The following is a 57,671-nucleotide window of genomic DNA, read 5'->3' as shown; positions in this document are numbered from 1 at the left end:
GATAATGAGTACGATTATGGCCACTTTGTTGTAGCCGCCTGTGTACTCTCCGTCCTCTCCGGGCTTGACGTACAGGTGCTTCAAATTCAGCTTTCCTTTGTGCTGAATGTAGAAGCTCGCCAGCATAATGCCCGCGATCGGGCCGTACATGGAGCCGATAAAGCTGTAGAACAGATATAACATCGACGTGCTGGATACGAGCTTCCATGGCAAGATGAGCGTGCCAATGATGGCAGTCAGAATGCCGGCCGACTTAACTGTAAACCGTTTCGGCAAAAGCGCGGTCATCTGCAGACCTGCAGGCAGCAGGTTGCCGAACACGGTGAACGCGGTCGCTCCCAGGTTAAGCGCCAGCAGCAGGACGATGACGGCCAGCGTGCTGCTCATTTTGCCAATGGCATCAACGATGTTGAAGATAGGCTGACCGAAGGCGATTTCCGTACCCGCGATCAAGGCGATGCTCGTAATCGCAAAAAGGATGTAGGATACAAGGAAGCCGACCGGAAGCCCCCATACTGGCGCTTTTACCGATTTCGCCCGACGGGTGAAGTCGGAGATGTTGACGATCGGACCGGCCCAGTTCGATACGAGCGCGCTTACGCAAGCGATAAAGACGAGCGGGTTGTCCATCGGCTTCGCGGGCGTATAGTCCATGATCGGGCCGATGCCGCCGGCGATATCGATGCCCCAGATCGCTGCGCCGATAATAAAGACGTATACGATAGGGGAGGAATATTTGCTAAACGTGCCTAGCACTTTCATGCCGGCCAGGAACAGCAATACGGTGACGACCCAGAGCAGCACGTAAGAAAGCATTGTCGGGAAGTTCAGGCCGAACAAGTCGAAGTTGCCGCCCCAGCTCATGTAGTCCGGGAAAATACGAGTGAAAATGACGTTTAACGCCTGCGCGCCGACGACGGTCGTCGTGCCGAAAAATACGAGACCCGCGATCAGACCGCGGCAGAGCGCCGGGATGATGGAGCCTTTGACCCCGAACGAGTCGCGCAGCAGCATGGCGAAAGGAACGCCGTATTTGGCCGCCGCGACGCCATTCAGTGCATACCCGGCGGCGACGATCGCCGCTGAAAGCATAACCGCCAAGAACACTTGCGTTACATTCAACCCGAGGATAAAAAATCCGGCGACGGTCATATACGACATGATGTTATGAACCGGACCCATCCAGACGGTAATATAATTAAATATGCCCCAGTCGCGCTTCTCTTGCGGCATCGGCAAAATATCTTCTGCGTAGCCATATTCTCCATACTTTTCCGCTGCTTCCTTAACGGCCGCGTTGATCGATTCCTGCGTAGCTTCATGGGCCATTTCGCGATTCATGGACTGTTCCCCAATCTCCCTCGAAGGGTATGGTAATGGGACCGCTATCTATGACGCTTATTGCTGCTCGAGCAATTGGAGCGACTGGCGCTTGTGCTCGCGATACAGCGGGTTGCCGGGATCGTGAACGATGGCGTTCTCGATCGCGTCCGCAGCTTCCCGGTGTTTGCCGAGCGACCGCAGGCTGTTGGCTTTATGAAACGAGAAATCGTAACGATGGGGCTGCTGCGCCAGCAGTCTGTCCATCTCTATGACAGCTTCCTCGTGCCGGCCCAGCTCCCTCAAATAATTCGATTTGTGGTAACGGTAGAATGTGTCGTCCGAGTCCAATGAGATCGCCCTGTCGTATGATGCCAAGGCCCGCCCGGGATTTTTCAATAGCCGCCAGGCATTCGCGATGTAGAAGTAAAATTCCAGCTCCGTAGGCTGAAGCGCCAACGCTCTGCCGTACTCGACAATGGCTTCTTCATAGTTGCCCGACTCTGCCAGAAACGAGCCTTTGTAATAGATCAAGTCCGTGTTGCCGCCGTCCGCCTGCAGAGCCCGGTCCACTTCCGCTATCGCTTCCTCATAGCGGTCTTGCCGCGCCAGCGCGTTCGCGTTAACGATAGCGGGATGGCTGTCGACGTTCTCCCCGTCAAGAAGCTTGATGACTTGCTGCTGATTCATCTCTTCCGCATGACGACGAGAGGATTTGCCGTCCCGGTCAGGCAGTTCGGCGTCGGCGCCGGCGAGAACAAGCAGCTCGATCACATCGGCGTACAGCCTGCCGCCGTTGCCGAGAACGACGGCTTCCAGCAGGGCGGACCAACCGAGGTTGTTAACGTGGTTGACGGCCACGCCCGCATCCAGGCATACTTGCACGGTTTTCAGGTAGCCTTTCTCGCTCGAAGGAAGCAGCGCCGTCCCCCCGAACCGGTTCACGCTCCGGATATCGGCTCCCGCAGCTAGCGTCAATCGCAATATATGATGAAAACCGTTCGCACCTGCGCACAGGTACGGCGACAGCATCGTATTGTCCCTGGCGTTGACGTCGCTGCCGGCGGCGATAAGCAGGCTCGCGATTTCCTCGTTGTTTTTCTGCACCGCCGCCATCAAGGCGGTCCGTCCGTTCGCGTCACGGCCGTGCACATCCGCTCCGGCCTCGAGCAGCCGCCGGACGGCGGCTGCGTCTTCGCGGTCGGAAGCCAAGATCAGCGCTATTGCATCTGCTTGGAGGTTACTCATGAGCAGAGTCACCGCCGCTCATCGCCAGCAACGCCTTCTCGAAGCAGTCGACCGGCGGATGGGTAATGCCGGCGCCGATCATGCCGATTCCCGCATCCTTGTGGGCGATCGCGGTGTTGATGACGGGCATGATGCCGGTTTGCGCCACTTTCCGGATGTCGATGCCGGTCGGAATGCCGCGGAAGTTCAGCAGCGGAATCGTGACGTTCGGATTTTCCGCCGTCGTAATTTCTTTCATTTTCGTCGAGTAGCCGAGCGCTTCGTCGACAGTGCCGCCTACGAGGGCGACGATCGCCGGAGCGGTCGCCATCGCAAAGCCGCCGATGCCGTACGTCTCGGTAATCGCGCTATCGCCGATATCAAGTCCCGAATCCTCAGGCTTATACCCGGCGAACATCGGTCCGATGACTTTCTGTGCAGGGCCGGTAAACCACGTGTTGCCCGGCATGCCGCTCACGCGAATGCCGAATTCGACGCCGTTGCGGGCCATCGTCGTGACGATCGTGCTGTGCTCGATCCCATGCGCCGCGTCCAGCGCGCATTTGCACATCGCCATCCAGGTCGGGCCGGAGAAATAATCGCTGCTGGCCACGAAGTTGAACACTTCGATTTTCTGCTCGGTCGTAAAGCCCGTTTGCAGAATCAGCGGGGTAAGCGCCTGGATTAACAGCGCCGTTCCGGCATTGTTGCGGTTGTGGCACTCGTCGCCCATGTGGAGCGCTTGCGCCAGCATCAGGCGCAGGTCGATGCCGTTCTCGGAAAACTTCATCGCATCCCGCAGCATTGGGCCGAGCACGTCCCGCATCCAGACGAGCCGCTCGATTACCGTTTCGTCATTAGCGCCCATACGCAAAATTTTGGAAAGCTGCTCGCTCAAGTTCGTATAAGCAATATTGCCGTACGTTTTATTTTCAACGATATGCATGAACATCGAAGCCGAAGTGACGCCCGCCATAGACCCGACGCAGTTGTGCTCGTGGCACGGCGAGAACGTAATCTCACCAGAAGCGGCGACTCGCTCCGCATCCGCCAAATCTTTCGCGAGACCCTCGAACACGAGCGCGCCTGTTACAGCACCTTTCATCGGGCCGCTCATCTTCTCCCACGTAATCGGCGGACCTGCGTGGAGAATCGTCCTCTTTGTCATGCCCGGCACGACGTTGATCGCCTGATCGAAGCCGATCAGCACCGGCTGCGAGTTGACGATCCGTTCGATCGCCAGCTTATTGGCCGCTTCGATCTGCTCCAGCCGTTCGGGCTGCTCGAGCTTGTCGAGGGCGGCGATGATTTCAGGCTTGCCGCCGCCTGGAGGTTTCCACTCCAGTTGGCTGACGCGCGCTTTTTGCTTCATCATATCGTCCTTGAACATTTCCAGACCGACGTTGATGACGTGCAAATCTTGTTTGAATAGCTCGTTGATTTTGCTCATGTTATTCTCCCTTCTCCACGAAACCTCTGGCGAGCAGTCCGGCGTTGGTGCTGCTGCTGGCATAGGTGACGCCTGCCGATACGAGCTTGTTCAGCTGATCTTCCACGGAAGGCGTGTCGAGATCGGTGCCGAGCACGTATCCGACGATCTCCAGATGCCTGCCCTCTTCAGCGGCAAGCCGCTTGGCTTCCACAATTGACGGGATCATAACGCCGACCGGGTCTTCGTGCGAGCCGTAGCCGAGCACGAAATCCATTAGGATGACGCCGACCGATGGATCTCTAGCTTCCTGCTTGAAGCGTTCGATGCGCGAGGAAGGATCGATCATCGGGTGAGGTCTGCCGTTCGTAAAATCATCGTCTCCGAAGTCGACGAACGTGTGCGCTTGGCTGACATGAACGTCCTTCAGCCGGTATTCCGGTTTTTTCGGAATGTTGCTGTACACGTCCTCGTATTTCTCCATTGCCAAATACATCGCCTCGTCGCAGAGCGTTCCTCCGCAGAACAAGCCGCGAATGTACTTCTGCTCCGGTTTCAGCTTCGCTTTGATCTCTTCGATGAGCGGCAGATTGAGCGGGTGCTTGTCGATCGTGCTCTCGTCGACGCCGGACAGAATGACCGCCTTCAGCGCCGCTTCCTTCGTCGTCTTGGCGAAATGACCGCCCGCAGCCGTAACCGCGTCTTCCGATCCGCCGATGAAGCAGACGACGACCGGTTTGTTCATTTGCTTGATTTCAGCCAATACTTTCTGCTCTACGCTAGGAGCCGGCGGCTTCGAGATGAGGACGATTACTTTCGTCGCTTCGTCTTCATTAAGCGCCCTCATGGCGTCCAGCATCATCATGCCACCGACGCGCTCGCTCAAGTCACGACCGCCCGTGCCGATCAATTGGGACACACCGCCGCCGAAATCGTGAATGCGCACGCTGATTTCCTGGCTGCCCGTACCGGATGCGCCTACAATGCCGATGCTGCCTTGGCGCACCTTATTGGCGAAGCATAATCCGACATTGCCGATGATCGCCGTGCCGCAGTCCGGGCCCATCATCAACAATCCGCGCTCATGGGCGAGTCGCTTTAACGCGATCTCGTCGTCTACGCTCACGTTGTCGCTGAACAGCATGACGTGAAGGTTTTTTTCCAACGCCTTCCGGGCTTCCCTCGCGGCGAACGCGCCATTTACGGAAATGACGGCCATATTGGCCGACGAAAGGCTTCTTGCCGCGGAATCGATCGTCGGATACTGGATTTCGCTTGTTCCGGACATCTCGTCTTTGGCAGCGAATAGGTTCTCGACCGCTTCATAAGAACGTTCGGCCAACTCGTCGTTCGCGGCTTTAATGACGATCATCAGGTCGCTGTTTTTCGCTTCTTCCAGCTCAGGCGCCATCAGCCCGACGTTCTGCAGCACTTCCTTGTTCATCTGCGTGCCCATGGCGATAAAAGCTTGCTCGATTGTATCGATCTTATTCGCTTTCGTCGTCAACGACATGAGCGATACGGAGTCGAAGTACGTGTTTTTCTTAATGACAACTTTGGTCGACATAGTTTACCTCCAGCGTTGTTCTAGATTAAGCTCCAGTCCATGAATCAGCCCGAGAGCGATTTCCGTTCCCGAAGACGAGCCGATCCGGAGCACCTCCGCAAGCCTTTCCGTCGTTTCCTCGGGAATGCCTTCGACTGCGGCTTGGACAAAACGAATAATAGATTCTCGGACCTGCCCGTCTGCGGCCTTCTTCATCGTGATGAAGCTGATCGGATTCGTGAGCTCGGACGCGCCAGCGACGACTTCCGAGCAGAACGGCCGACCGGACCAGAGCGGGCTGTTCGGCAGATTAAAGGCCGTAAACAATCCCGTCAAATAATCGTCGCCCGACGGAGTCAACCCGGGGCCAAGCCCGACGAGCCCGAGTGCAGAGGGGATCGCATCTCGCCATCGGCCTGCGGCCAATTCCGCCAGCAGATGCGAAGAACGCTCCGCCAGCAATCGCCTAGTCTCGGCTTCAAAACTGCTGACCGGCGCTACGCTTTTCAGCATGCCGCCGTTCTGTCCAAAAGCATCGATATGCCGCTTCGCAACCTGCACATTCGCCAGAAGTCGCTCTTGCTCGCGCGGATAGGCGGGCAACACCGCGTGCCACGGCTCGGCGCCTACAACGGATATTTCCAGCTTGCCTTCTACGATTAAACATTGATTCTCGGAGATCACCCGATCGTGAGCGGCTAGCCCCAGCGTGGAGCAACGATCGAGCTCCGTGACGAGCGTATTAGGACCGTTATCAACGGCGTGATTGGCTATCGTATACAATTCGCCGGTTGTCGCATCCGCGATGTTGAGCGTACGCTCGAATACGCTGTGAACGCTTCCAAAGAACAAGCCTTGCTCTACGAGGTGGATAAAGTCGGGATCTCCGGATTTGACCGTCGCGGCACGTTCGGCCACTACGTTCGGCTTGCTTCTGTTTCTGTCATGTTCAGTCAGATGTTCTCCTCCTTTACATGAGTCTGCAAGCGGAGCCATTAGAGTCAGGCGGGAGCGCAGGGCGTCCGCATGTCGTAGCTGCCTTGGTTTTCTGCTGCGCGGATGTTACACTGAACTGTGAATAAACGGCGGGTCTTGGTGTCTTGGCGTCCATAGTTGAACTTTTTGTGAATTTGTTCACATTCACATACCCGCCCCCTCGCCTGACAACCAAATTATAGTCCTCGGGTAGGGCAGGGTCATTATTCAACGGCACTGAAAATAAGTCTTGTCTATTATGCATATTGCACAACGAGCGATAGAAGGAGATGAGCCTGTTGATTACGGTCGAGCAGTTGTTGTCGATTAAATCACTTGAAGGCATCAAGCTGATAGCCGGCCATGCGGGCATTCACAACCGGATTTCGCTCGCCAACATCATCGAGAATCCTGACGCATTCGATTGGCTCTCTCCGAATGAGCTGATTTTGTCTACGGGGTATGTGTTCAAAGACAGCGAAGAGATGCAAATTCGGATTATCCAGGAGCTGTCGGAAATCAACTGCGCGGGCCTGATGATCAAGATGAGGCGGTATTTCGACAAGCTGCCGCAGAACATGATCGAGCTTGCCGACCGCCTCGGATTCCCGTTGCTGGAGCTGCCGTTCGAGTACACGCTGGCACAGGTCATCGCAATCGTGAACGAGAAGACGAGTGCCGACTACGATACATTAAACCGTCGATCGCTGGATTTGCATCATGACTTATTCAAGATCGCCCTCGAAGGCGGGGGCGTCGAGCAAATCGCGGACAAGCTGTCAGCGACAATCGACAATCCGCTAATTATTGTGGACCGCGATTGGAACCTTCTCTGCCATAAGGAAAGCATGTCCGCAGTCGTACCGCTGGAGCGGATCGTTCCTCTGGAGATGGGTAAGCCGGTTCTCCCGATCGATTTTACGGACAAAATCCCGAAATATATGAGCGAAATCAAGCGATCGATCAAACGGATTTACCATCATGGCGGACAAGCTTATATATGCCGTATTATGCCCGTTGCCGTCTCTAACTTTGTATACGGCTATATCGTCGTGTTTCAGACGGGGCGCAGCTTGACCGAATTCGATTACTTGGCGATGGAGAACGTATCGACGATTCTAACGTTGGACCGGATCAAGGCGAAGGAAATCGAGGAGGCCAAGCTAAAGATCAGGCAGGATCTATTCGATATTCTGCTTTCGGGCAACGCGATGTCGCCGGATATGCTGAAGACGTTATCTGAAGCACACGGGCTGCAGGAGAAACACGCGTATTATTGCGTGCTGATCCAGATCGAATCGCGCGATCCCGACAGCTACCCCAGCATGGTCCACCGCAAATACGAGTTGGAACACGTCGCTAAGAAATGCGCGCAGCTCATTCATGGTTTGTCCAACCGCTCGAATGGAGAAGTCGTCAGCTACTTCCGCAATCAGGAAATCGTCGTCCTGGTCGGTAAGCAGGAACATAAATCGCCTGTCATCAAGCAGGAAGCGAAAGCTTTAGCCGAAGAGATGCTCGAGGAACTGAACGGCCAAGCGAAGGAAATGACTTTCCATCTTGCCATCGGCGGCCAGTACCCGACGCTTCATTCGCTGCACCGGAGCTTTCACGAAGCCCAGGAAGCGTTGAGGTTGCTGCAGAGGCTGGGTGACGATCGGGCGATTGTTCATTTCGAAGATTTGGCGGGAGATCATTTTCTGGATTCGAATATTAAACCCTCAGAGATGGAAAGCTTCGTTCACAAATCGTTAGGCGCAGTGTCCGATCACGATCGGGCGTTCGGAACAAGCTTTGTTGCGACACTCGATTATTATTTCAAATATAACCGCAATGTGACGGAAGCCGCCAAAGCGATGTTTATCCACCGCAACACGTTCATTTATCGCATCGACAAAATCAAGGAGCTGCTGCATACTGACCTTAAGGACACCGACGAGCTGTTCCAATTGCAACTTGCTTTGAAATTATTTCGCTTGATGCGGGCTCTTTAAAAAAGCGACACCTACTCCGAATGTGGAGAGGTGTCGCTTTTTTTAGCGGTCTACTCCAAAATCACTCTAAGCTCTTTCAGCCGTTCTGCCGCCTCCGCCGCTTCTTCAAGTTCTTGATCCGACAGCGGCAATTTCTCCGCATCATTCATATATGTCCCCGCAACATTAAGCTCATCCATGGCAATGGCGATATCTGCCCGGAGCACGTATGCCCAATATCGCAGCGATGCCGGTACTTCTTTTTCTTTTTTCGAGAAAACAAGGTCGAGAACTCTTGCCGCTTCCGATGGTTCGTCTTTGGCATACATGAGTCGGTATGCGGTTTCGAACGCATTCCTGAATCGTGACGAATGAATGACAACGTAGTGATCGTTCTGGAGCGGCCTCGGTGAGTCGTGCTTCTGGCCGATCAATAATCGATTGCCGGCAGGATCGATCAAGTTAAATCTCCGGTCCTCCGCCAAGTTGTTGAGCTTGGTGATCCTGGGTAATCCTTTGGACGGAACTTTCCGATAAACCTTCTTCAGATTGTCGCAAAAGGTCCGGTATACGGTATCCACATTGGAGACGTTGACATAACACATGCTGTACGAATTGGCCGGTTCCAGTTGCTTCAGTACAAAGAAGTGCAACTCCACGATGCTATGCCGGACGCAAGCGTACAAGTTTGGCTTGACTTGCCGATAAGTCAGCTCGAAGCCCAATGCCTCGTAGAAGTCCAATTGCTCGTCAATAGACCTGCAAGGGAGAATAGGGATTGCTACGCCTATCCGATTCGTTGACAAGAGATCAACCTCCTTATTTTAAATCAGTTCATGCCGTAATCGCCTTACGCTTTTTATTAAACATCATTCGTGCAAATGATAAGGTTTTTCTGATTCCTTCCCTGTATTACAATAGAAATTAACTAGAACCCGTCATGAAGTTTAATGATGGTTTGGAGGTTCAGGGGTTCGAATGAACGGAATCGAAATTGCGAAGAAATTAAATATCAGTACGAGTGCGTTAAGGCATTACGAATCATGGGGGATTGTCCCTAAAGTGGAGAGATCGGCGAACGGGTACCGCATCTATACGGAGGAGCATGAGGCTTATTTTCAATGTATACGTGCGCTCATTCCCGGATTCGGGGCGGGATTTGTTCGAGAGGTGATGCCGCGGATTATGAAGGGGGAGAAACTTGAGGTTCTGTGGCTCATGAACAAGACGTTCGTCGATCTTCATTTGGAGAAGGAAACCGTACAAAAAACGGCGGAAATGCTGGATTTGAAAGAGCTGGCCAACCTCCCGAAACGCTTCGATAAAGAGCTGTTTACGATCGGAGAGGTTGCCCGTATTGCGAACATATCGGCCTCCTCCATCCGCCACTGGGAGAAGGAAGGGTTAATCAGGCCTGAGCGTCACCATGAGAGCGGATTTCGTGTATACAGTCCCGCGAATATTCGCAAAGTGCTTATTATCCGTACTGTTCAGAAGGTTGCTTACTCCTTGGATAGCGTTCGTAACGTATTGGCGGAACTGGACAAAAACAACGTATCGCAGGCGAAAGAGATTGTTCTCGAGTCGTTGCAATACATCGATCAAACGTTAGTTGAGCGAGTGCGTGGCGCCTCATATTTGCACAGCCTTTTGGAAAAAAACAGCCATTCAGGACTTTTTCCCGAACGCGCCTATGGTGGCATGGAACAGACCGATCAGAAGAACGCCGAAAGATGCGGCAATCCATGAGGCAACGGGATACCCCTGAACGTCTGCAAAGTATACAAGCAGCGCAGTTACGTTAAATCCCGCCCAGCCTGCCACAAGATTCGGTGTAGCCGAGGTGCCAAAAGTAACAGCTAAATGGCCGAAGGAGAGAGAAGCGGATGACCGCAGACGAACCTCGCTTGAAAGCGTTAGGGGAATTTATTAAATCTTGCCGTGCCAGGCTCACTCCGGATAGAGTCGGGTTGCCCTTCGGCCATACGCGGAGGCGTCTGTCGGGATTACGACGGGACGAAGTCGCGGAGTTGGCTGGAGTTAGCACGACATGGTACACATGGCTTGAACAAGGGCGGGATATTCAAGTTTCCAGGCACATTCTCGACTGCATTGGCCGGGCGCTTCGCTTAAACGCGGATGAATATATGCATTTGATGAAATTGGCCCAATTTCCGATCGATACGCCCGCAGACACCGGAAGTTTGGTCATTACTCCAGGTTTACGCAAAATCATAGACGGCATCGTATACCCGTCAATGGTCGTCAACGATAGGGCGGATGTGCTGGCGTGGAACGCTGCGTCTGGCAGTTATTTTGTCGATTTCTCCGCAGTGCCGAACCACGAAAGGAATATGATCTGGCAATGGTTTACGAACGTTTCCCTTCAGGCCCGAATTGCCAATTGGGAGGAGCGCTCGCCCTATGCCGTAGCCTTGTTCAGAGGCATCTGCGACAAATATGCAGGAGATCACGAGATCACGCATTTGGTAGAGAAATTAAAACAAACAAGCCAATATTTCGCGGAACAATGGGCACGTCGCGAAGTCAGACAGAAATCAGGCGGGTTTCTTGAGTTTTTATTCTCCTATGGCGAGAAGCAATCGTTTGAGGTGACATCTTTCTTGAACATTAATAGCCGCGATGACGTTCATTGCTACGTGTTCACGCCTTGCGAGTGACGGAGCGCGATCTTAAAAAAGGATCGGGGGGCGGCAGGTAGTTACTATAACCTTCCATCTCGTTGATTCGTTATTTAAGGATGAACGCAGTTATCGAAGAGTGGAGTGACTACCGCGATGGAGCATTATTGGAATCACAATACAGCTTTCCATGAAGAGTTAGTGGCAGATGCGAAGCAACGCGGCGGACGAGCACTCGACATCGGATGCGGCGAAGGCCTGCTTCTTCAGCGCCTGGCGCCTTTCGTCGAACACGCTGTCGGAATCGATCCCGACGCGCAAATCATTCCACGGGCTCGAACACGATTAGCATCCGTATCGAATGTATCGCTCATCAATGGTGACTTTCTTGAGATGCCAGAGCCTGCGCAAAGAGAGCTTTATAGTACGATCGTTTGCGTAGCGACTTTGCACCATATGGAATTGAGAGCTGCATTGCAGCAGATGGGTCGATTTCTTGCACCTGGAGGGCGGCTTCTCGTCGTTGGTTTGGCAGCGAACAAATCGATTGCCGATTTCGTCATCTCCGGGCTTCATGTTGTTCCGATTCGGATTATGGATCGACTTCATGGCGTGGTGCAAGATATTGGCGTTCGGATTGCCGATCCCAAAGAATCTTTAAGCGAGATTCGGCACGTGGCGCGAGAAGTTCTGCCGGGTGCAAAGATCCGGCGCCGCTTCTACTATCGGTACCTGCTGTCCTGGGATAAACCGAAGTGAGCATAAAAGGGCTGTAACAACCTGCCGGTAGGCAAGCTGTTGCAGTCCTTTTTAGGTTGTTCTGCAAACAGATTACGAACGTCAGTTTGCGGTTGAACGATCGATCAATAATCGATATACTAATTAAGTAATTTACTAAATTACTAAATGAGAAAAGAGGATTTATCGTGTTTGCCAATCGTTATGTTCGAACCATCGTTTTTTCGCGAGTATTGCTGCAGTTGGGAATCTGGATTCGAAATTTTGCAGTTCTGCTGTATGTGACGCAACTGACCCATAATAACCCTGTGTATATTTCATATATTTCGGTCGTTGAGTTCGCGCCAATCTTTCTGTTCGCGATCATTGGCGGGACTTTCGCTGACAGGTGGCGTCCCAAGCGAACGATGGTGTGGAGCGATTTCTTGTCCGCTTTGTCTGTCGCCGCGGTGTTGATTGCCGTCATAAATGGCGGATGGGTTGCGCTTCTTGAAGGCACTTTTATCTCGGCAAGTTTGTCGCAGTTCTCTCAACCGTCAGCTATGAAAATATACAAGAGACACGTGCCGGAGGATCAGCTTCAGGGCGTAATGGCGATCTCCCAATCTCTTGTTGCGGTCTTTACCGTGTTGGGGCCAGTAATTGGGACATTTATTTTCATACAGTTTGGAATCAAAGTCTCCCTTGTCTTGACGGCAATTCTATTCTTGGGGTCCTCTGTTATATTGTCGACACTTCCTCGCGATGAAGCGGGACAACAATCCGTTCGCAGCGGTAAATTTTTGGAAGAGTTGTCGGCGGGATTGAGGTATATCGCTTCTAATCGATCCTTAAGAACGCTGAGCGCGACCTTTGCAACTTGCGGATTGGCGGCAGGTTTGATTCAGCCGCTTCTGATTTTTATCGCGATGGAGAAATTAGGACAGGACAAACAATTTCTGCAGTGGCTGGTCATGGCCAATGGGGCCGCGATGTTGGCGGGTGGAGCTCTGATCATGGGAATTGCCAAAAAGGTGAAGCCGCAAATCCTGCTCGCAGTAGGCTTACTGATTAGTGCTGCCTGTACAGTCGGGGTTGGTGCATCTTCGGTGATTGGGCTGACTCTCGCACTCCAGGCGATTAGCGGGTTATTCTACCCTTGCATCCAGGTCGGAATCCAGACCCTCATAATGAGAAACACTGAGGGAGCATTTATCGGACGAGTTTCCGGGACGATTTCTCCTGTCTTTATGGGGATGATGGTCATCGGCATGCTAAGCTCCGGTTTCCTGAAGGACTCGTTGTCCATCTTGACGGTATATGCCATAAGCGGCGGCTTGCTTATTGTGGGCGCGCTTTTACTAACCCCTATCATTGTGAGTAGAACCAAGGCCCACTAACCCCAAGTAGCGCGATAACCGCCGTTCGGCGCGTTATCGCGCTTTTTTTTTAGAAGGCAAATTACGAAAGATGCGGTTTGATAGGAACGCAGATTTCACAAAGGTTCTGGCTAAGCATTGCGCCAGTGTATCTTTCTACAATTGGTTTGTTGTCCATCTGGTATTCGCTCCGTTGCAAAGCCGGAAAGATTTCAGCCCACGCTTTTTGTATTTCCTCAGCCGTATGCTGAATGACACAAACGGCATACTCTCCACCGGGAAGCTCTCCTTCGTTGACGGATTCATCGATCGGATAATTATTGGCAATCACGATACACGCGTCGTATCTGCAATGTTCAGGAGGTGTTGTGGCAGGATTATCTTGCGGAATGCCGAACAGGATTGCCGATTCCGTAAGCAGATTTTTCTCAGCGGCCCATGCTTTTACCCGTTCCATCGCTTTTGCGTTAATGGGGCCATACGGACCTACTTGTCGGACAAAGGCAATGCGGCTTCCCGGTAAGGTTTCGATTTTCATATTCATAGTTTGATTTCCTTTCATTAACATTATTTTGATGCATTTCGAATGCTAACATGGTAAAAAATGATTTTCCAATCCTTTTTTTTTGATCTAGGGCTATTGACAATTAAAAGAAATCCTTTTATTTTAATATTGACTGATTCAGTCAATCAAAAAAATCATGCGATCATACATATTTCATCTACCAAAGGGGAGTCAAGTTATGGCCCAATCCTTAAAAGAGAATTCTAATCATTCTTTTACCCGTTCAACTGCTATTTCCCACGACGGAACAACGATTAGTTATCAGAGCATTGGCCGCGGGCCAGGGCTTATTGTTATTCACGGGGCGCTTACGACTTCGGAACAATTCACCGCATTTGCCTGCCACTTATCGGATTGTTTCACCGTTCATATTCTGGATCGCCGGGGACGCGGGGGAAGTGGACCGCAAGGTCCGGACTACTCGATCGTTAAGGAATGCGAAGATATTAAGGCAGTGCAGGAGATTACCGGAGCTTCATCTATTTTCGGCCATAGCTTTGGGGGACTTGCGGTATTAGAGTCTGCATTGGCGGATCGGGCATTTTCCAAAATAGCGTTGTACGAACCTGGTGTTGTTATTCATTCCGAGCCTGCCGATTGGAAGTGGCTACCCGAGTATGAGGAAGATATGAATCGGCAGGACTTCAGAGGAGCGTTTACGACATTCGTGCAAGGAGCAAGCCAAACCTTTTTATCGCGTGTACCCAAATGGTTTGCTAAATTTAACTTGTGGATAGGGATACGCGGAGAGCATTGGGATCGAATTGAGCGGCTTCTGCCTCAGAATTTGAACGAGCATCGGGAAGTACAACGTTTGGCAGCTACGTACCGCAAATATGCGGCAATCCATGCGGACGTACTCTTCATGTCTGGTCACAAAAGCCCGGCATCCGTGAGTCAAATGGTTCAGGAACTGAATCGAACGATCGAAGGGTCACAGTTGTTGACGCTGCCGGGACTGCACCACCTGTCTCCCGAGAACGGCTATTCGCCTAAGCAAGTGGCGCAAGCTGTTAAAGATTTTTTCTTAGCCAAAACGAGAAAAGGGGATGAATAAAATTGCCACCTATAAGCGGAGAACAGTTAAACCAAATACGCGACGAGCGGCGAGAGCAAATTATTCAAGCCGCCGCTAAAGTATTCGCCAAACGGGGAATAGCCGGCACGAAGATGAGTATGGTTGCCGCTGAAGCCGGGATCAGCCATGGTTTGGTTTATCATTATTTTAAGACAAAAAATGAACTGTTTACGACGCTGATCCAAGGTGCTATAGAAGCTTCTATCTCGTCGATCGAAGGGCTTAATCGAATTCAGGGCTCGGCTTTGGAGAAAATTCGTCTATTAACGAAGCATATTTTGGACCAGGAAAAAGCGCCGTACTTCATGCTAATCTATCAAGCTAACCATTCGGACGGCGTACCGGAGGAGGCCAAACAACTTCTTCGGGAATATCCTCAACAAGCTTATATCGAACGGCTGCTACCTACATTCAGGGATGGACAACTCGAAGGCGACATCGTGGAAGGTGATCTTGTGAATCTTGTGGGGAGTTATTTTACGATTCTTTCGGGCATTATGGTGTTGGGGGAGGGTTACCATATTCCTGAGCTTGAGTTTGTCATGCGGACGATTACCAAATGAATCGGTAACGTAAAAGGCACGCAAATGGATGAAACCATTTGCGTGCCTTTCTTGATCTGCCGATCAGTCTTCGAATTCGACGTTGTGATACACTTGCTGCACGTCTTCGAGGTCTTCGAGGACGTCGATCATCTTCTCGAATTGAGGGAGCCCGTCCGACGGCAACGTGACGTACGTCTGCGGCAGCATGACGATCTCCGCTGTCGTAAATTCGGTAATGCCTACGCTTTGGAGCGCCTCCTGCACGAGATGGAACTGATCCGGCTCGGCATAGACGATCACTTCTTCGTCTTCTTCGACGATGTCGCGAATGCCGGCGTCTGCCGCTAGCAGCAATTCCATCACTTCGTCGACCGACTTGCCTTCGATTCCGAATACGGCTGTCGAGTCGAACATGTAGGCGACCGACCCGTTGACGCCCATATTACCGCCGTTCTTGCTGAATGCAGCGCGAACATCGGAGGCGGTTCGGTTGACGTTGTTGGTCAGCGCGTCGACGATCACCATCGAGCCGTTCGGGCCGAAGCCTTCGTAACGGAGCTCGACATAGCTCTCTTCGCCGCTGCCTTTCGCCTTCTCGAGGGCGCGATCGATGATCGCCCGTGGGACGTTGTACGTTTTGGCTCTTTCGAGCACCACTTTTAACGCCCGGTTCGATTCCGGATCGGGTTCCCCCTTCTTCGCGGCCACGTAGATCTCGACACCAAACTTGGCGTAGATCCGACTTGTGTTCGCGTCTTTCGAAGCTTTTTTCTCCTTAATGTTGTTCCATTTGCGTCCCATAACCTAATCACTTTCCTTACGCGCAATTTCCTGTCGAACAGGCCATATTTATACTTTAACCGAGAATCGGAACGAAAGAAAGGGATGAGTCCTTCCGAGGAGCATTTTGCCAGAATCATAATCTCCGCCTACGGCAACAACGACAAAAATGATTTGGATGCGGCAGACAAAGGGACGCCGCGAAGCGTGGCAATTTCAATGTGACGCCCCTGCAATGGAGGGTCCAGAGGAATTTCGATCAAATCGCCTGAAGCCAGCTCATCATGGATAAAATCCCGAATGACGAATGCAAGGCCAAAGCCGCGCAGTGCAAATTGTACGAGAAGATCGATGCTTCCCAATTCGAATTCGGGCGTAATCGTCTGGTTATGAGAGCTTAAATACTCCTCAATATATAGTCGTGTGCTTCCGCCTGGTTCTAGGATGAGCAGAGGGTATTGGCTAATCCGGTCTAGCGGAAAAGGTTCGCCAGCCAGGTGCGAGTAGTCCTTGCCCCCAACGAGGCAGTCTTGAACCGTAGAGCTTTTGCGGAAATCAATCTGTTTATCGGGAACAGGCAGGCTGACGATGCCGAAATCGATTTTTCCCTCTTTCAGCAGCTTGAGAGTTTCGGGTGTTGTACGATTCGTAATATGAATGCGAATTCCGGGGTGCTGCTCGTGAAATCGTTCGAGATAGTGCAGCAAATAATATTTGCACAAAGTATCGCTTGCACCAATATGGATTTCTCCGCTGTTGAGTTGATGCATCTCGGAGATGGACTTTTCGCCCAGTTGAATGTGAATGAAAGCTTGTTCGATATGACGGAGCAGTACCTCTCCTTCCGTTGTCAATTGTACCCCCTTAGGCGTACGGAAAAATAAAGCGCCTCCTAGTCGATCTTCCATCTGTTTAACCGTATGGCTTACCGCCGGTTGGGTGATATGAAGCCGTGCCGCAGCCCCCGTTAAGCTTCCTGTCTTGGCGATCCAATAAAAGACCCGATACCATTCCAGATTTACGTCCAAGACATTACCTCCTTTTATATCCGGCATTATTTATATCAATTATTCTTATGTTATGACTCGCATTATAATGGTGACCGTAACCAACTTCAAGATCGGGAGGCGGATTCCTTGACGGTAACCGCGGTTGTAGGGGCCAATTGGGGCGATGAAGGAAAAGGTAAAATGACAGACGCGCTAGCAGCCGAATCTTCATATGTTGTCCGATTTCAAGGCGGGAGCAATGCAGGGCATACGATTATTAATCACTACGGCAAGTTTGCGTTGCACATGCTTCCATCAGGGGTATTTTACCCTTCGGTAACGAATGTGATCGGTCCGGGGGCGGCATTAGACGCCGGAGCTGTCATGCGGGAAATGCAAGTGTTGGCCGAGAGAGGTGTACCGAAGCCGAAGCTGCGAATTTCCAAGCGTGCGCAATTGGTGTTAGACGTACATCGGCTGATAGACGAGCTTGAAGAAAAGCGGTTAGGGGCAAAGGAATTCGGTTCTACGAGGCGCGGCATTGCGCCATTCTATGCGGACAAACATGCCAAGCTTGGTATTCAAGTGGCCGAATTATACGATCTATCTGGGCTTAGGGATAAAATTGAGGCTGAGTTGACTCCGAAAAATATTTTACTGCAGCATCTTTACGGTAGAGAGCCGATTCGAACCGATGATTTGCTGAAGCAGCTGCTGGAAGTTGCAGAATACTTGAAGCCTTTCGTATGCAATACGACGGAATTGTTGCAGTCGGCTCACGCCAAAGGCGAATCCATTTTGTTGGAAGGGCAACTAGGGGCGCTTCGCGATCCCGATCATGGCATATACCCGTTCTCGACTTCGATATCGACTTTAGCGGGATTCGCCCCAGTCGGGGCAGGATTGCCCGTGACTGCAATAACGTCCGTTATTGCAGTCGTGAAAGCATACTCCAGTTGCGTAGGAGCGGGCCCTTTTGTCTCGGAATTGGAAGGCGGCATGGCTGACGAGCTTAGGGTCAGAGGCGGCGATGCCGGAGAATTCGGTGCAACTACCGGTCGTCCAAGGCGTGTAGGATGGTTCGATGTCGTTGCGACTCGGTACGGTTGCTCGATTCAAGGCGCTACGAAAGTGGCACTGACCAATCTCGACGTCCTCGGCTATCTGGATGAAATCCCCGTTTGCGTTGCCTATAAACTCGAAGACGGTTCAGTTACCGAAGGGTTTCCTGTAACACGCAAGTTATTTACGGCACAACCTGTGTGGTCGCCCTTGCCAGGTTGGCTTTGCGATATTTCTCACGTAAGGAAATTCGAGGACCTCCCTTCGGAGGCCCAACGATATGTGGAATTTGTTGAATCCGGCATTGGTGTGAAAATAAAGACGATATCCGTAGGGCCAAGGAGGGAGCAAATTATTCAGCGTTAGATGGGCAGTTGGCAATCGGAAAAACAGAGCGGGCAGGATAAGCGCAGCCCAACTGTTCATTCAAAATGTGCGTCAATCTGTTATGGAATAACCGGCGTCGTTACTGTCCCTTTGGCGACATCCCATGCCGACTTGATCATTGCACTCATCGAACCGTCCGGTTTCTGGGAGGAGTAACCGACCGAGATGACTTTGTAGTCAAGCGAGACGGATTCGACGGTATCGTCGAACGAGTACGACGTCACAAGGACGTCATTCAGATTAAGGGTCAGAAACTTGACCGGAGCGGCCAATTGTTTAACGAAAACGAAAGTCGCGCTTTTGATGTGCTTGCCCTGCAATGACGCGAGGAAAATAGGCATGGAGGCCGCATCGAATACTTTAGCAAAACGTACGCCATTGAGCGAGGGTCTGCCCGGAGCCGTAGGCGAGAGGGGAGTATTTTCAACGCCGAACTGTACGTCGGATACCGGTATCCATTGTTCGTACCCTCTGGCAGTGGATTCTCCCGGAATGGAATCGAGTTTCAAATAAACCTGGAAGTTGGCCGGCTGCGAAATCGCCGTTGCGGTAGACCCTCCGAGCGTAGCGGTAGCCAACAAAAGGGCGAGGACGAGCAAAATCGTCATGTTTTTCTTCAAGGAAACTGCCAGTGAATGAGACATTATCATCCCTCCAACCAATTTGATCATTCAAATGACAATACAAATTGTATCACAAACCATGCAATCAAGATACGATTTGTATTTTGTTATTTGGCTTTGTTCACAGAAGTATATAGAATTCATTTGATGATCTTTGTTTGAAGCGATAATGGAAGGCAAAGTGCAGTAGCGCTCCGGGAGGATTGCTTCTATGATGGGGATATCCGAAAGGGGTCGATGGTTATGAAGGTGCATTTTCTGGGAACAGCCGCGTTTGAAGGTATACCATCTATGTTTTGCCTATGCGAGACGTGCAAGCAAGCCCGACAATTAGGCGGCCCCGATATCCGTACCCGCACGTCCGTGATGATCGATGACGAGCTGAAAATCGATTTTCCGCCGGACACGTTCTATCATTCGCTGCGCGAAGGTTTGGATATGGACAGCGTTCGGGACATTCTGCTGACGCATTCCCACTCCGACCATTTGTACCCCGAGGATATGGTCATTCGCGCGGAAGGGTATGCAAGCTATGGCGAGCATACGATTCACGTTTACGGACATGACCTGCCGATCCGCCACATTAGCACGCTGCTAAGTCCTGAGAAGCACAAGTTCAAGCTCCATGCCGTCCGGCCGTTCGAACCGGTTCTCACGCAGACCGCGTCGGTAGTCCCGTTGCTCGCCGAGCATAACAAGCAGGAAAGCTGCTTATTGTACTACATCGAGAAGGGCGGCAAAACGGTGTTTTACGGCCATGACAGTGGGTGGTTCCCGGAAGCAACGTGGGATTGGCTCGTAGGCAAGAAACTGGATATGGCCATTCTTGAGTGCACGACAGGACATGCAGAGCGCTGCGACGATCATATGAACGTCGAAGATACGCTTCGCACTGCACAATGGCTACTCGCCAACAAAATCATGAAACCGGGCGGCCGAATCATCGTCACCCATTTCTCGCACAATGCCAATTTGCTGCACGACGAGTTGAAGGAGATTTTCGAGCCGCATGGCATGACGGTCGCCTACGACGGCATGATCGTCGAGCTGTAGCGGCATTACTTCGTTCTTCGAAAATCGTTAGGCGTAATCCCGTTGCTTTTCTTGAATAGGCGATAGAAATAAGAGCTGTTCGTAAATCCGATGCGTTCCGCGATTTCCGCGATCGTATATTCCGGGCGAAGCAACAGCTCTTTCGCTTTATTCATGCGCAGTTCGCCGATCACGTCGCTTAACGCATTGGCGGACAGTTGCTTATACAATCGGCTTAAATAGACCGGCGATAGCGACAATTCGTCGGCGATCGTATTTAAGGATAAGTTCGGATTCGCATAGTCCCTCTCGATAATCTCGTGAATTTTCTTGACGAGATCCTCATGCTTGTTGCTTCGTTTCTCCTCCAACATTTTGCCGATATCATCGAATAGCTTGTGGAAAGCTTCGTTGATCTGCCCGATCGTCTCCACGTGGTTCAGCGAAATACGCGTCGTATCGAAATCGGGCGTAGCCAAGAGCGCGTTGTTCTTCTTTAATGTATTGAATACGTTGTTGATCGTAAGCGTCACATGCGACAGGACAAGCTGAATCACGGTAAAGGGATATTCCGACGTCTCGCTGACGATATCGCAGTAGACGGCTTTCGCCTCTTGGGCATTCCCCGTCATTAAGCTGTCCACGAGTTGCTTCTCCTTGTGCGCAGGGAAGACGTACATCTTGGACTTCAAGCTCATTACGTCATCCGAGAACAAAATGCTTGAATGCCCTTCAAACAGCCGGTGGGAAGAAGCTTCGAGCAGTTGCCGGTACAATTCAACGCATTGATCCATCGAAGATTTAACGGGACTGGCGGTAAAAGAGACGGTTTGCTTCAAATGGTTCTCCACAGCGACTTGCATCTGTTTCAGCAGGTCGGTGAGCGATTCCCGGTCGAACGTAAGGTCGGAAGGACGTTCATTCAGCAGAATTGCAATGTTGTCCTCCCCCATATCGGTAGCTTCGGCTTCGCAGACGGCAGACGCGATCTCGGCGCAAATGTTCATAATGGCGTACTTGTTCAGCGCGATGCCGTCCTTATATCGCTCCAAGCATTCCGAATACCGATCCATTTTCAACAAGAGAAGAACCGATCTCTCCTCTACCCGCAGCTTCGAGCCGAAATAATTCAGCTTCTGCTGCATCGCGTCGGCCACATTCGTTTCCCTTCCCAGAATGGTATTCCGCAGAAACTCCTGCTTCAGAATTTGCAGATGGCTGCGCCGCTCCGCCTCCAACACCTTGAACCTGCGAAAAAATTTATCCATTGGCCGGTAAATCGTATTGGAAGAAATAAACGAAACGAGCAGCCCCAGAAGCAAGATGCCTAATGTGATGTACAACGTTCGATATCGCATGACGCTAATATCGTGATTGATTTCATCGTAAGGGATGATGTGCACGTATCTCCAGCCTGACGCGTCGGGCGACGTGTACGATACCAACGACTTGACGCCGTCCACCGAGTCGATGAAGTAGGAGGAGGAATCGACGTCATTCATAATTTTGCGAATATAGCCTGTGCCGGACAGATCGGTCAGCATCGGCTGAGGGCCGCCTCTGGAGTACAGAATGCCGTCTTTATTCATTATGAACGTGCTTTCTCCGTTGCCGTCGTTGCCGGATTGTTTCACATGCTGGCTCAGCCATGACGCCGAGATGTTAACGACGACCGCCGTATTCAGTTGATCGTTGTCGTTGATAATGCTGTAGCACAAATACGTATAGCTTGTAACTTGAGTTTTCTCCAATGCACCGACATTGTACGCTCTCGGGATCGGTTCGAAAGGCATGTAGTCTTTGAACCGATTAAAAATATCGAAAATGCCTTCGTCGTCCAGCTCCGAAGTCGGCTGTATGCCGTTTCGGATCGAATTGGAACTGATATAGAACTGGTTCGACTTCGCGTTGTACACGTAGATGGACTCGATAAACGGCAAAGAAGCCCTGTAATTATCGAGCTGCTGCTGCGCGAAAATGACGTCGTAAATGTTCGGGTTTACGTAATAAAGCAGCTTGGATACGGCATAGTCGGAGTAAATTTGGGAGGACAATGCTTTCACGGTGTCCGTCATTTTCGACACTTCGTTTTTCGTCTGAAGAAGGTTTTTGTTGTCCGCGCGGTATACCTGCTCGGTCGCGATGTTCTCGAAATTCACATAAAGAATGGTCGAGGTGACCATGAGCGTGATAATGATGCAGGCAATAAAGCTGATGAAGATCCGTCTGTACACTTTTTTTTGTTCGCCGGACACGTAGTGAAACCCCTTTCAACAACGACGTGTTGAAGCTACGATAGCATCTTACGAGGGTCTATTCAAGACAGCGAGCGCGAAATATCCAAAGGGTTCACGAATGTAGATAAAGTCCACTGTTCATAAGTGCGGTTTTTATAACAATGTGCTCAAGCGTCAGTTTCATCATCCTCCCGGCTCTGTTAGAAATAAGGTGTGCCGCGGCGAACGGCTCACTAACTTTTCCTGGGGGCAATTATGGCATGACGAATATGGCGAAGAAGAAAGGTTTTCTATACGAGCTGAACAAAAACAAAATCATGTTTATGATGCTGTTTCCGACGTTGATTTTTTTCTTGGTCAATTCCTATTTTCCGATGATCGGGGTTTACTACGCATTCACGCAATACGACTTTGCCGGCGGGTTATTCGGAAGCCCTTTCATCGGGCTGCAAAACTTCAAATTTCTAACCCAATCCGGCATACTGCTCAGGCTGACGCTAAATACGATCGGCTATAACGTAGCATTTATCGTGCTTGGCAATGTTCTGGCGATTGTTGCGGCTATATTAATCAGTGAAGTGCGAGGCAAGCTGTTCAAGAAAATCACGCAGTCGGTCATGTTCCTGCCTTATTTCATGTCGTTCGTGTTGCTAAGCGTTATCGCATATAACCTTTTTAATTATGAAACCGGTTTCGCTAACCAGTTCCTGAAGTCGATCGGAATGGCTCCGGTCGATGTGTACAACACGCCTTGGCTGTGGCCGATTCTCATTACGGTGTTTTACGTGTGGAAAAACATCGGGTACGGCATGGTCATCTACCTGACTTCGATTATGGGCATTAGCGACGAGTATTACGAAGCGGCGAAGATCGACGGGGCCAACATCCTTCAGCGCATATGGAGAATAACGGTTCCGATGCTGAAGCCTACGTTTGTCGTCCTTCTCCTGTTCGCGCTGGGCAGCATCATGAAAGGGCAGTTCGATCTGTTCTATCAGCTCGTCGGCAATAACGGCTTGCTGTACAACGCGACGGATATTATCGATACGTACGTGTATCGTTCCTTAAAGGTGAATTTCGATATCGGGATGGCGACCGCCGCAGGCTTGTACCAATCCGTCTTTGGATTCGTGCTCATCATGACCGTGAACTACATCATCAAGAAAATCAACGAGGATTACGCCTTGTTCTAACTTGCGGAAGGAGAGATCGCATTGAAAGACAATAGCGCCGGGGTGTCTGCCTTGTTTAAGGTGGCGGCATATTCCTTTATCGCTGTATGCACGCTCATTTGCCTGTTTCCGTTCCTGCTGATGATTTCGGGATCGCTGACCGCCAATGAATCCATTATTCGAGACGGCTATCATCTGATTCCCAAAGTGTTTTCGACGGAAGGGTACGAGATGGTGTTTGTATTCCCGGATCAGCTGCTGAGAGCGTACGGGGTAACGATTTTCGTCACGGTGACGGGGACGCTGCTCGGGTTGTTCCTCATTACGATGGCGGGTTACGTGCTTCAACGGAAGGATTTTAAGTATCGCAACGCGTTCTCGTTCTATATCTACTTTACGACGTTGTTCGGGGGCGGACTGGTGCCCTGGTACATTATGCTGACCAAATATTTCAACCTGATCGACACGTACAAGGTTTTGATTTTACCCGGCTTAATGACGCCATTCTTGATTATTCTCATGAAAAATTTCATCAAATCCGCGATCCCGGAAGAGCTGATCGAATCGGCCAAAATCGACGGGGCGAACGACTTTCGTATCTATTACGGCATCGTGCTGAAGCTGGCCATGCCGGGCGTCGCGACCGTAGGCTTGTTCCTGGCACTGACGTATTGGAACGATTGGTTTCTGTCTTCTCTGTTCATTAACAATGCAAGCAAGTTCCAACTTCAATACTACTTGTACAATGCGATCAACACGATGCTGTTCGTATCGCAGATGGCTTCCGGATCCGGGGTCACTCTGGCGAAAGAAATTCCGACGGAGTCGACCAAGATGGCGATGGCAATTGTTGTGACGGGGCCGATCGTTTTCTTGTATCCGTTCTTGCAACGCTATTTCGTCAAGGGGCTAACGATCGGCGCAGTGAAAGGTTAGAACCGATGCCGGGACGAAATCTCCCGGTTCCTATTCGGCTAACATATATTATTCTATAGTAGGGGGATTCGTATGGGAAAAGGGAAAACGAAGTTAATGGCGGCCGGCATGTCCCTGACGGTGTTCGCAGGCTTGTTAGCAGGATGCAGCGGCTCCAATAAGGAAGAGAGCAGCAGCTCGCCTAAAACTTCGGCTGCAAGCCCGTCGGCGTCCGGTTCTTCGGCCGCGTCGGAGCAACCGTCCAAGATCGACACGTCCAAGAAAGTCGACCTGCAGTTTTACATGCTCGGGGACGCTCCGAAAGATCTGCCTCTTATTCAAGAGGAAATCAACAAGATGGCGTTGGAAGATTTGAATGCGACCGTGACGTTTAACTTTACGACGTGGACGGATTGGTCCCAGAAATACAAGCTGCTGCTATCCTCCGGCCAGCCGATTGACCTGATCTTCACGGCCGACTGGACGGATTATCAATCCTACGCGAAGAAAGGCGCATTCCTTCCGCTAGACGAGCTTCTGCCGCAGGCCGCTCCCAAGCTATACGAGTTTGTTCCGAAGGACATGTGGGATGCGGTCAAAATCGATCAGAAAATATACACGGTGCCGGCTACTTGGAAAGAATACGTAACGGAAGGCATCGCTTACCGGGAAGATCTCCGCAAGAAATATAACCTGCCTAAGCCCGAGTCGATCGAGACGCTGGAGCAGTACTTGGACGGCATTCGCAAGAACGAGCCGGATTTGCTGCCTCTTGCGGACAATCAAGGCTATCATACCGAATCGATCCGCCAGCTGACGACGAAGACGGTCAACAGCAGCAACAAAGTTCCATACGGCCTGAATATTATGTATGACGCGCCGCGAGACGTGACTTCCTATTGGGGTTCCCCACAGCACTTGGCGGACCTGAAAATGTACAAAAGATGGGCGGACAAAGGGTACTGGCCGAAAAACGTCCTGAACATCAAGGACAGCGGCCACGACGTGTTCGCCAGCGGCAAAGCCGCAGCGTTGCTCGGAAGCGAGAACCCGAACCGATTTAACGATTCCGTTATTAAAATCAAATCGTTGCACCCGGATTGGGAGCTCGGTTACTTCCCGTATCCGAACGCCAAAGGCTTCGCTCAACCGGTCCATCCGATCCACAACGGCTTCGCGATTCCGCGCAGCAGCAAAAACCCGGAAAGAGCGCTCGCGTTCTACGAGAAGCTGGTCACGGACAAACGTTACAATTGGCTCACGCAATACGGCATCGAAGGCAAAAACTTCGAAGTCGAAGACGGCAAATACTATAAGATGATCGGCGACGCGCAATCGAACGGCTTCCCGCGGGAAGGCATGCAAGGCTGGGCGTGGAGAAATCCGGAGTTCATGCTGTTCGAGAAGAGCTTCGATGCGGTGCTGCAAATGTTCAGTGACTTTGATAAGATAGCCAAGCCGGACATTTTCCAAGGCTTCCCGGAAGATTGGACGCCATATCAAGCCGAGAAAGCGGCGGTCGAGCAAGTAGAGAAGCAATATCTCTACCCGCTGAACGTCGGCCTGATCGACGATGTCGAGGGCGGCCTCAAGTTGTTCATGGAGAAGGCGAAGCAGGCAGGCTTGGACAAAATCCAGGAAGAGTATAAGAAGCAATGGATTAAGTATTTGGATGATTCGGGTATTCAGTAAAGGGAGAAGATTGTTTGTTACAAGGATAGACCGGCTGGCCCTGTCAGGGCTTCCGGTCTTTTTTTGTGATAATCTGGGGGAGTCGCTATATATTTTTCATATGGAATTTCGCGTGATAAGCTGATTTCAGTAAGCGAGATGACACTTTGGAAAGCTAACCTTGGGATGATCAGGTTAAGCGGTCTAGGTATAAGGAATGGCAAGCTTCCTGTTGAGTACTTCAGGTGGGCGCGCATATGGAACGTATTCGGGACGGTCACGATTTTTTTGCCTTTGATATCCTTGTATCTTATGGTCGTCAAACCGGAGTGAATAGGTTAACTCATGCATATTCGGAGGGAATTTATGATGAGACTGTATCGAATGAAAGTAGATCTAGACGGAGCAAGCCGTCTGCCGGAATTTCTGGAGGGCAATTACGTATGTTTCGGCGAACCGGGGATTGGAGAGTTGGACCGAATCGGCAAAGCGGAGCTCGTCGGTAAATTAGCAGCGGAGTATGGTTTGGCCGGACAAGAGCTCGAGAGAATAGCCGCGGAGCATTCCGTATTCGCGCATGGCATGCAGGATGGCGATTATTTGATTGTGGACGACGGAGAAAACATCCATTTGGGAGATATGGGCGACTACTATTATGTCGATAGCTTTGATAATGCTGAAGATCGCAGCGGCCATAGGCGAGGCGTGACTTGGCTTCGCAGTCTGAGAAGAGAGGAAGTGCATCCCGAGTTGCTTGCCTTTCTCGATGATGAAGGAGTTATCGGGGATTTCGGGCGAGCCGTGACTCCAGACGAGATGGAGAACTTGCTGAAGAGGCCGGCAGCATTTGACTCGGAATGGATCGACGAGGAGACGATCAAGGAAGCACTCGGGATATTGAAGGCGGCTATGAAGTCGGAAGACGCCGAACGCAGGGAGCGGGCCGCGATCGCCATTCTGCAGGCGGCGCGAGTTATCGGTTAAAGTCTGCATTCTAAGTCTGCATTTTGACGTTAAGAATACCTGACACAAACATAGTTCTATGCCCCGGTAGATGGTAGAATAGTAGCGGACAAAGCAAGCTTATTCGGGGGAATTTGCAATGATCGTGGCGACCAAGCTTCACATTCCTCAAGCTCGGCATACGTTAGTTGATCGGCCCAGATTGATAGAGAAGCTGGACGAAGGTTTGAAGGCAAAGCTTACGCTCGTGTCCGCGCAGGCGGGATATGGCAAAACGACGACGTTAAGCCAGTGGGCGAGTCAGTGCGGATGTCAGACGGCATGGGTGTCGTTGGATCGACAAGATAACGACTGGACGCAATTTTGGAATTACGTTGTCGCTGCGATCGGGGAAAAGGCGCCTGGTTTCGGCTCGGAAGCCGGGCCGCTTCTGGCGAAGGGACACTCGGCGAATGCCACGTCATCGGAGCCTGCGATCGAGGTACTGTTGAACGAGCTTAATCGGCTGCAGCATAAGCTTGTCCTTATCCTGGACGATTACCATGTGATAGAAGTCCCTTCGATACACGAATCGATGCGTTTTTTGATCGAGCATCTGCCAAGTCATGTTCATCTGTACATCGCAAGTCGCAACGAGCTTGTTCTGCCGACCGCGAGGCTGTTAGCCACAGGGGAAATGCAGCGAATTCAGGCACAGGACTTGCGCTTTGGGCTGGACGAAGGGCTTGTTTTTTTCGAAAATAAACCGGATCTGTCGCTGACAAAGGGACAGGCGGAGGAACTGCTGCACCAGACGGAAGGATGGGTCAGCGGCTTGCAACTGGCGGCGATTTCGCTGCAAAGAAGTGAGAATCGGGCGGTGTCCATACGGCGTTTCGGCGGAAAGACACATCAGATCGCCGATTATTTGTTCGAGGAAGTTTTCCGGTACTTGCCGGAGTCGCTTCGCGATTTTCTGCTGGACACGTCTGTTCTCGCACGGATGAATCGTTCGTTGTGCGAAGCCGTAACGGGACAAGCGGATTCCCATAAGCAGCTTGCCAAGCTGGAGCAAATAAACCTGTTTATCGTTCCGCTGGACGACGAGCGGAACTGGTACAGGTATCACCATCTGCTGTCAGACTTTCTGCAGATGACCTTGGCGGACGTTGAGCCGGACAGAAGGATTCAAGCTCATGCTAAGGCTGCCCGGTGGCTTGAGAATGAGGGCTTCATCGAGGAAGCGGCCGAACATTACTTGGAAGGCCGGCAGTACGAGGATGTCGTTCGGGTGATTGAAGAGCACTTGGGCGAGTTTATTCGGAAGAGAATGTTTGTGTTAGGTCGTTGGATGCTGCAGGTCCCTGAGAATTATTTCCGGGACAAGCCGATGGTCGAGATGTTTTACCTGCTCGTTCTGGTGGGCAGCGGGCATTGGGATACGGCTACCGCAAAGATTGAAGAGGCTAAAACCAGATACGAAGCGATGCAAGGGTCGATGGACGAGAACCGTTGGAAAGAAACAATGGGTAACATCTACTTCCTGTGCGGAACGGCGTGCTATTTTCGCAAGGACCTGCAAGGCATCTCATCTTACTTCGAGCTTGCGGAGAATCTGTTCCCCGAAGGGCGCGCGTTTCGATCGATCAGCTATAACAACAACCACGGTTTCGACGAATTCGACGATCATATGAGCTTCATTAACGACTATCGTGAAGGCGCTGCCTTCATGGAGAAATGGATCGGGAACTGGGGGGAGAACAGCGCCCATCCGTTCGTTATCTCGCTTTTTTCTTCTTACAGTAAGCTGCTCTACGAGTGGAATCGACTGGGCGAGGCCGAACAGTGCATCGCTCAAATCCTCGAACGGGACACCGTAGCGCCAGTAGCGCGCACTTTAATCCACCTATACGTGAGCGCCTCCCGCATCCGGCAGACAATGGGCCATCCGGAATGGGCCAAGGAGCTATTGGAGCAAGCCAAACTGCGAATCGAGTCTCCGGATTATGCTTTGTACTTGCGAAGAATCGAAGCAGAGCAGGCGTGCTTGTCCGTAAAACAAGGCGATATAGCCGGTGCGACTGCATGGCTTGAGCGTTGCGGGATGGTGCATACGGACGATGTGTCATTGGGTAGCATTGCCGAGTATTTGGCGTTGGCACAGGTGCTTTCGGCGTGCGGACGAAGCGAAGAAGCGTTAACCGTATCGGGGCGCCTGTATGCGTTGTTAAGCAAGGAGGATCGACTCCGGGACCGGATCAAAGTCGCGATTCTGCAAGGCGTAACGCTGCAAAGACTTGGTCGCACCGTAGAAGCGCTCGTCTGGTTGGAAAAGGCGCTTGTGCTGGCGCGTTCGGAAGGTTTCATCCGCAGCTTCGTGGATGAAGGGAGTGTTATGGAGGAGTTGCTGGCTGCTTATTTGAACAAAGCGAGCCACGCCCGATCTGGTTCGGCGGAAACTGCGGTTTATGCGGAACAATTACTTCAGGCGCTGCTTGCCGAAGTGGAGGCGGCTGCGGCATTGGGTCCGATTGCTGGGGCTAAGGCAGCGTCGATAGGAGCCTCACGAACGGAGAAGACCGGGGCAGTGACGATTGCGAACGTGCGAACAGAGTCGGACAGGCGGAAGGCAATCGCGCCTAACGAAAGACTGAAGGTCAATTGTTTCGGCGGCTTCAAAGTCTCTGCCAGCCAGGAAGGCGCGAAAGAGATCAGATGGCGCACTGCCAAGGCGGAGGAACTGCTTGCCTACCTGATCCATCATCGGGGAGAAGCGGTGGACAGATACCGTATTATGGACGCCCTGTGGGGAGATGATTCGGAGAAGACAAGTGCGTATTTCAATACGACAATGCACTATCTTCGCAAAAATCTAGGAAGCATCGGCATCGACGGCATCCTTCGGCATAACCGAGGATTTTATCGTATCGACGCGAATGAACTGGATTGCGATTATTTGAAGTTTTATGAAGCGACAGCTTCCGGTGGGCTTGTAGACGAAGACAATGTTGTTTTGTACGAGGGCCTCGCGAAGCTATACACGGGTCCCTATTTGGAGGGCTATGATTACAGATGGGCCGTGCAAGCGAGGGGAAACTTGGAGTATGAGTATGCCGCTCTTCTACTTAAGATTTGCGATTATTATATGGGGGAACATCAGCATGGCCCGACCATTAAGCTTCTAAAAACAGCGCTTAAGCACGTGCCATGGAACGAAGAAGTTCATGCCAAGCTGATCGCGGCCCATCTGTCGAACAACGACCGGATAGCGGCTCTAAAGCAATACGACGCGCTGAAAAGGACGTTGCACGACGAGTTCCGCATGGAGCCGGGCGACGAAGTGAAGCGGTTGTTGGGCATGAGGTAGGTTGGTGAGTTGGCATTCGCGGCTAGCGCGGATCCAAGCATTGCTGTTGAAAATAAGAAACCCGGAAACTCGCCTGCAGCAGGCGTCCCCGGGTTTCTTTACTAAAGGGAGTTACGTTATAGCGGGAGTTACCGTTGTTTCGCAACCGGCGAAGCTGGCTCCATTTACATCTTTTAATACGCCAGGTTTAAAGATGATTTTGATAACTGATCCCGAAGTGAGGGTTGTTGGAGTAATCGTAATGGTTGCGGATGGCTTTCCAGTATCTCCGCTGGACGGAGCACCAGGGCCACCCGAACCTCCCATACCGCCGGGGTCGGAACCACCTAGACCACCAGAGCCGCCCATACCGCCAGGATCAGGGATACACAATTCAGGAATTGGGCAAGAACCGCCGCCAGAAGACGGAATGGACCAAGTTACGGCTGTAGCGTTTATGGCAGTTGCAGTTCCTCCGGAGGGAGTCAACTCAATAGACTGAATGAGATCCCGAACATCGCTGTCTGCAACTCCTGGATATAAGTTGTCTTCAAATTGTAGCTTAATTTGGGTTGTAGTGCCTGCTGAAACGGCCTGAATGGAAGCGAACGGCGTATATGTCACAGCGCTGTACGCGACTACGGCATTGCTCGAGTCGAGAGCATACAGTGCAATGCAGTTTTTTCCTTCGCTTACATCGATGTTGTCGCCGGGTGTGTAGTTGCCGGAAGAACTTATGATTTGTCCGGCAGATGGTGGCGCTGGGCATGTTGCACTGGAGACAACGCCCCAGTGCGTAGCGCCGGTAGGCAAATTATTCAGCACTGTAAATTTAGCTGTATGAATCGAGGAACCGCTAACGGGAGAGCCGTAGTTGTGCGGGTAATATAATTGAGCCGGCTCAATCGCGACATCCGAAGCTTGTAACGTGATATCGACGAATTTGACTACCAAGTTATTTGCGCTTACTTCGTAGAGACCGATATGGTTTCCAGCCGCTACGTCAGTAATGTTTGAACCTGAAGTATAAGGGAGCCCTGTATTGACGGCATCAAAGCCAACAATTGGAGTTGTAACAGCTGTATCCGATTGCTTCACGACCCGCAGGCTGTTACCACCCGCGTTATAAGTAATTTTAGTCGAATTTGCTACACTGCCTTTCGCTACCATATACCCTGTAATGGCTGGCGCCAAAGTTGGCGTCGGCGTTACCGGCGGGACATAAACCGGCGGTGTCGAGGTCGGCGAAGGCGAAGGAGACGGCGAAGGAGACGGCGAAGGAGTCGGATTTGTCTTCTCAGTGTAAACCTGCTTGGCCTCGTATGCGCCGGTTACCAGCAAATCCCGGGTAGCGTTGGTTGATCCGCCGAATTTTCCATCCGCACCGTTGCTTAGAAGCTTCAGCTCCAACGCGAGAGCGACGTACCCTTTGGCCCAGTCGGATACAGTGCTGTCCGTAACGCCCGGGGTGCTTTCTGCTTTGTCCTTTTCTCCCAGCCCTCTAAGCAGAAAAGCGGCGAGTTGTTCCTTGGTTACTTTACCAGCCGGATTATAAGTGCCATTTCCGTAACCCTCCGTAATCCCGGCCGCTTTAAGCGCCTCTATATACGGCAAGGCATACCCGTTAGCGCGATCGTCGGCTTTGACGTCCGAGAAACTCGAAGTCTTCGAGGAAGAATCCACATCGAGATTGAAAATCAAAGTGGCGACTTTGGCAAATTGAGCGCGATTCATTTCTTCTTTTAATCCAAAAATACCCTCGTTAACACCGTTGAAAACCCCTGCAGAGATCAAGGCATCGAACTTCGCTTTCGTTGCCGCGTCCAGGTCCTTCAGATCGGTGAAGTCTGCCGATGTTTTCGCGCTTGCTGTGTATATCACGCTACCCGATAGAGAAATCGTGACCGCAAGCGCGATCGAAATCCACTTTTTCTTCATAACAGAACTTTGCCCCCTCACATTAAAATAAATGTAACAATAACACGTACTGCCTTAACAAAAAATAAACAAATTACGTGGTTTCAAATCCGACATCCCTTTGGTAGCAACAGATGTGAAGCTATTCCCTTAATTATCCAACACATAAAAAATTGTCGAAGTGTGCAGATCTGATCACCTTCACACCCCCGCCCGAATCGCCTCAGCCAATCGGGCCACACCTTCCTGAATGACTTCAGGCGTCAGCCCGCCGTATCCCATGACGATTTGGCGTTCATGGTTGCCTTTGACGAGGGCGTAGTGCTCGACCGCGTATACATGGACGCCTGCAGCCTGGATTCGCGTCATCAACGCTTCCGTAAATTGTACATCCGGCAGTTCCACGACGAGGTGCATGCCCGCAGATTGGCCGAGAATCCGCGCTTCGGGAAGATGCAGACGCAAGGCGGAAACAAGCGCTTCGCGGCGTTTTCGATAGATTTTGCGCATGCGGCGAATATGGCGATCGAAGTAACCTTCTTCCATGAAGCGGGAAAGAATGAGCTGCTCCAACGTAGGGGTATGGCGATCGGCGAACCATTTCAGTGTCCGATACCGTTCGATGAAGCGGTCAGGAAGCACAGCATAGCCGATACGAAGGGCAGGGGATAATATTTTGCTGAACGTTCCGACGTAAATGACGCGCTCGGGATCCAAGCCTTGAAGGGAGTGGACGGGAACGCCCTCATACGTGAACTCGCTATCGTAGTCGTCCTCGATGATGAAACAGTCCGCGTGCCGGGCGAATTCGATCAACTGGATGCGGCGCTGAATCGGCAAAGTGCCGCCAAGAGGGAATTGGTGAGAAGGTAATACAAAGACGAGGTCCGGCCTATCCTCAAGGGAGAGCGCATCCGTCCGGATTCCTTTGTCGTCGACCGGGATTGGCAACAAGGAAGCACCCGCATAGGCAAAAATCGTCCGCATCTCGTCAGTCACCGGGTCTTCAACGGCGATCCGCGCAGGCTTGTCCTTAGAAGAGAAAAGCTCGGTAATGAGATGCAAAGCCTGCGTCGCGCCGGAAGTAACGACGATCTGGTCCGGTCGGCACCTGACGCCTCGCGCCTGTGACAGGTAGCGTGCGAGCACATGGCGAAGCTCGGCAGTTCCTTCTGCCCCCGAATAGCCGAATGCCTGCTCGGGTGTATGCATGCATACTTCTTTGGCCAGCCGTCCCCAGACGACTCTCGGGAAGTAGTCCGCAGCCGGATGGGCAGCGCGGAAGTCGATGCCGCCGCGAGGGTTGCTTGAAGGGAGACCGGCTGGCGCGCCACCCCGGTGAAATTCCCCCGCCGCCGAGGGGAAGAAGGAACCGGCCGCGACGTATGTGCCGGACTGGGGGCGCACTTCCAAATAACCTTCGGCAAGCAGACGATCGTAAGCTTCGAGCACGACGTTGCGGGAGACGCCGACCTGCGATGCCAATTCGCGGCTTGAAGGCAACTTTGCACCCTCGATCAGTTCGTTGCTGAGAATTCTTTGCCTTAGTTGGTCGTACACCTGGCTCGTCAACGCTTTCGAAGATGTACGGTCAACCGGAAACCATAACATTGGCAGCCCCTCCTTTGTGACGCAACTGGTACTATGAAAATGTGCAAAACGTGGACCTTATAGATACCAGTATAGCATGTTATGCTGTTTCCAATGAGAGGGGCGCGAGCATGTATGAAGACGATCGGACTTATTGGAGGCCTTAGCTGGGAGTCGACGGCCGACTATTATCGTTACATCAATCAAGGGGTTAATGAAAGTCTCGGAGGGCTCTGCTCGGCGAAATGTTTACTGTATTCGTGTAATTTCGAAGAAGTAGTCCGGTTGCAGAAAGCTGGAGACTGGCCGCAAGCCGCTGCCTTGCTCGCCGACGCGGCTCGCAAGCTGGAAGCCGGAGGTTGTGATGCAATCCTCATCTGCACGAACACGATGCACGTTGTCGCGAATGAAGTTGGGCAAGCCGTTCGGATTCCACTGCTGAATATCGTGGATACGACCGTCGAACAAATCAAGCATCAAGGCATTCGCAAAGTCGGGTTGCTCGGCACGCGTTATACGATGGAAGAGTCGTTCTACACGGACCGCCTTCGCGAGCATGGGCTTGATCCGATCGTGCCGGATGAAACGGATCGCAATCGCGTGCACGACATTATTTTCAGCGAATTATGTAAGGGAGAAATGAAAGCTTCTTCTCGAGAAGAATACGTCCGAATCATCGAACGGCTGCGTGACAGAGGGGCAGAAGGGATTATCCTCGGTTGTACGGAGATCCCTCTGCTGCTGAAACAGGAGCACGTGGACATGCCGTTGTTCGATACGACCCGCATTCACGCCGACGCAGCGGTACAGTTCGCGCTTGCATCTGCCTAATAATGATATTGTGACGAATGAAGAAAAAGGGACTTCCGCCGGCAGCGAGCCGAGAGAAGTCCCTTTCGCGTATGCTTATTTTAGTTAGTTACCGAAAATGTTATTTCTTGCATGCCTGAAGTGCCTGAGATCTGGAACGCCTGATCGATTTTGTAGTTAATATTGTCGGGAAAGGTTCGGAACCCTATGGCACGATATTGTCCCGGTTCGAGTGCGAGCTCGAAAGTATCGCCGGTAAATGGAAAAGGAAGATAATTTCCGTTTCTAGCCAGACCAATCATTCCCCCCTTAGTGAAAGGGACATCGCCCAGAGAAACTTTCCCTTTTACATTCGGCTCAGGCAACGTAAGCGTGGGCGAGACGACGCTTCCGTCTTTTACAGTGATTCTCATGGCGAAGGGTTGAACGACCATCATTTTGCTTGTAGCAATGTGAATGAGTTGATAATTCCCGTCGGGCACATCCAAGTAGACGACTCCATCACTCCAAGAATATCCCGGGTAAATCAATTGAAGGTTGCTTTCATTTCTAATCTGAAACACTCCGTTAGGCACTGTTGCACCACTGCTGTCTACGATGGAGAAGTGAGGAATCTCTGGTTGAATGGTCTGCAAATTCAACCAGCTCTGAATGCCTCTATCTACACTGGCTTGATAAGGCGTTAATCCGCTGTCGTCGGGTTTCATCTTGTCTGCACCCGCATGCAGAAGCTGTTGGATGATGTTAAAGCTGGAAGATTGCACGGCTCGAATTAACGAGTGATCCAGGCCTGGATCCGCGCCATATTTCAGTAACAGCTGGACGAGCTCAGGCTTTGGAGGTACTGTGTTCTCGGAGCCGGGCGGTGAGGTTGACTTGGTCGAAGCCCACTCCAATAAAGAATCGTGCGTTGCCGAGTTCGGATCCACCCCGGCGTCTAACAATATGCGCAGCAGCTCTTCACTACCTAACGTGATGGCGATCCGCGCATACATTTCCCCGTTGGTGCCCAAGCTTGCCCCTGCATCGAGCAACGCCTTGGCTGCCTCGACGCGATTGTACTGAACCGCGAGATAAAGAGGAATAGCCGTGGAATAGTATTCGGGGAGCGTGGCGTTCGGATCGACGCCTCTGCCAAGCAAGTTCTTGATGGTAGCGATGTCCCCGACGCGCGCGGCTTCAAACAAGCTTCGGATTAGCGCCTTCTTGGATTGCTCGGTCAATCCGATGGCGATTTTGCGAGACTTCGCGTCGTATGTAACGTCCGTATCGAGCACAAGTTCAACGAACCGCTCAGGCACATAAATTTTCCCGCTTTGATTGACAGAAGCCTGTTGAAGGCTGATTAGCTTTGTGTCTATCCACATTTTCGGTTGATTGAGCACGGTCTTATACACTTTTCCGTTTCTCTTCACGTTAATGATGTTTTTAGACACGACCGTATTGAGCTTCAGAGCTTTCGTTAACGCAGCGAGCGGGAACAGAACTTGGTTTTTGGATATAATCGGCTGGTCCGATAGCGCGAGCGGCTTGCCGTCCAAAGTAATCGACAGGGACGTCGTTTTCGGTGCCGCGGCCCCTGCCGGCATGGCTCCTACTAATAATGTGATAAGTAGAGCGCAAACTAACCACTTTACATAAAATTTTGTCGTATGAAAAATCATATGCGGGGTGTCTTCCTCCTCTAGTATGTCATAATTTCCGTATTCTTCCTCAGGTACGGGGATAATTATATTATTTATTGCCAAAAAATGCGACATCCGATATAAAAGCAAGCAACGCAGACTGGTATAGTGAAGGTTAGACGTAACTTACTCAGGAGGATGAATTCGGATGAGAAAGATACTTTGTTTAAGCGGTTTTGCCGAGGAACAGCAGGAGATGGTGCGGAAGGCGGCACGGGAATTCTCGGTTGTTTTCGCCGGGAACGGGGAGGTAGATGAGGCGATTTATCGGGAAGCTGAGATTATTTGCGGCTGGGATGCCAAAGTGAAGGGAGCTGCGTTGGCGCAAGAAACCAGGCTGCGTTGGGTACAAAGCTGGTCGTCGGGGATCGACAGCCTGCCGCTCGAACTACTCGAAGAGCGCAGTATTGTGCTAACGGATGCTAGCGGGGTGCATGCCAAGTCTGTGTCCGAGACGGCGATTGCGATGATGTTGGGGTTGTCGCGGGGTATTGCTTCGGCTGTGCGGAATCAGCGGAGCGGCTTATGGGAAAGCCCCAAGACGCTTGCGGAGATGAATGGGGGAACAGTCGCGATTGTCGGCGCCGGGGAGATCGGCCGCGAGGTAGCAAGGTTGTCGCGCGCGTTCGACATGCGTGTTATCGCTGTCCGACGTTCAGGAGGGACGATGCCGGAGGCGGACATCGTCTACGAAAGTTCCCGGCTTGACGAAGCGTTGAGGGAGGCAGACTACGTCGTCAATATTTTGCCGTTAACGGAAGAAACTCGTCACAAGTTTGATGCGGGTCGCTTCGCAATGATGAAAAGCGGCGCATATTTCATTAATGTGGGTCGAGGGGCGACCGTACGGACGGAGGATTTGGTCGAAGCGCTGCAGAAGGGTGTCATTGCCGGTGCGGGGCTTGACGTGTTCAAGCAGGAGCCGTTGCCCGTAGATCATCCGTTATGGTTGTTGCCGAATGTGATCATTACACCGCATAATTCCGGGGGCAACACCGTTCGCAATCTCGAGCGGCTCGCCAACCTGTTCATTGCGAATTTGAACATCTATTTGTCGGGCGAGATCGGCAACCTTCGCAATCTGGTTGACTATAAGAAAAAATATTGAGCGTTTGGGCATACTTCAGCTCTCCAGAGGGACCGCGAGCGAACGAATAGTTGTCGTACAAGCAACTGCAGCCCTCCGGAGGGTCCGCGAGCGAACGAATAGTTGTCGTGCAAGCAACTACAGCCCTACGAGGGGGGCGCGAGCGAACGAATAGTTGTCGTACAAGCAACTGCAGCCCTCCGGAGGGTCCGCGAGCGAACGAATAGTTGTCGTGCAAGCAACTACAGCCCTACGAGGGGGGGCGCGAGCGAACGAATAGTTGTCATGCAAGCAACTACAGCCGTCAGGAGAGGCCGCAAGCCGCTATATCGCGACGCGAACGAAAGAAAGCGCTTCCCTCGATTAATCCATCGACCACAGACGGTTACTTGCTATTAACTGTCAATTTATTATTGAATTTTCACAATATATGTACTGGCTTTATTGGCATGTATTGATTAGAATATTTAACAAGTGCAAACGAACAAGTATTAAGTGCAAGTAATTCAAAAAGCTAGCAAATGGCCAAAGAGGAGAATGAAGAAATTGACCACGATTGCCACGAATGAACTGGAGTTGGCGGAAGCCAAAGAGTATGTACGTTCCGTCTACGAATCCGTAGTACGGAAAGATCACCACGAACCGGAATTCCACCAAGCGGTAAAAGAAATTTTGGATTCACTCGTTCCTGTTTTCGCTAAGCATCCGAAGTACAAAAAAGCTGGCATTCTCGAAACGATCGTCGAGCCTGAGCGAATTGTCTCCTTCCGCGTGCCATGGGTAGACGACAAAGGGAATGTCCAAGTGAACCGCGGTTACCGCGTTCAATTCAACAGCGCGATCGGACCTTACAAAGGCGGCCTTCGTTTCCACCCGTCCGTTAACGCGAGCATCATCAAGTTCTTGGGCTTCGAACAGATTTTCAAGAACAGCTTAACCGGTCAGCCAATCGGCGGCGGTAAAGGCGGATCCGACTTCGATCCTAAAGGCAAATCGGATCTAGAAATTATGCGATTCACTCAAAGCTTCATGACGGAGCTTTATAAATATATCGGTCCTGACGTGGACGTTCCCGCTGGCGACATCGGCGTAGGCGCGCGAGAGATCGGGTACATGTTCGGACAATACAAGCGCATTCGCAGCGGACATGAAGCTGGCGTCTTGACGGGCAAAGGCATCGTATACGGCGGAAGCTTGACGCGTAAAGAAGCAACGGGGTATGGTTGCGTCTACTTCGTGCAAGAGATGCTTCATGGCAAAGGCATGAGCTTCAAAGGCAGAACAGTCGTTGTTTCCGGTTCGGGCAACGTGTCCATTTACGCAATCGAGAAAGCAGCAGTGCTCGGCGCTAAAGTCGTCGCGTGCAGCGATTCCAACGGCTATATTTACGATCCTGAAGGCATCAATTTGGATACGGTCAAGCGGTTAAAAGAAGTTGAGCGCGCCCGGATCAGCGATTACGTGAAAGCACATCCGCACGCTGTCTACACGCCAGGCTGCGAAGGCATCTGGACGATTCCTTGCGATATCGCGCTTCCTTGTGCGACGCAGAACGAGATCGACGAAGAAGCTGCGAAACTGCTCGTTAGGAACGGCGTAAAAGCGGTTGGCGAAGGAGCAAACATGCCGTCGACGCTGGAAGCGATCGAAGTGTTCCTGCAAGGCGGCGTTCTGTTCGGACCGGCCAAAGCCGCGAACGCTGGCGGCGTAGCCGTATCGGCGCTCGAAATGTCGCAGAACAGCATGCGGTTGTCCTGGACGTTCGAGGAAGTCGACGCCAAGCTGCATAACATTATGAAAAACATTTATGCCAACTCCGTAGAGGCTGCAGACGAATATGGATATTCCGGCAACCTCGTTGTCGGAGCGAACATCGCCGGTTTCTTGCGGGTAGCCGAAGCGATGCTGGCTCAAGGCGTTGTCTAAGATTCACGTACTCATATGAATTCATTAAGGCGGGCTTCCCACATCGGGAGGCCCGTTTTTTGTTGTTCCTTGACAGCCGTCCAGTTGAGCCGTTACAATGTTCAAAGTATTGAAGATGATAATCATTATCAACAATTTTCAATCTAACAATCAGCTCGAGATGCGAAAAGGGGATTTATTCAAATGAAAAAACTTCTTCTGCCGTTAAGTTTGACGTTAGTCCTGCTGCTCAGCGCTTGCGGAGGCAACTCCTCGAATAAAGCCGGCAACGAATCGGCTGCGCCGTCCGGATCGGCCGCTCCGTCCGAATCGTCGTCCTCTTCGGAAACGACCATCACTTATCAATCGGAGTCCGGTCCCGTCGAAGTGCCGGCACACCCGAAGCGCGTCGTTGCGATCACCCGTTTTCTGACCGGCAATGTCATGCAGCTTGGCGTGCCTCTGGTTGGCGTAGATGAAATGTCCAAGGAGAACCCGAAGTTCGAAGAGCAATTGAAAGACGTCGAAGCGATCACGGACGAGAGCATTGAGAAAATTATCGAACTGGAGCCGGATCTCATCATTGGGCTGTCGGATATTAAAAACATCGATAAATTCAAGGAAATTGCGCCTACTGTTACTTTCACATACGGAAAATTAGATTACTTAAACCTACAGCTCGAAATGGGCAAATTGCTGAACAAAGAAAAAGAAGCGCAAGCTTGGGTTGACGATTTCAGCAAACGCGTGAAAGAAACCGGGGAGAAAATCAAGGCGAAGATTGGCGCGGACGCTACGGTATCGGTTGTCGAGACGTTCAACAAACAACTGTACGTCTATGGCGACAACTTCGGGCGCGGAACCGAGATTTTGTACAAGGGAGGCTTCGATCTCAAGAAGCCGGAGAAGGTTGCGGAAGCGACGAAGACGGACGGCTATTTCGCGGTTTCGAACGAGGTTCTGAAAGATTACTTCGGTGACTACGTTATTTTCAGCAAAAACGCGGAAGAGGACAACTCTTTCCAGGAAACAACGACGTACAAAGAAATTCCGGCTGTCAAAAACGGCCGCGTATACGAAGCGAATGCGAAAGCTTTCTACTTTAACGATCCGTTGAGTCTGGAATATCAACTGGAGTTCTTCAAGAAAAGTTTTCTAGGCGAATAAGGGACAATAGCGAAGACGGGCCTCCTCACGAAGGGAAGCCCGTCTTCGCTATTTATGGTTCGCGTCGGCGTTCCGGAACGCTGAAAGATACCGTCGTTCCTTCTCCGGGCACGCTGATGATAGATAAGCCGCGGCCATATAGCTGCAACAGCCGCCGATCCGTATTGCTGACCCCTATGCCTCTTCTTGCTTGCAAAGTCGGAGCAAGCAAGCGCCCAACTTGATCTGCGGCCATGCCGACGCCGTCATCGGACACTTCGACCCGAACGAAGCCGTCTTGACGGATGATACGGACCCGGATGGTGCCGCCTTCGCTCCTCTTCAGCAAGCCGTGCTTGATCGCGTTCTCGATGAACGGCTGGATCGAAAGAGGAGGGACTAACAACTCAAGGTCGGCATCGATCTCCCAGTCAACACGGAGCCGGTCCTCGAACCGGACTTGTTCGATATAGACGTAAGCTCGGGCCAGCTCCAACTCGTGTGAAAGCTCGACGAGTTCTCCCGTGTTGAGGAAGTCGAAACTAATACGAAGGAAAGACGCGAATACGTCGCCTAGTTCTCGCATTTTGTCCGTATCGGTATGACTAAGCGACATAATCGAATTCAACGTATTGAACAGGAAATGCGGATGAATCTGCGCTTGCAAGTAAGCCGCCTCCATGCGCAACCTTTCGTTCACGGAGCGTTTGACTTGAACCAAAGCTCTAATTCGGTAATTCAGCTCCAACGCATCTACCGGCTTGGTGACGTAATCGTTCGCCCCGGCTGAGAACCCTGCGTACATGTCGTCGGGCTGGCTGCGCGCCGTGAGCAGCAGAATAGGAAGCTCGGACGCGGAGTATCGTTCCCTGACGAGCTTCGTTAGCTCATAGCCTGACATCTGAGGCATCATTACGTCAGCGATTATCAAGTCCCACTGTGTTCTGTCCAACAGCGCGAGCGCTTCCCGGGCGGAACGGGCCGTCGTCACTCGGTATGGCTGCGTAGACAGGATGCCGACGAGCACGTTCAGGTTAACGGGATCGTCGTCTACCGCAAGAATGTTCGCTGCGCCTTCCTGGTTAAGCAGACTGGCGTGTTCTTCGATGGCCGCCACCTGGAACCGTGCAGACATGGCTTCCCATCGCCCGCGTTTGCCGTTCCCGACCGAATCCTCGTTCGCCATCTCGGCGAGCACAAGCGGCGGTCGAGTGGCGAGGAGGTCGAGTTCGCGGGCGGGCGGGAGATCGAATGAAAAGACGGAACCTTTGCCAGGCTCGGATTGCACAATGAGCTTACCGCCATGAAGCTCTACCAACTGCTTGCAGATGCTGAGCCCAAGTCCAATGCCCCGCCCATCGCTAATGCCGTAAGTTCCTTGCTCATAAGGAAGGAAGACTCTAGACACGGTTTCTTCATCCATGCCGACACCTGTATCCGCCAGTTGGACGACAAGCCTGCCATCCCTGGACGCGAAGGCGGATACAGTGATCGTTCCCTCCTCCGTGTATTTGATGGCGTTGTGCAGCAAGTTATACAAAATCTGTACAAGCCGCTGCTCGTCTGCCATGACGGGAGGGAGCGACTGATCGATATCCGCGATCAATCTTACCGGCTTGTCCACCAGCATGTATTCAAGCATCCCGGCGACGCCGGGAACGATCGATTGAATGCGAAGGGGTTCTTGATTTAGCGCGATTCGATGCTCCTGAAGCCTCGTGACGTCGAGAAGATCGCCAAGCAAATACGACATTCGTCGGCTGACAGTAATGAGCATTTCCATATCCTTCAGGCTTTTTTCGCCCATATTGCTTCTTTCTTTGGCGACGACGGTTTGGGCGATGTTCATCATTCCGTGCAACGGCGTTCTTAATTCGTGAGACGTATTGGCTAGAAATTGATCTTTCATCTTGTCGGCTTTGCGTAGTTGATCGTTGAGCTTGGCGATCTCTTGTGCATTGCGGAAGTACTTCTTGAACCAATAAGCCGACAAGCCGATGATGGCCAGAATAATATCGATCGGATAATACACCGTAGTGACGTCAAAGGACGATTCGAAAATACTCCAGACCACGTTGGAAATAGTACCTGCCGCCGTCAGCAATATAAAGGCAACGTCCTTGTCGTCGTGTTTCTTGAAAATAAGCGTGCCGATGATGAAGATAAACCAGGAGAAGGGCACGAGATAAAAGCCGAGAAAGATGTACAGGTCGATAATGCCGTTCGCCCAGGAGGCCGGAGCGGCAAGCAAAACTCCGGTCAAAGTCACAAGCGCCGCTGTGTAGACGGCAAGTCCGCGACTATGCGTGGTCATCGCGGCGATTCTTCGGAACATCAGCAGAATGAGCAAGTTCTGCCATAGAAGCGAGATGAGCCGAATTTTGACGGCCCATGTGTAATTGATCGGCAACCATGTCAGAAGTACGTTATCGTGGCCGATCAGAACAGCGGTCGAGATCGTAATCGTCAACAATCCGGTATAAACGAGTGATTTTTCGCGACGATTAAAGAAATAGAGTATAAAGGCATACGCACCATGAAGCAGCAAAATCATAAACACGATAAGCTGAAAACCGATGGAGTACCAGCGAACGTAGTCGATTGAAGCTTGCGTGCCGAAGCGAACGGTGCGCAGTATGCCGCCCGAATATGGATCGTCGAAATTGGCGACATGAATGAGCAATTCGATCTCTGTCGTGCCTTCTATCGTGTAAGTGGCAGTATAGGACATGCTGCGTGGCGTATATTGTTGGGCCGTTGCGGCGGGGTGGCCAAAGGCGCCTTCCGTTCGTCCATTGAGCTCAACCCGGGAAGCCGCCTGAATGCCTTGAAACCAGAAGGAGACGGGTGTCGTCAGCGGATCGATGAGGATACGCAGTCGATAAGTGCCATAGCCATAAGAACTGCCTGAGTTGTCCGGGAACAGACTGCTCCAGTCCCCTGGGACGGTAATCGGGCGAGGCTCGTCCAACTTCGGGAGCTCCAGATAGGTGACTAAACGTTCAGGGTAGAACCGCCATTGCCCGTCCAATGCGAACGCGGGGGAACGGTCCAAATCGACGCCGCGCAGGTCAAGCACGCCGTCAACGGGACGAGGCGGCTCATCAGTATGGAATATTCCGGACCAAGCCCATCTCAAACAGAAGAGGGCACCGAAAAAGAGAACGATAATGACAAAATATTTGATAGCGTGCGTCCGGTGAATGTTCATCATGTTTCCAACATTCGACATCGCCTGCGGGTTATCCTGCCTACGAATTGGACGAGAGAGGACGCGGTTTCCGTCACCGCGTCCTCTCGGAAAAACTTAGAAGCAGGAGAATGATTCGATCGATTGCAGGTCGAAGCCGGAGAAAATCCAGAAGAAGCCGGTCCAGCGAAACCCAGAAATCGACGTCCTGCCTAGGAAGACAGGGTAGAACCAGAAGCCTTGCCCCCTGCGCGGCCAAATGTACGTGTAGCGGAACATGCAGCGCGAGATAGCCCCCGGATCGACGGCCAGCGCTGACGCGCCTAGCGGTTTAGGCGGAATCGTCTGCGGCGGAGGTGAAGGCGGCGGCTGTATACCGGCCGGAGCACCGCCAGGCATACTGCCAGGCATACCGCCGGGCATACCGCTAGTCATGCCGCGAGGTATGCCGCCGGGCATACCGCCAAGCATACCGCCAGGCATACCGCCCGGCATACCGCCCGGCATACCGCCCGGCATACCGCCAGGCATACCGCCAGGCATACCGCCAGGCATACCGCCGGGCATACCGCCAGGCATACCGCCAGGCATACCGCCGGGCATACCGCCAGGCATACCGCCGGGCATACCGCCAGGCATACCGCCAGGCACACCGCCGGGCATTCCACCAGGCACACCGCCGGGCATTCCACCAGGCATACCGCCGGGCATACCGCCAGGCATACCGCCGGGCATTCCACCAGGCATACCGCCGGGCATTCCACCAGGCATACCGCCGGGCATACCGCCGGGCATACCGCCGGGCATTCCACCAGGCATTCCGCCGGGCATACCGCCAGGCATTCCACCAGGCATACCGCCAGGCATTCCACCAGGCATACCGCCGGGCATTCCACCAGGCATGCCGCCGGGCATACCGCCGGGCATACCGCCGGGCATACCGCCAGGCATACCGCCGGGCATACCGCCGGGCATACCGCCGGGCATACCGCCAGGCATACCGCCAGGTATACCGCCGGGCATACCGCCGGGCATACCGCCAGGTATACCGCCGGGCATACCGCCCGGCATACCGCCCGGCATACCGCCGGGCATACCTCCAGGTATACCGCCGGGCATACCGCCCGGCATACCGCCCGGCATACCGCCGGGCATTCCACCAGGCATACCGCCGGGCATACCGCCAGGCATACCGCTAGGCATACCGCCAGGCATACCGCCTGGTTGTCCGAAAGGTGGCAAAATTGACACGTGCGTCACTCCTCATTTTTCAATAGGGTTGCGATCCTGACGTTCCGACTGACGTGTTGGCGTGCTTAAATGAGTGTAATGGCGAGCAGGTTAAACAGGACGAGAGGAAGCACGAAGTTGCTGTACGGATTTGGCGGCGGAGTTCCGGGGAAGAAGCCGCGCTCGTAACCTTCGTTCGATAGACATAAGTAGAAGACTCCTCTGTCCCAATGAACAATGCGCCCTTCGTATACGTCGCCGTCCATCATCTCCACTTTGACCAGCTTGTGAGCGTGTTGGGCGCACAGTTGGTGCAAGTTTTCTCTGGCTGTCTTGAGCGTCAGATGAAGCTTGGAATCGCACTGATAGATCGGTTTCAGCTCGTGCTGAACCGAATTTTGCGAGCTCATGGCAAAGACCTCCGTCTGATTGAACATGAGATATTCTATGCAGTAGCCTAGAGCGGGGTGATGAAGTCGAGGCGAAAAGCGGATCTAGGGCGTGTCTGAACACTCGCTCAGGGGCATCTATCACCGCCTTTTCGCCCCCTGCTTCGCCACTTTTGTTCGACGTACCCCCGGTACGCCTTCACAAAAGTTCCTTGCATGGAACGAAAATTCGGCAATATCTGCTCCCCTCGGAGTATTCAGATACGCCCTAATGGTATAATCACGCTAGACCGATACAACCGGAAGGTGATTACGATGAGCGTCATTCGATTAGAGAATGTGACGAAGAAATATGAAGAGTCGATGGTATTCAGAGAAATTTATTTTAAGCTGTCGAAGGGCGAACGAATCGGTTTGATCGGCAGGAATGGCGCAGGCAAGTCGACGGTGTTCCGATTGATTCTGGGCAAGGAGGAACCGTCGTCGGGCAAAGTGGAAGTCGATCCGCAAGCGAGAATCGGCTACTTCTCGCAATTCTCGGAGCTGAGCGGCCGCCTGTCCGTTCAACAGGAGTTGGAGGCTTGTTTCGAGCAGGTGGCGGCGGTTGAGCGGGAGCTTCAGGAAATCGCGGATAAATTGGGAACCGTCGCGGATGATGGCGAGATGGATACGTTGCTTGCCAGACAGGCGGAGCTGTTCGAAACGATGGAGCATTTGGACGGCTGGAACGTTTCCGTGGAGATCGATACGGTGCTGACGAAGCTCGGCTTTAACGATCGGTCGCGCCATCAGCCGGTGGACGAGCTGTCCGGAGGCTGGCGGAACCGCGCGGCGCTTGCCAAGATGCTCATCCAGCAGCCCGACGTCGTCTTGCTCGACGAGCCGACGAATTACTTGGACATGGAAGGCATCGCCTGGCTCGAACAATGGCTGTACCGGTTCAACGGCGCCATGATACTTGTGTCGCACGACCGGCAATTTATCGACAAGACGGTAACGCACGTCATCGAGATCGAGAATTATCGTTTTCAAGAGTATGAAGGCAATTATACCGACTACATTCGCAAGAAGAAGATGCGCAAGAAGGAGCTGGACCGCCAGTTCGAATGGGAGGAAGAACTGCTTCTTATGGAAGCGGAAGCAATCGACGACCGCGCGACGCGCAAATCCGGTTCCAAGGATCGTCTGTCCCGCAAGCTTGCGGACAATAAGAAACGGATCGAACCGCATCCGGTCAACGTACTGATTACAGACATCTATGAGCGGTTGCGTTTTCCGGACAAGCTGTGCGAAGCGAAAGGGCTCGGACAGAGCTATGAGGGCAGACGTATTTTCGATAACGTTAGCTTCGATATTCAGAAAGAAGACCGGCTTGTCATCGTCGGTCCGAACGGAAGCGGGAAGTCCACGCTGATCAAGGCGCTGACGGGACAAGAGAAGCCGGAATCCGGCGAGGTCGTCTGGGAGAAAGGCGTCGGTTACGCGTATTTCAACCGGATGTGGGACGAGCTCGATCCGAAAGACACGGTCAGCCACGCGGTCAACACGTACGGGCTCGGACTAGACGCGCCGCGCAAGAAGGTCAACAAATTTCTCTCTATGCTGCAGTTCTCGGAAGCCGATCTGAGCAAGAACATCGGTAATTTGTCCGGCGGCCAGAAAGCGCGGGTCGCCCTGGCGAAATGTCTGCTCTCCGGAGCCGCAGTCATTATCCTGGACGAACCGACGAACCATCTGGATCTTATGAGCATTCAGGTGATGGAGCAGGCGCTTATTCATTTTCCCGGCGCAGTTGTGACGGTCAGCCATGACCGTTTCTTCATCGATAAGATCGGGACGAAGATGCTGACGTTCGATCCGACCGCCGGTACGGTTACCGAGTCGAGCTTATAATTTATTCAACGGAATGAAATCTTCCGGAGCGGGAGGCTCGGGCAGCTTGGCGTTTCTGCGGACCAGGTCTTCATAGAAGTGAGCTTGGGTGACTCTCATATAAGGGAGGAGCCACAAGTAGCCGATGCCGCACGAGAGCAGCGCGAGCAAGCCCCAACCGATATTTTTCGTGATTCCTTTGCAAGTTGTCGAACGCCTCGCGAATCAGGGCGATAACTCTGTGCGTTTTGCTAAGGTACAACCTCGGTTGGACCGGCATATCATATAGCAGATCATCATTCCTCTCCGCAGGAGGTGAGGCAAAATGATAGGCAGCTTAACGTACTGGATGGAAGTGGCCATGTGGGTCGTGCTCGGCTCGATGGCTGTCGATTTTCTTGCTGGTTTGTACAAGTCGTTGAAGGGCGGCACGATCTCTCACGAACCGGTACTGGGTTATTTGAAAGACATCGTTAGCTACGTGCTCCCTCTGCTTGTACTCGCATCCATCTCTGTGATGGACACGACCGGATGGATCGTATTGGTTGGTTATTACGTGGGCGCGGTCGCGGTCATTATCAAGTATTTGCTCAGCCTTAAAGGCAAGTTGTAATCGTGTACAAGGAAAAGCGGCTTAACCTGCCCCATGAACGCAAAACCGTTAGCCTCTGCGGAGGTTAGCGGTTTTTTTATACAAAACCAAGACTTAAGGCTAATGCAAACTGGACAAAAGACAGTGCGAAAACCCGACGTGGAGCGATGGGAGAGTTTATTGACGCGGGATACAATGGAAACAGAAAGAAGGCCGCACCTCATAAGTTAAGATTTCGATTCGCGAGCCGATATAGTACGCCACGATTAGGAGACTTGAGCAATGGAATGGATGAATCATCTCTTCGAGCAATATGGCTATATCGTATTGTTTGTCGGGTTGTTTACGGAATCGCTGGCGCTTCCCTTTCCCGGTGAGCTCGCAATGGCATTTGCCGGCCATCTGGCTGCCTTTGGTCATTTCAATCTCGCGATCGCAATGGTTTGCGCATTTCTCGGGGCTACCATCGGTACGACAATCACTTATTATTTAGGAAAAAAATTAGGCACGCCTTTTTTCGAAAAGTACGGCAAGTTCATCTTCTTAAACGCCAAACGATTCGACAAGCTAACAAAGTGGTTTGCGCGATATGGGAATAAGCTGTTGCTGGTCAGTTATTTTATCCCGGGCTTTCGACATTTCACGGGCTACTTCGCGGGAATATCGGGTATCCGTTTTCGTTACTTTCTAATCTTTAATCATCTTGGCGCATTGTTATGGGTAACGACATACGTCATGCTTGGCCATATTTTCAGCGATCAATTCGAAAAATTAATCCATATGATTTCTAAATACTCTATGAGATTCGTAATCTGCATTATCGCGGTATCGTTGCTCGTCCTCCTACTCAGAAAAGGTAAGGCAATCACGGGTTTTTCGAAAATAGAGAAGAAAGAAGTGACGGTCCATGAGCAGAAATAAGCGCGAGAAAATATTGATCCTTACGGGTACGCTGGGCGACGGGCACAATCAAGCGGCGAAGGCGATTCTCGAAGCGACGGGATTCTATCGTCCCGATGTTGAAGTGAAAATCGTGGATTTCTTGCAATGGAACCACCCTTATTTGCATTCAGTAGGCCGGTTCTGCTATGTGCAATGGGTAAAGGGGTTGCCTTCCGTATATGGGTACTTGTACCGCAAAACCCGCGACGAGAACACCTTATCCAACCTGTTCAAACGGTTAAGATCTTTTAGCGCGGATCGGATGCTGAAGCTGCTCGACGAGGTCGAACCGACCGTGGTCGTCAGCACTTTCCCCGGGGCGGCGTCGGCGATGTCCTACTTAAAGACTCAGCATATGACTGATGTTCCGACGGTAACGGTGATTACGGACTACACCGATCATAGCTACTGGGTTCATCCTTTTACCGATCGCTATATGGTGGGTGCCGATCATGTCAAGCAAGCGCTCGTTAAACATGGCGTCCCTGCGAGCTGCATCGAAGTAACGGGAATTCCGATTAAGCTATCCTTCACGCGCGCTTATAACCGGTCTGCGCTTTGCGAGAAACACGGCCTTGACCCGTCTAAGCCAGTTGTACTCATAATGGGAGGAGGAGAAGGGATCATTGGGAAGCAGTTGTCCACCCTCCTTAGAACAGAACAATTCTCGTGCGCTCTCCAATTTATTATCGTGTGCGGGCGGAACGAGAAGCTTAAAAAGGCTCTTGAAGACGAGCTGGGCAGCCAACAAACGAAGTCGCGCCACAAAGTCGTCATTACCGGTTTTGTAGATTATGTGCATGAATTGATGGCTTTATCCGATCTCATCGTGACCAAGCCAGGGGGAATTACCGTATCCGAAGCTTTAGCCCTCGAGCTTCCGATGATTTTATATAAGCCGATACCGGGGCAGGAACAGGAAAATTCGGCGTATTTGGTTCGAATCGGGGCTGCATTGGAAGCGCGGAACGGCACGGATTTGAAGGATCGGCTTCTGAGCGTGGTAGACAACCAGTCTTATCTTGCCGTCTTAAGGAACAACGCAAGGTTAAACAATCGCAAAGACGGTGCGTATAACGCCCTCACGGCCATCTTGCAGACGCAAAATCAATATGTTCCAGCATTCGAGAATACGCATGCGGTATACGCCGCCAATGCATAGGAGATATACTTGCCTGAGTGTGGCAAAGATAATGCTGAACTTTTCTAAGCGAGGGCGTATATGAACATTATCGTTGATGATTTATCGGGTGCAGAGATTAGGGCGCTACTCGAAGAGCATGTACGGGGGATGTACGAAGAGAGCCCGCCGGAGAGCGTGCATACGCTGGATCTCGAGCAGCTGCGCAAGCCGGAGATTACGTTCTGGAGCGTATGGGACGGTAACGAATTGGCCGGCTGCGGAGCGATCAAGGATCTTGGCGACGGACATGCCGAACTGAAGTCGATGCGGACGGCCTCCGCTCATTTAAGGAAAGGCGTGGCCAAGCTTCTTCTTGAGCATATTATCGTAGAAGCAAGAAGGCGCGGGTTCCGACAGCTCAGCTTGGAGACGGGCACGCCGCCGGGGTTCGTCCCCGCTCGCAAACTGTACGAAAGCTTCGGATTCCGCGTTTGCGGCCCATTTGCCGACTACAAAGAAGATCCGTACAGTCTATTTATGACGATGGAACTCGATTCTGTCTGAACCTTATGCAATCGTTAGTTCATGCCGCAGTTCAGCTCGCGGCCAGGACTAACGTTTTTTTTTTATTTTAGGGTGGACGATTTTAGCGACGATCTGAAAATGGCGGTATCTTGTGTGGATAACATTGTCGATCGACTTTGAAGCTTGTGGAAAAACGGCAATTGCTGTTCACGTTATACACAAAGTTGTGCACAAGTCTGTGTATAACTATGTGTATAAGGTGGGGATACGGGGCAGATTTTGTTGATAAAGCTGTGTGCTTTTGAGATTCTCTCGCTTTTCTTCGTAATTTGCAGCGATCGACTTGATTTAAAGTATACATAACTGGCGGAGACTCGATAAATTGAAGGTGCTGGTGCCGCCGCCATTCGGCTAATCTAACTCTTTCCATACTTGAACCTTTTCTTTCATGTAGGCGGAAGGCAGCGTCCCGGTCACTTTTTTGAACACTTTGTTGAAGTAAGATTGCTCGCAGAAGCCGAGAAACTCGGAAATTTCGCCGATGTTCATCCTTGAATTCGTTAAAAGATCTCGTGCAGCGGAGATGCGGATTTGCTGAATGTAGTCGGAGAGCGTCTGGCCTGTGGCTCGTCGGAAGATCGAACTCACGTAATTCGGCGTGCGTTCGACCAATGCGGCCAACTCGGCAACGGGAAGCGGCTCGCGATAATGCTCGAGGATGTAAGTCTGAAGATGCAGGACGAGGTTGTATGACTTGCTCGGCAACGATGGAGAATCGGCTTCCTCGTTCAATAGCGCGAGCAATTCCAGCAGGATCCCGTGACAGATCGTATTCGAGCAGGCTGATTTGCGCAGCCAATGCTGCGAAAGCAGGGAAAACCTCATGGTGAAATAATCGGCATTGTACGGATGGGCGTAACGCAGTCGAAAGTCCGAGAGCAGAGGGAGCTGTTCTCCATCGCCCTGATAGCGAAAATGGGCAGCGTACATCTCGTGCGCTTCGTTCGTGTGCTTATAAGCCTGTCGGACGACTCCTTGAGGAATGAACAGAACGTCGCCCTTGCGGAGCGCGTGGGATTGACCGTCAACGACGTACAGAAGCGAACCCTCTGTGATTAAGAGGAGGATATGGTTGTTGGTTCTGGAAGAGGGCACCTGCCAGTCCGGCTCGCAGTGCTCGAAATAAACGGATAGGGGCTCGATCATCGGAAGTCTCCTTTACTGGAAGCGGATCATGAGCCAATTGTAGTTGGAATCGTAGAAATACTCAAAGAAAAATTTCGGAGGTTCATCTCAAATGGGGAAAATAAAAGTTGGCGTTATCGGGGTTGGCGAAATCGCGCAAATCATTCACCTGCCTATTATGGAATCGTTGCCCGAGCTCTATGAGATGGTTGCCTTCTGCGATATTTCAGAGCGGCTCTTGGTTACGATTGGAGAGAAGTATCGGGTTAAGAAGTTGTATACGAATGCGAATACGATGCTCGAACAAGCCGAGCTCGACGCCGTATTCGTCTTGAACAATATGGAGTATCATACCGAATGCACGATCGCGGCGCTGAACAAGAACATCCACGTTTTCGTGGAAAAGCCCATGTGCGTGACGGAAGCGGAGGCTCGCGCGATCATCGAAGCCCGGAACGCTTCCCGTGCGAGCGTGATGGTCGGCTACATGAGAAGATTCGCGCCGGCGTATCTACGGGCCGTGGAAGAGGTGAAGTCGCTGGGACCGATCAACTATGCGCGGATTCGAGACATTATTGGTCCCAATCGGTTTTTCACGAGCCAATTCGGTCATGTTTACAGATTCGACGATATTCCCGCCGAAGCGATGCAAGAACGCAGGCAGAGGAACGCCAGATTGATGAGGGAAGCCGTCGGGGAGGCTTCGGACGAGATCTATGCTGCCTATGGCCTTCTACTCGGGCTCAATAGCCATGATGTATCGGCCATGAGAGAGATGCTCGGCTCGCCGACCAGGGTGAAAGCAGCGGCGTCCTGGAGGGGAGGATCTTTCAAGAGCGTTATCTTCGAATTCGATGGCTTTAACGCTACATTGGAGACGGGCGTAGATCAACAGGGGAGGTTCGACGCGCATATCGAAGTATATGGCGAACGAAAATCGATCCTCGTTCAGTACGATACGCCATATCTTCGCCAGTTACCTACCACCTTGCGGATTCGGGAGACGATCGGAGACGGTTTCGAAGAGACGGTTGTTCGCCCGACATACAAGGATGCGTACGTGTACGAGCTGGAATACTTTCACGAAGTCGTGACGGAGGGCAAGGAGCCCAAGACGACACCAGAGGATTATTTGCAGGATCTCGCGATTTTCAAGATGATCGTGGATGCGATCCGATCGTGATTCGAAGGAATCGACGTCATTTATAGTGTACGGCTTCGCCGAGGGACGGCTACAGTTAAGTAGGATAGGACTGTCAGGACTAGATGGGGAAGGCGAGTGAGTAACAATGGACGCTCGAGAACAAGAGAAGACGAAGTCATTGGATGCCAATATGCGGGTTCCGGTGAATAGCGACAGTGACTTGGAATGGCATTCTCCGTTACGGGCGCCGTTTCGGATTACGGGACTTCCATGGCTTGAGCAAGATGGCGTCTATCGAAGATTGCCGGTTCGGCCCAATCATCCGCTGCGACCGGAGGTGGACCGGCTCGCGAATTTCACGACCGGCGTGCAGGTCCGCTTCCGTACGGATTCGCCGAAACTGTTCGTTCGAGTCGGGCTCGCGGACAAAGCTGTCATGTACCAAATGCCCGCCACGGGACAATGCGGCGTCGATTGCTATATTGGCGAGTTGGGCGATCAACGTTACGTGAATACGGCCCGTTTCGATATGGCGGCTACCGAATACGAATCCGTGCTCTACGATGCTTTTCCGCGTCAGATGCGGGACATTACGCTTAATCTTCCGTTATACCAGGGCGTGAAGGAGCTATGGATCGGTGTCACGGCTGGTTCAGAGCTTAAGGAGTTCCCGGATTTCCCTTCCACAAGGAAGGTTCTCGTCTACGGAACCTCCATTACTCACGGAGCTTGCGCTTCCCGCCCCGGTATGGCCTACCCCAATATTCTAAGCCGCAGCCTGCCAATCGAGTTCGTCAGCTTCGGTTTCTCCGGCAACGCGCAAGGAGAGCCCGAGCTCGCCCATCTGCTCGCGCAAGTTGACGATCCGGCGTTACTGATTCTGGATTACGAAGCCAATGTGCCGAGTATGCAGCGACTTCGGGATTCATTGCCTGAATTTATCGGCATCTACCGGGAACGTCATCCCGGCGTACCGATTCTCGTCGTGTCGCAGATTCGAATGGCCAGAGAGGCCTTCGACGAAGGTGCGCGGAACGGCCGCGAGGAGCGCAAGCAAATCCAACGGGCAACGGTTGAGCGATTAATAGAAGCAGGGGATGCGAATCTTCATTTCTTCGATGGCTCGGACCTGCTGGGTGCGGACTATCAGGATTGTACCGCCGACGGCATCCATCCTTCCGATCTGGGCTATTCCCGCATCGCGAAGTCGCTTGAACCTGTTCTGAGAGAGTTGCTGGCTTTCGAATTTTTAATCCAATCGTAGAATTACTCCAATATTTGTTGTTCCGTTTCTACCCATGCCAACCTCCATTTCCTATACTCAAGTTGAACTGAACTTAGAGGAGGACACGGGACAAGTGAACAAATCGATTGTTAGAAAAAAAGCCCGAGTAGGCGTGATGACCGTCGGGCACGAGCCTTATTGGGGACAGTTCCCCGGACTGAAAGACGAGTTGGAAGGCTACGGGAAACAATTCGAATCCATGCTTCGCGGCCAAGAGGTGGAGGTCGTCTCGGCTGGATTCGTCGATAGCGTCGAAAAGTCCTTCGCGGCGGCGGCCCTTTTGAAGTCGCAGAGCATCGATTTTCTATTCGTCAACTTAAGTACTTATGTCACTTCATCCTCGGCAGCAACTCCGATTCTGAATCTGTCGCTGCCTACTGTGCTCGTCGCGCTGCAGCCCCTGCCGCGATTGGATTACCAGAAGACGACGACGTACATGCAGCTCGCGAACGACAACATCTGCTCCTTGCCGGAGATCGCCGGCGTCCTCGTTCGCGCCGGCAAGCCTGCAGCAGGGATGGTCATAGGAACCTTGAACAATGATCCGCTCGTGGCGGCGCAGCTAAGGGAATGGTGTCAGGTCGCGAACGCTCGAGCTGCCTTCAAGCATGCGAAAATCGGGTATTTGGGCCATACGTACGAAGGCATGTACGATATGAACTCGGACCCCACCGCTTTTACGCTGTCTTTCGGCTCGCACGTGCAGATGCTGGAGATGTGCGACCTGGCCAGCTTTGTCAACAGCGTTACGACCGTCGAAGTCGCCGACAAAGTTGAGGAGATCCGCAGCGTATTCACGATCGCCGATCCCTTCATCGATCCGATTACAAGAATCGTCAGACCGGAAGATCTCGATTGGTCCGCCCGTGTTGCCGTGGGCTTGGATAAGCTGATCGCGGAATTCGGGCTGACGGGTCTCGCTTATTATTACAAGGGAACGGACAATAACGAGTACGAACGTATCGCCTCCAATATGGTGCTAGGCAACTCATTGTTGACGGGCAAAGGCATTCCCCTCGCTGGGGAAGCTGACTTGAAGACGTGTGCGGCAATGCTGATCATGGATCGGCTTGAAGCGGGAGGCTCCTTCGCAGAGCTGCATCCTTGCGATTTCATCGACGATATTGTACTGGTCGGACATGACGGTCCTCATAACATTCGGATCAGCGACGGCCAGCCCGTCATCCGCGGACTTGATCTTTTTCATGGTAAACGCGGGTCCGGCATCGGCGTCGAGTTCAGCATCCGGTCGGGGCCGGTCACCCTGCTCAGCATCTCGCAGACGGCGAACGGCAAGTTCAAGCTGATCGCGGCGGAAGGGGAATCGATCAAAGGCCCCATTCCGCAGACGGGCAATACGAATACGCGTTGTCACTTCGGCTGCAGCGTCGCAGAATTCGTTGAGAAGTGGTGCTCTGCCGGGCCGACTCACCATTTCGCCTTGGGGATCGGACATGTGAATTCGCAAATCCGCAAGCTCGCTCAGACGATGGATATCGAGTTGCAGATCGTGTAAACCAATGGTGCAACGGGGAAGGACGGAAGGCAATGAAACAGGCAAAGGGAAGCAATGCATTAAAGAGGGTTACGCTGGAAATGAGTCTGAAGCCTTTTATCAGCATGGCTCCCTCGGCCATCGACGCGACGTGCGCGGAAGCTATTCGGCAATGGATGCCTTTAATTGGAATGGCCGACAGTTGTTCGATGCTGCTCTGGGTTGCGGACGGGAGCGAGATTTTGACGTGGGAAGGTCGAATGGACGGCGAGATCGAATGGGGGCGTTATATCGGATTCGCGAACGAAGACAAGTTCGGTCACGTTGCGGGCTCGGACGACCCGAGAATCGCCAAAGTCTACAGGCCTGACGCTTGTCGCCTGACTTATGGGGATTTGCGAACGATCGTAGCGTCGTTCAAGCGCATCGCCCGAGAGAGGTTCGGCGTTCGGATGGAGGTGGGGGCCACCTTCGACGCGGGACCCGAGTTCGCCTATTCCGATTTCAAATATAAGCTGCATCCGGAAATTAACCGCGCAGTATTGGGCGGAAGCGAGGTGAGCTTAAAGGCGGACTATACGGTCGTCTGCACGTGGTCGAAGCTGCATGAGGATCGGGCGCCCTATGCGGCCTATCCGAACGGAATTCCCGAGGGCACGCCGTTCGGGGAGTTTCTGGGACGGCAATGCGCAAGTTTCTTGCCGGCGCTTGGCTTCGATTACATCTGGTTCTCCAACGGCTTCGGCTTTTCCTACTTCCCATGGACGTACCTCGGCGCGAACTTCGACGGGACGAACTTGCCGCTTGCGGATCCGGAAGAGTTGTCGGCGAGCGCGCTCTCGTTCTGGGAACTCTTCAAGAAGGAATGCCCCGACTATCGGACGGAAGTTCGTGGCACGAACTTCGGATCGGGGATGGATATCGCCAAGGACTTCATACCGTTGCAGCAACTGTATCGCAGAAAATATATCGAGCTGCCGCCTCCGAATTCGCCGTGGGGAGCGCTCAACTTCGACTTCGGGTTGGAAGTGACATCCTATATGTCGCGAATTGCGGTTCTGCCTGGAGAGACGTACCCGTATCGCTTCTATCCGAACGACCCTTGGTTCTGGCAGAACCCTTGGTGGGATCTGTACGATCGGGAGCCCCACGATATCTACTGTCCGTTGTCGGTCGCCCGGATGAATCGCGACGGCGAATTGGAGAACCCGGGAATCTTCGAGATTCTGACGATCGATACCGAGAAGGGGGAACTAAACGAAGATTGCCCGGCGGAAGTCATTCCGCATTTGCGCCGAGCGATTCGGGACTTCCCTGACAAGGCCGGCATTCTGACCTGGCTGTATCCGTTCAGCGAGTATAGTGCCTCCGTGGAACGATCGGCAGAAGCTTCTAAGTTGATTTTCTTCGAAGAATGGTTCGTGCGCAACGCGGTCAATCAAGGTTTGCCGCTCAATACCGTACTCAGCACCGACGATTTCGCGGCGATGAGCGTCGAGACGCGGGAACGGCTGCAGGAGACGATCCTGTTCACCCCGACTTCTTGGATGCAAGGGGCCGATGCCGCACGTCTCGTCTCTTATGTTCAAGCGGGAGGAAAAGTTCTGCTGTATGGGGTGGTGACCGATCCGACCTTGCGTCAACTGCTGAACATCCGGCAGGCGGAGGGAGACGGCCTTCACGGCCGCATGGAAGTAACCGGACTCTCTTCGTTGCCGAACGACTTGTCGTCTGCTTCGGGCGGCTCCGCTTCTCGGATCCTCGACCACAACCCGCTCATCGGCGGAGGGACGATTAACGATGTCCTGGCGGATCATGAAGATCGCGGCACGAAGGTGCGCGCGACAGCGATCCAAGGAGATCGGGCACGCATAGTTGCGCTGACCAGGCAATTGCCGGATTGGGGAGGCGGCCAAGTCGCATGGGTTCGCGGGTCGCTGCCATTCGAGACGGGAGCCGTTACCCATCTGCCGGTTCGTCAGCCTGACGAGTTGATGGACATCGCGG

At 52.3% G+C, this 57,671-nt stretch carries 45 protein-coding genes and 1 pseudogene (2 of these 46 running past the window's edge); 27 read left to right on the top strand and 19 right to left on the bottom strand.

Going from position 1 to position 57,671, the window contains the following annotated elements:
- The 5 genes in view from ACFPOF_RS07920 to ACFPOF_RS07900 are tightly spaced (at most 57 nt apart) and all read right to left on the bottom strand, a layout consistent with a single transcriptional unit that may run on beyond the window.
- Positions 1-1,341 carry the 5' portion of a cytosine permease gene (locus tag ACFPOF_RS07920; RefSeq protein ID WP_378131311.1) on the bottom strand. 147 nt of this gene lie to the left of the window's left edge, so only the first 1,341 of its 1,488 coding nucleotides appear in the window; its start codon is at positions 1,339-1,341; the stop codon falls past the left edge of the window.
- A 57-nt stretch (positions 1,342-1,398) separates the two neighbouring features.
- Entirely contained in the window at positions 1,399-2,568 is a 1,170-nt protein-coding gene (locus tag ACFPOF_RS07915) for an ankyrin repeat domain-containing protein (RefSeq protein ID WP_378131309.1), read from the bottom strand.
- Positions 2,561-3,997: a YlbE family protein gene (locus ACFPOF_RS07910; RefSeq protein WP_378131307.1), complete on the bottom strand. Its 1,437-nt coding sequence runs from the start codon at positions 3,995-3,997 to the stop codon at positions 2,561-2,563. The genes ACFPOF_RS07915 and ACFPOF_RS07910 overlap by 8 nt, the downstream gene beginning before the upstream one ends.
- A gap of 1 nt (position 3,998) precedes the next feature.
- Positions 3,999-5,543, bottom strand: coding sequence for an acyl-CoA synthetase FdrA (gene fdrA / locus ACFPOF_RS07905; RefSeq protein ID WP_378131305.1), 1,545 nt, complete (start codon positions 5,541-5,543; stop codon positions 3,999-4,001).
- 3 nt (positions 5,544-5,546) lie between these two features.
- Positions 5,547-6,440 (bottom strand): oxamate carbamoyltransferase subunit AllH family protein, encoded by an 894-nt coding sequence (locus tag ACFPOF_RS07900; RefSeq protein ID WP_378131303.1) that lies wholly within the window; start codon positions 6,438-6,440, stop codon positions 5,547-5,549.
- A 347-nt stretch (positions 6,441-6,787) separates the two neighbouring features.
- Between ACFPOF_RS07900 and ACFPOF_RS07895 the strand changes: the two genes are divergently transcribed.
- Complete coding sequence (locus tag ACFPOF_RS07895) at positions 6,788-8,491, top strand: PucR family transcriptional regulator (RefSeq protein WP_378131301.1); 1,704 nt, start codon at positions 6,788-6,790, stop codon at positions 8,489-8,491.
- Between the two features lie 50 nt (positions 8,492-8,541).
- Here the strand turns inward: ACFPOF_RS07895 and ACFPOF_RS07890 are convergent, their stop codons facing one another.
- Positions 8,542-9,276 carry a bleomycin resistance protein gene (locus ACFPOF_RS07890; protein ID WP_378131299.1) on the bottom strand — a complete coding sequence of 245 codons (735 nt, stop codon included), beginning with the start codon at positions 9,274-9,276 and terminating at the stop codon, positions 8,542-8,544.
- Between the two features lie 172 nt (positions 9,277-9,448).
- Between ACFPOF_RS07890 and ACFPOF_RS07885 the strand changes: the two genes are divergently transcribed.
- From ACFPOF_RS07885 to ACFPOF_RS07870, 4 genes are all read left to right on the top strand, one after another.
- On the top strand, positions 9,449-10,219 hold the full coding sequence (locus tag ACFPOF_RS07885; protein ID WP_378131298.1) for a MerR family transcriptional regulator: 771 nt from the start codon (positions 9,449-9,451) through the stop codon (positions 10,217-10,219).
- Between the two features lie 137 nt (positions 10,220-10,356).
- Entirely contained in the window at positions 10,357-11,151 is a 795-nt protein-coding gene (locus tag ACFPOF_RS07880; protein ID WP_378131296.1) for a helix-turn-helix transcriptional regulator, read from the top strand.
- A 117-nt stretch (positions 11,152-11,268) separates the two neighbouring features.
- On the top strand, positions 11,269-11,871 hold the full coding sequence (locus ACFPOF_RS07875; protein WP_378131294.1) for a class I SAM-dependent methyltransferase: 603 nt from the start codon (positions 11,269-11,271) through the stop codon (positions 11,869-11,871).
- A 167-nt stretch (positions 11,872-12,038) separates the two neighbouring features.
- The gene (locus ACFPOF_RS07870; protein ID WP_378131292.1) at positions 12,039-13,229 is read left to right on the top strand and encodes an MFS transporter; all 1,191 of its coding nucleotides are present in this window, start codon (positions 12,039-12,041) and stop codon (positions 13,227-13,229) included.
- 61 nt (positions 13,230-13,290) lie between these two features.
- Here ACFPOF_RS07870 and ACFPOF_RS07865 read toward each other — a convergent pair whose 3' ends face one another.
- Complete coding sequence (locus ACFPOF_RS07865; protein WP_378131290.1) at positions 13,291-13,752, bottom strand: AraC family transcriptional regulator; 462 nt, start codon at positions 13,750-13,752, stop codon at positions 13,291-13,293.
- Between the two features lie 199 nt (positions 13,753-13,951).
- On the opposite strand from ACFPOF_RS07865, the gene ACFPOF_RS07860 reads away from it, so the two are divergent.
- Both ACFPOF_RS07860 and ACFPOF_RS07855 read left to right on the top strand, forming a co-directional pair.
- Positions 13,952-14,830, top strand: a complete 879-nt coding sequence (locus tag ACFPOF_RS07860; protein ID WP_378131288.1) for an alpha/beta fold hydrolase — start codon at positions 13,952-13,954, stop codon at positions 14,828-14,830.
- A 2-nt stretch (positions 14,831-14,832) separates the two neighbouring features.
- Positions 14,833-15,414, top strand: coding sequence for a TetR/AcrR family transcriptional regulator (locus ACFPOF_RS07855; RefSeq protein WP_378131286.1), 582 nt, complete (start codon positions 14,833-14,835; stop codon positions 15,412-15,414).
- Positions 15,415-15,477: 63 nt separating this feature from the next.
- Here the strand turns inward: ACFPOF_RS07855 and ACFPOF_RS07850 are convergent, their stop codons facing one another.
- Together ACFPOF_RS07850 and ACFPOF_RS07845 are read right to left on the bottom strand one after the other, a co-directional pair.
- Positions 15,478-16,197 carry a YebC/PmpR family DNA-binding transcriptional regulator gene (locus ACFPOF_RS07850; RefSeq protein WP_378131284.1) on the bottom strand — a complete coding sequence of 240 codons (720 nt, stop codon included), beginning with the start codon at positions 16,195-16,197 and terminating at the stop codon, positions 15,478-15,480.
- Positions 16,198-16,325: 128 nt separating this feature from the next.
- A complete protein-coding gene (locus ACFPOF_RS07845) occupies positions 16,326-17,204 on the bottom strand; it encodes a LysR family transcriptional regulator (RefSeq protein WP_378131282.1) in 879 nt (292 codons plus the stop codon).
- 108 nt (positions 17,205-17,312) lie between these two features.
- Here ACFPOF_RS07845 and ACFPOF_RS07840 point away from each other — a divergent pair, with 108 nt between their 5' ends.
- Positions 17,313-18,593, top strand: coding sequence for an adenylosuccinate synthase (locus tag ACFPOF_RS07840; RefSeq protein WP_378131280.1), 1,281 nt, complete (start codon positions 17,313-17,315; stop codon positions 18,591-18,593).
- Positions 18,594-18,673: 80 nt separating this feature from the next.
- Here the strand turns inward: ACFPOF_RS07840 and ACFPOF_RS07835 are convergent, their stop codons facing one another.
- A complete protein-coding gene (locus ACFPOF_RS07835) occupies positions 18,674-19,258 on the bottom strand; it encodes an Hcp family type VI secretion system effector (RefSeq protein WP_378131278.1) in 585 nt (194 codons plus the stop codon).
- Between the two features lie 222 nt (positions 19,259-19,480).
- Here ACFPOF_RS07835 and ACFPOF_RS07830 point away from each other — a divergent pair, with 222 nt between their 5' ends.
- Positions 19,481-20,290 carry an MBL fold metallo-hydrolase gene (locus tag ACFPOF_RS07830; RefSeq protein WP_378131276.1) on the top strand — a complete coding sequence of 270 codons (810 nt, stop codon included), beginning with the start codon at positions 19,481-19,483 and terminating at the stop codon, positions 20,288-20,290.
- A 5-nt stretch (positions 20,291-20,295) separates the two neighbouring features.
- Here the strand turns inward: ACFPOF_RS07830 and ACFPOF_RS07825 are convergent, their stop codons facing one another.
- Positions 20,296-22,524 (bottom strand): AraC family transcriptional regulator, encoded by a 2,229-nt coding sequence (locus tag ACFPOF_RS07825; RefSeq protein WP_378131274.1) that lies wholly within the window; start codon positions 22,522-22,524, stop codon positions 20,296-20,298.
- 251 nt (positions 22,525-22,775) lie between these two features.
- On the opposite strand from ACFPOF_RS07825, the gene ACFPOF_RS07820 reads away from it, so the two are divergent.
- The 5 genes from ACFPOF_RS07820 to ACFPOF_RS07800 all read left to right on the top strand — a co-directional run bounded on the left by ACFPOF_RS07820 (position 22,776) and on the right by ACFPOF_RS07800 (position 30,573).
- Positions 22,776-23,699, top strand: a complete 924-nt coding sequence (locus ACFPOF_RS07820; RefSeq protein ID WP_378131358.1) for an ABC transporter permease — start codon at positions 22,776-22,778, stop codon at positions 23,697-23,699.
- A gap of 21 nt (positions 23,700-23,720) precedes the next feature.
- Positions 23,721-24,614 (top strand): carbohydrate ABC transporter permease, encoded by an 894-nt coding sequence (locus ACFPOF_RS07815; protein WP_378131272.1) that lies wholly within the window; start codon positions 23,721-23,723, stop codon positions 24,612-24,614.
- Between the two features lie 66 nt (positions 24,615-24,680).
- A complete protein-coding gene (locus tag ACFPOF_RS07810) occupies positions 24,681-26,285 on the top strand; it encodes an extracellular solute-binding protein (RefSeq protein ID WP_378131356.1) in 1,605 nt (534 codons plus the stop codon).
- A 345-nt stretch (positions 26,286-26,630) separates the two neighbouring features.
- Complete coding sequence (locus ACFPOF_RS07805; RefSeq protein ID WP_378131270.1) at positions 26,631-27,248, top strand: hypothetical protein; 618 nt, start codon at positions 26,631-26,633, stop codon at positions 27,246-27,248.
- A 118-nt stretch (positions 27,249-27,366) separates the two neighbouring features.
- Entirely contained in the window at positions 27,367-30,573 is a 3,207-nt protein-coding gene (locus ACFPOF_RS07800) for a winged helix-turn-helix domain-containing protein (RefSeq protein ID WP_378131268.1), read from the top strand.
- Positions 30,574-30,684: 111 nt separating this feature from the next.
- Here ACFPOF_RS07800 and ACFPOF_RS07795 read toward each other — a convergent pair whose 3' ends face one another.
- A complete protein-coding gene (locus ACFPOF_RS07795) occupies positions 30,685-32,490 on the bottom strand; it encodes an S-layer homology domain-containing protein (protein WP_378131266.1) in 1,806 nt (601 codons plus the stop codon).
- A 180-nt stretch (positions 32,491-32,670) separates the two neighbouring features.
- The gene (gene pdxR, locus ACFPOF_RS07790; protein WP_378131264.1) at positions 32,671-34,080 is read right to left on the bottom strand and encodes a MocR-like pyridoxine biosynthesis transcription factor PdxR; all 1,410 of its coding nucleotides are present in this window, start codon (positions 34,078-34,080) and stop codon (positions 32,671-32,673) included.
- Positions 34,081-34,194: 114 nt separating this feature from the next.
- Between pdxR and ACFPOF_RS07785 the strand changes: the two genes are divergently transcribed.
- Positions 34,195-34,890, top strand: coding sequence for an aspartate/glutamate racemase family protein (locus ACFPOF_RS07785; RefSeq protein ID WP_378131262.1), 696 nt, complete (start codon positions 34,195-34,197; stop codon positions 34,888-34,890).
- 80 nt (positions 34,891-34,970) lie between these two features.
- On the opposite strand, the gene ACFPOF_RS07780 is transcribed toward ACFPOF_RS07785, so the two are convergent.
- Positions 34,971-36,458 (bottom strand): ankyrin repeat domain-containing protein, encoded by a 1,488-nt coding sequence (locus ACFPOF_RS07780; protein ID WP_378131260.1) that lies wholly within the window; start codon positions 36,456-36,458, stop codon positions 34,971-34,973.
- A 244-nt stretch (positions 36,459-36,702) separates the two neighbouring features.
- Between ACFPOF_RS07780 and ACFPOF_RS07775 the strand changes: the two genes are divergently transcribed.
- From ACFPOF_RS07775 to ACFPOF_RS07765, 3 genes are all read left to right on the top strand, one after another.
- Positions 36,703-37,662 (top strand): D-2-hydroxyacid dehydrogenase, encoded by a 960-nt coding sequence (locus tag ACFPOF_RS07775; RefSeq protein WP_378131258.1) that lies wholly within the window; start codon positions 36,703-36,705, stop codon positions 37,660-37,662.
- Between the two features lie 534 nt (positions 37,663-38,196).
- Entirely contained in the window at positions 38,197-39,567 is a 1,371-nt protein-coding gene (gdhA, locus tag ACFPOF_RS07770; protein ID WP_378131354.1) for an NADP-specific glutamate dehydrogenase, read from the top strand.
- A gap of 183 nt (positions 39,568-39,750) precedes the next feature.
- Complete coding sequence (locus tag ACFPOF_RS07765) at positions 39,751-40,713, top strand: iron-hydroxamate ABC transporter substrate-binding protein (RefSeq protein WP_378131256.1); 963 nt, start codon at positions 39,751-39,753, stop codon at positions 40,711-40,713.
- A 52-nt stretch (positions 40,714-40,765) separates the two neighbouring features.
- Here the strand turns inward: ACFPOF_RS07765 and ACFPOF_RS07760 are convergent, their stop codons facing one another.
- The 3 genes from ACFPOF_RS07760 to ACFPOF_RS07750 form a co-directional block, all read right to left on the bottom strand.
- Positions 40,766-43,924 (bottom strand): hybrid sensor histidine kinase/response regulator, encoded by a 3,159-nt coding sequence (locus ACFPOF_RS07760; protein ID WP_378131255.1) that lies wholly within the window; start codon positions 43,922-43,924, stop codon positions 40,766-40,768.
- A 75-nt stretch (positions 43,925-43,999) separates the two neighbouring features.
- Positions 44,000-45,133: a hypothetical protein gene (locus ACFPOF_RS07755; protein WP_378131253.1), complete on the bottom strand. Its 1,134-nt coding sequence runs from the start codon at positions 45,131-45,133 to the stop codon at positions 44,000-44,002.
- A 65-nt stretch (positions 45,134-45,198) separates the two neighbouring features.
- Positions 45,199-45,522 carry a hypothetical protein gene (locus ACFPOF_RS07750; RefSeq protein ID WP_378131251.1) on the bottom strand — a complete coding sequence of 108 codons (324 nt, stop codon included), beginning with the start codon at positions 45,520-45,522 and terminating at the stop codon, positions 45,199-45,201.
- A 294-nt stretch (positions 45,523-45,816) separates the two neighbouring features.
- Here ACFPOF_RS07750 and ACFPOF_RS07745 point away from each other — a divergent pair, with 294 nt between their 5' ends.
- On the top strand, positions 45,817-47,394 hold the full coding sequence (locus ACFPOF_RS07745) for an ABC-F family ATP-binding cassette domain-containing protein (RefSeq protein ID WP_378131249.1): 1,578 nt from the start codon (positions 45,817-45,819) through the stop codon (positions 47,392-47,394).
- On the opposite strand, the pseudogene ACFPOF_RS07740 reads toward ACFPOF_RS07745, so the two are convergent.
- Positions 47,389-47,556: pseudogene (locus ACFPOF_RS07740) on the bottom strand (DUF975 family protein); the annotation flags it as partial. The gene ACFPOF_RS07745 and the pseudogene ACFPOF_RS07740 overlap by 6 nt on opposite strands.
- Positions 47,557-47,698: 142 nt before the next feature.
- On the opposite strand from ACFPOF_RS07740, the gene ACFPOF_RS07735 reads away from it, so the two are divergent.
- From ACFPOF_RS07735 to ACFPOF_RS07720, 4 genes are all read left to right on the top strand, one after another.
- Positions 47,699-47,986, top strand: coding sequence for a hypothetical protein (locus ACFPOF_RS07735; protein ID WP_378131247.1), 288 nt, complete (start codon positions 47,699-47,701; stop codon positions 47,984-47,986).
- Between the two features lie 261 nt (positions 47,987-48,247).
- A complete protein-coding gene (locus ACFPOF_RS07730) occupies positions 48,248-48,886 on the top strand; it encodes a DedA family protein (RefSeq protein ID WP_378131245.1) in 639 nt (212 codons plus the stop codon).
- Positions 48,873-50,069, top strand: coding sequence for an MGDG synthase family glycosyltransferase (locus ACFPOF_RS07725; RefSeq protein WP_378131243.1), 1,197 nt, complete (start codon positions 48,873-48,875; stop codon positions 50,067-50,069). The genes ACFPOF_RS07730 and ACFPOF_RS07725 overlap by 14 nt, the downstream gene beginning before the upstream one ends.
- 60 nt (positions 50,070-50,129) lie before the next feature.
- A complete protein-coding gene (locus ACFPOF_RS07720; protein WP_378131241.1) occupies positions 50,130-50,594 on the top strand; it encodes a GNAT family N-acetyltransferase in 465 nt (154 codons plus the stop codon).
- A 372-nt stretch (positions 50,595-50,966) separates the two neighbouring features.
- On the opposite strand, the gene ACFPOF_RS07715 is transcribed toward ACFPOF_RS07720, so the two are convergent.
- The gene (locus tag ACFPOF_RS07715) at positions 50,967-51,761 is read right to left on the bottom strand and encodes a helix-turn-helix domain-containing protein (protein WP_378131239.1); all 795 of its coding nucleotides are present in this window, start codon (positions 51,759-51,761) and stop codon (positions 50,967-50,969) included.
- Between the two features lie 91 nt (positions 51,762-51,852).
- On the opposite strand from ACFPOF_RS07715, the gene ACFPOF_RS07710 reads away from it, so the two are divergent.
- The 4 genes from ACFPOF_RS07710 to ACFPOF_RS07695 all read left to right on the top strand — a co-directional run.
- A complete protein-coding gene (locus tag ACFPOF_RS07710; RefSeq protein WP_378131237.1) occupies positions 51,853-52,923 on the top strand; it encodes a Gfo/Idh/MocA family oxidoreductase in 1,071 nt (356 codons plus the stop codon).
- A gap of 106 nt (positions 52,924-53,029) precedes the next feature.
- The gene (locus ACFPOF_RS07705; protein ID WP_378131235.1) at positions 53,030-54,148 is read left to right on the top strand and encodes an SGNH/GDSL hydrolase family protein; all 1,119 of its coding nucleotides are present in this window, start codon (positions 53,030-53,032) and stop codon (positions 54,146-54,148) included.
- 94 nt (positions 54,149-54,242) lie between these two features.
- Positions 54,243-55,685, top strand: coding sequence for an L-arabinose isomerase family protein (locus ACFPOF_RS07700; protein ID WP_378131233.1), 1,443 nt, complete (start codon positions 54,243-54,245; stop codon positions 55,683-55,685).
- A 32-nt stretch (positions 55,686-55,717) separates the two neighbouring features.
- Positions 55,718-57,671 carry the 5' portion of a hypothetical protein gene (locus tag ACFPOF_RS07695; RefSeq protein ID WP_378131231.1) on the top strand. Its footprint extends 524 nt past the window's final position, so only the first 1,954 of its 2,478 coding nucleotides appear in the window; its start codon is at positions 55,718-55,720; its stop codon lies beyond the right edge, outside the window.

The organism is Cohnella soli (genome assembly GCF_042655525.1).
GTDB classification, from domain to species: domain Bacteria; phylum Bacillota; class Bacilli; order Paenibacillales; family Paenibacillaceae; genus Cohnella; species Cohnella soli.
The sequence above is the reverse complement of the archived record's forward strand: the minus strand, read 5'-3'. Positions and strand labels throughout refer to the sequence as shown.

Excerpts from the sequence above, each read along its gene's own strand:
- ACFPOF_RS07730 (WP_378131245.1), top strand. The coding sequence starts at position 48,248 with ATGGAATGGATGAATCATCTCTTCGAGCAATATGGCTATATCGTATTG.
- pdxR (WP_378131264.1), bottom strand. The coding sequence starts at position 34,080 with ATGTTATGGTTTCCGGTTGACCGTACATCTTCGAAAGCGTTGACGAGC.
- ACFPOF_RS07795 (WP_378131266.1), bottom strand. The coding sequence starts at position 32,490 with ATGAAGAAAAAGTGGATTTCGATCGCGCTTGCGGTCACGATTTCTCTA.
- ACFPOF_RS07775 (WP_378131258.1), top strand. The coding sequence starts at position 36,703 with ATGAGAAAGATACTTTGTTTAAGCGGTTTTGCCGAGGAACAGCAGGAG.
- ACFPOF_RS07915 (WP_378131309.1), bottom strand. The coding sequence starts at position 2,568 with ATGAGTAACCTCCAAGCAGATGCAATAGCGCTGATCTTGGCTTCCGAC.
- ACFPOF_RS07710 (WP_378131237.1), top strand. The coding sequence starts at position 51,853 with ATGGGGAAAATAAAAGTTGGCGTTATCGGGGTTGGCGAAATCGCGCAA.
- ACFPOF_RS07760 (WP_378131255.1), bottom strand. The coding sequence starts at position 43,924 with ATGTCGAATGTTGGAAACATGATGAACATTCACCGGACGCACGCTATC.
- ACFPOF_RS07895 (WP_378131301.1), top strand. The coding sequence starts at position 6,788 with ATGAGCCTGTTGATTACGGTCGAGCAGTTGTTGTCGATTAAATCACTT.
- ACFPOF_RS07880 (WP_378131296.1), top strand. The coding sequence starts at position 10,357 with ATGACCGCAGACGAACCTCGCTTGAAAGCGTTAGGGGAATTTATTAAA.
- ACFPOF_RS07830 (WP_378131276.1), top strand. The coding sequence starts at position 19,481 with ATGAAGGTGCATTTTCTGGGAACAGCCGCGTTTGAAGGTATACCATCT.
- ACFPOF_RS07705 (WP_378131235.1), top strand. The coding sequence starts at position 53,030 with ATGGACGCTCGAGAACAAGAGAAGACGAAGTCATTGGATGCCAATATG.
- ACFPOF_RS07765 (WP_378131256.1), top strand. The coding sequence starts at position 39,751 with ATGAAAAAACTTCTTCTGCCGTTAAGTTTGACGTTAGTCCTGCTGCTC.
- ACFPOF_RS07720 (WP_378131241.1), top strand. The coding sequence starts at position 50,130 with ATGAACATTATCGTTGATGATTTATCGGGTGCAGAGATTAGGGCGCTA.
- ACFPOF_RS07800 (WP_378131268.1), top strand. The coding sequence starts at position 27,367 with ATGATCGTGGCGACCAAGCTTCACATTCCTCAAGCTCGGCATACGTTA.
- ACFPOF_RS07780 (WP_378131260.1), bottom strand. The coding sequence starts at position 36,458 with ATGCCGGCAGGGGCCGCGGCACCGAAAACGACGTCCCTGTCGATTACT.
- ACFPOF_RS07745 (WP_378131249.1), top strand. The coding sequence starts at position 45,817 with ATGAGCGTCATTCGATTAGAGAATGTGACGAAGAAATATGAAGAGTCG.
- ACFPOF_RS07910 (WP_378131307.1), bottom strand. The coding sequence starts at position 3,997 with ATGAGCAAAATCAACGAGCTATTCAAACAAGATTTGCACGTCATCAAC.
- ACFPOF_RS07850 (WP_378131284.1), bottom strand. The coding sequence starts at position 16,197 with ATGGGACGCAAATGGAACAACATTAAGGAGAAAAAAGCTTCGAAAGAC.
- ACFPOF_RS07735 (WP_378131247.1), top strand. The coding sequence starts at position 47,699 with ATGATAGGCAGCTTAACGTACTGGATGGAAGTGGCCATGTGGGTCGTG.
- ACFPOF_RS07875 (WP_378131294.1), top strand. The coding sequence starts at position 11,269 with ATGGAGCATTATTGGAATCACAATACAGCTTTCCATGAAGAGTTAGTG.
- ACFPOF_RS07835 (WP_378131278.1), bottom strand. The coding sequence starts at position 19,258 with ATGTCTCATTCACTGGCAGTTTCCTTGAAGAAAAACATGACGATTTTG.
- ACFPOF_RS07750 (WP_378131251.1), bottom strand. The coding sequence starts at position 45,522 with ATGAGCTCGCAAAATTCGGTTCAGCACGAGCTGAAACCGATCTATCAG.
- ACFPOF_RS07805 (WP_378131270.1), top strand. The coding sequence starts at position 26,631 with ATGATGAGACTGTATCGAATGAAAGTAGATCTAGACGGAGCAAGCCGT.
- ACFPOF_RS07725 (WP_378131243.1), top strand. The coding sequence starts at position 48,873 with ATGAGCAGAAATAAGCGCGAGAAAATATTGATCCTTACGGGTACGCTG.
- ACFPOF_RS07865 (WP_378131290.1), bottom strand. The coding sequence starts at position 13,752 with ATGAATATGAAAATCGAAACCTTACCGGGAAGCCGCATTGCCTTTGTC.
- ACFPOF_RS07715 (WP_378131239.1), bottom strand. The coding sequence starts at position 51,761 with ATGATCGAGCCCCTATCCGTTTATTTCGAGCACTGCGAGCCGGACTGG.
- ACFPOF_RS07785 (WP_378131262.1), top strand. The coding sequence starts at position 34,195 with ATGAAGACGATCGGACTTATTGGAGGCCTTAGCTGGGAGTCGACGGCC.
- ACFPOF_RS07885 (WP_378131298.1), top strand. The coding sequence starts at position 9,449 with ATGAACGGAATCGAAATTGCGAAGAAATTAAATATCAGTACGAGTGCG.
- fdrA (WP_378131305.1), bottom strand. The coding sequence starts at position 5,543 with ATGTCGACCAAAGTTGTCATTAAGAAAAACACGTACTTCGACTCCGTA.
- ACFPOF_RS07820 (WP_378131358.1), top strand. The coding sequence starts at position 22,776 with ATGGCGAAGAAGAAAGGTTTTCTATACGAGCTGAACAAAAACAAAATC.
- ACFPOF_RS07860 (WP_378131288.1), top strand. The coding sequence starts at position 13,952 with ATGGCCCAATCCTTAAAAGAGAATTCTAATCATTCTTTTACCCGTTCA.